The 44,332-nt window shown below is 46.2% G+C and carries 30 protein-coding genes, 4 pseudogenes and 1 riboswitch; of the genes and pseudogenes, 22 read left to right on the forward strand and 12 right to left on the reverse strand.

Translation table 11 applies throughout. From position 1 onward, the window contains the following. From L5M18_RS17070 to L5M18_RS17090, 5 genes and pseudogenes are all read right to left on the reverse strand, one after another. Nucleotides 1-141: pseudogene (locus tag L5M18_RS17070) on the reverse strand (IS4 family transposase); the annotation flags it as partial. Nucleotides 142-247: 106 nt separating this feature from the next. Next, nucleotides 248-892: pseudogene (locus L5M18_RS17075) on the reverse strand (Ig-like domain-containing protein); the annotation flags it as partial. Nucleotides 893-1,644: 752 nt separating this feature from the next. After that, the gene (gndA, locus tag L5M18_RS17080; protein ID WP_173243955.1) at nucleotides 1,645-3,171 is read right to left on the reverse strand and encodes an NADP-dependent phosphogluconate dehydrogenase; all 1,527 of its coding nucleotides are present in this window, start codon (nucleotides 3,169-3,171) and stop codon (nucleotides 1,645-1,647) included. A gap of 426 nt (nucleotides 3,172-3,597) precedes the next feature. Next, nucleotides 3,598-3,912, reverse strand: coding sequence for a quaternary ammonium compound efflux SMR transporter SugE (gene sugE / locus L5M18_RS17085; RefSeq protein WP_028761104.1), 315 nt, complete (start codon nucleotides 3,910-3,912; stop codon nucleotides 3,598-3,600). A gap of 294 nt (nucleotides 3,913-4,206) precedes the next feature. Beyond that, nucleotides 4,207-6,165, reverse strand: a complete 1,959-nt coding sequence (locus tag L5M18_RS17090; RefSeq protein ID WP_105252052.1) for a propionyl-CoA synthetase — start codon at nucleotides 6,163-6,165, stop codon at nucleotides 4,207-4,209. A gap of 291 nt (nucleotides 6,166-6,456) precedes the next feature. On the opposite strand from L5M18_RS17090, the gene L5M18_RS17095 reads away from it, so the two are divergent. The 11 genes from L5M18_RS17095 to L5M18_RS17145 all read left to right on the forward strand — a co-directional run bounded on the left by L5M18_RS17095 (nucleotide 6,457) and on the right by L5M18_RS17145 (nucleotide 17,626). Further along, nucleotides 6,457-6,864 carry a MerR family transcriptional regulator gene (locus L5M18_RS17095; protein WP_006082318.1) on the forward strand — a complete coding sequence of 136 codons (408 nt, stop codon included), beginning with the start codon at nucleotides 6,457-6,459 and terminating at the stop codon, nucleotides 6,862-6,864. A gap of 140 nt (nucleotides 6,865-7,004) precedes the next feature. Beyond that, nucleotides 7,005-8,174 (forward strand): isovaleryl-CoA dehydrogenase, encoded by a 1,170-nt coding sequence (locus L5M18_RS17100; RefSeq protein ID WP_263197906.1) that lies wholly within the window; start codon nucleotides 7,005-7,007, stop codon nucleotides 8,172-8,174. A 116-nt stretch (nucleotides 8,175-8,290) separates the two neighbouring features. Then, nucleotides 8,291-9,898 carry a carboxyl transferase domain-containing protein gene (locus L5M18_RS17105; protein ID WP_263197907.1) on the forward strand — a complete coding sequence of 536 codons (1,608 nt, stop codon included), beginning with the start codon at nucleotides 8,291-8,293 and terminating at the stop codon, nucleotides 9,896-9,898. 49 nt (nucleotides 9,899-9,947) lie between these two features. Beyond that, complete coding sequence (locus L5M18_RS17110) at nucleotides 9,948-10,826, forward strand: enoyl-CoA hydratase-related protein (protein WP_263197908.1); 879 nt, start codon at nucleotides 9,948-9,950, stop codon at nucleotides 10,824-10,826. Next, complete coding sequence (locus L5M18_RS17115) at nucleotides 10,826-12,868, forward strand: acetyl/propionyl/methylcrotonyl-CoA carboxylase subunit alpha (protein WP_263197910.1); 2,043 nt, start codon at nucleotides 10,826-10,828, stop codon at nucleotides 12,866-12,868. The genes L5M18_RS17110 and L5M18_RS17115 overlap by 1 nt, the downstream gene beginning before the upstream one ends. A gap of 1 nt (nucleotide 12,869) precedes the next feature. Further along, complete coding sequence (locus tag L5M18_RS17120; RefSeq protein ID WP_263197911.1) at nucleotides 12,870-13,793, forward strand: hydroxymethylglutaryl-CoA lyase; 924 nt, start codon at nucleotides 12,870-12,872, stop codon at nucleotides 13,791-13,793. Nucleotides 13,794-13,863: 70 nt separating this feature from the next. Beyond that, entirely contained in the window at nucleotides 13,864-14,568 is a 705-nt protein-coding gene (locus L5M18_RS17125; RefSeq protein WP_263197913.1) for a CoA transferase subunit A, read from the forward strand. A 128-nt stretch (nucleotides 14,569-14,696) separates the two neighbouring features. After that, the gene (locus tag L5M18_RS17130; protein WP_173243940.1) at nucleotides 14,697-15,353 is read left to right on the forward strand and encodes a 3-oxoacid CoA-transferase subunit B; all 657 of its coding nucleotides are present in this window, start codon (nucleotides 14,697-14,699) and stop codon (nucleotides 15,351-15,353) included. 364 nt (nucleotides 15,354-15,717) lie between these two features. Further along, entirely contained in the window at nucleotides 15,718-16,320 is a 603-nt protein-coding gene (locus tag L5M18_RS17135) for a DJ-1/PfpI family protein (protein WP_263197915.1), read from the forward strand. Nucleotides 16,321-16,358: 38 nt separating this feature from the next. Then, nucleotides 16,359-16,676, forward strand: a complete 318-nt coding sequence (locus L5M18_RS17140) for a cytoplasmic protein (RefSeq protein WP_212600851.1) — start codon at nucleotides 16,359-16,361, stop codon at nucleotides 16,674-16,676. 191 nt (nucleotides 16,677-16,867) lie between these two features. Next, nucleotides 16,868-17,626, forward strand: coding sequence for a sulfite exporter TauE/SafE family protein (locus L5M18_RS17145; RefSeq protein ID WP_105252043.1), 759 nt, complete (start codon nucleotides 16,868-16,870; stop codon nucleotides 17,624-17,626). A 278-nt stretch (nucleotides 17,627-17,904) separates the two neighbouring features. Here L5M18_RS17145 and L5M18_RS17150 read toward each other — a convergent pair whose 3' ends face one another. After that, nucleotides 17,905-18,963 (reverse strand): RNA-guided endonuclease InsQ/TnpB family protein, encoded by a 1,059-nt coding sequence (locus L5M18_RS17150; RefSeq protein WP_263197918.1) that lies wholly within the window; start codon nucleotides 18,961-18,963, stop codon nucleotides 17,905-17,907. 134 nt (nucleotides 18,964-19,097) lie between these two features. Between L5M18_RS17150 and L5M18_RS17155 the strand changes: the two genes are divergently transcribed. Next, nucleotides 19,098-20,255: a PQQ-dependent sugar dehydrogenase gene (locus tag L5M18_RS17155; protein WP_263197919.1), complete on the forward strand. Its 1,158-nt coding sequence runs from the start codon at nucleotides 19,098-19,100 to the stop codon at nucleotides 20,253-20,255. Nucleotides 20,256-20,409: 154 nt separating this feature from the next. Here L5M18_RS17155 and L5M18_RS17160 read toward each other — a convergent pair whose 3' ends face one another. Both L5M18_RS17160 and L5M18_RS17165 read right to left on the reverse strand, forming a co-directional pair. Then, a complete protein-coding gene (locus L5M18_RS17160) occupies nucleotides 20,410-23,487 on the reverse strand; it encodes a transglycosylase domain-containing protein (protein ID WP_131523137.1) in 3,078 nt (1,025 codons plus the stop codon). Nucleotides 23,488-23,854: 367 nt separating this feature from the next. After that, nucleotides 23,855-24,451 carry a thymidine kinase gene (locus tag L5M18_RS17165; RefSeq protein ID WP_028761119.1) on the reverse strand — a complete coding sequence of 199 codons (597 nt, stop codon included), beginning with the start codon at nucleotides 24,449-24,451 and terminating at the stop codon, nucleotides 23,855-23,857. 541 nt (nucleotides 24,452-24,992) lie between these two features. On the opposite strand from L5M18_RS17165, the gene L5M18_RS17170 reads away from it, so the two are divergent. Together L5M18_RS17170 and L5M18_RS17175 are read left to right on the forward strand one after the other, a co-directional pair. Further along, entirely contained in the window at nucleotides 24,993-27,137 is a 2,145-nt protein-coding gene (locus L5M18_RS17170; protein WP_263197943.1) for a multiheme c-type cytochrome, read from the forward strand. Nucleotides 27,138-27,341: 204 nt separating this feature from the next. Further along, a complete protein-coding gene (locus tag L5M18_RS17175) occupies nucleotides 27,342-29,492 on the forward strand; it encodes a M3 family metallopeptidase (RefSeq protein ID WP_263197920.1) in 2,151 nt (716 codons plus the stop codon). Between the two features lie 144 nt (nucleotides 29,493-29,636). Here the strand turns inward: L5M18_RS17175 and L5M18_RS17180 are convergent, their stop codons facing one another. The 3 genes from L5M18_RS17180 to L5M18_RS17190 form a co-directional block, all read right to left on the reverse strand. Further along, nucleotides 29,637-31,205: a Na+/H+ antiporter NhaC family protein gene (locus tag L5M18_RS17180; protein WP_028761122.1), complete on the reverse strand. Its 1,569-nt coding sequence runs from the start codon at nucleotides 31,203-31,205 to the stop codon at nucleotides 29,637-29,639. 79 nt (nucleotides 31,206-31,284) lie between these two features. After that, nucleotides 31,285-31,481, reverse strand: a riboswitch (Lysine riboswitch). Between the two features lie 95 nt (nucleotides 31,482-31,576). Further along, on the reverse strand, nucleotides 31,577-32,503 hold the full coding sequence (locus tag L5M18_RS17185) for an electron transfer flavoprotein subunit alpha/FixB family protein (protein WP_263197921.1): 927 nt from the start codon (nucleotides 32,501-32,503) through the stop codon (nucleotides 31,577-31,579). Beyond that, entirely contained in the window at nucleotides 32,504-33,253 is a 750-nt protein-coding gene (locus tag L5M18_RS17190) for an electron transfer flavoprotein subunit beta/FixA family protein (RefSeq protein WP_263197924.1), read from the reverse strand. Between the two features lie 310 nt (nucleotides 33,254-33,563). Here L5M18_RS17190 and L5M18_RS17195 point away from each other — a divergent pair, with 310 nt between their 5' ends. The 7 genes and pseudogenes from L5M18_RS17195 (at nucleotide 33,564) to L5M18_RS17230 (ending at nucleotide 42,573) form a co-directional block, all read left to right on the forward strand. Further along, entirely contained in the window at nucleotides 33,564-33,956 is a 393-nt protein-coding gene (locus L5M18_RS17195; RefSeq protein ID WP_028761125.1) for an H-NS family nucleoid-associated regulatory protein, read from the forward strand. A gap of 215 nt (nucleotides 33,957-34,171) precedes the next feature. Next, nucleotides 34,172-37,265, forward strand: a pseudogene (locus tag L5M18_RS17205) (amidohydrolase family protein). Continuing rightward, nucleotides 37,265-38,611 carry an amidohydrolase family protein gene (locus tag L5M18_RS17210; RefSeq protein ID WP_263197932.1) on the forward strand — a complete coding sequence of 449 codons (1,347 nt, stop codon included), beginning with the start codon at nucleotides 37,265-37,267 and terminating at the stop codon, nucleotides 38,609-38,611. Before L5M18_RS17205 ends, L5M18_RS17210 begins: the two are co-directional and overlap by 1 nt. Before the next feature lie 78 nt (nucleotides 38,612-38,689). Then, nucleotides 38,690-39,070 (forward strand): Rcs stress response system protein RcsF, encoded by a 381-nt coding sequence (gene rcsF / locus L5M18_RS17215; RefSeq protein WP_113940978.1) that lies wholly within the window; start codon nucleotides 38,690-38,692, stop codon nucleotides 39,068-39,070. Nucleotides 39,071-39,265: 195 nt separating this feature from the next. Next, nucleotides 39,266-40,000, forward strand: a complete 735-nt coding sequence (gene tsaA, locus L5M18_RS17220) for a tRNA (N6-threonylcarbamoyladenosine(37)-N6)-methyltransferase TrmO (protein WP_263197935.1) — start codon at nucleotides 39,266-39,268, stop codon at nucleotides 39,998-40,000. Next, entirely contained in the window at nucleotides 40,001-40,630 is a 630-nt protein-coding gene (locus L5M18_RS17225; RefSeq protein ID WP_263197937.1) for an acyltransferase, read from the forward strand. Nucleotides 40,631-40,857: 227 nt separating this feature from the next. After that, nucleotides 40,858-42,573: a proline--tRNA ligase gene (locus L5M18_RS17230; RefSeq protein ID WP_263197940.1), complete on the forward strand. Its 1,716-nt coding sequence runs from the start codon at nucleotides 40,858-40,860 to the stop codon at nucleotides 42,571-42,573. 142 nt (nucleotides 42,574-42,715) lie between these two features. Here L5M18_RS17230 and L5M18_RS17235 read toward each other — a convergent pair whose 3' ends face one another. Next, nucleotides 42,716-43,840, reverse strand: coding sequence for a patatin-like phospholipase family protein (locus L5M18_RS17235; RefSeq protein WP_011788828.1), 1,125 nt, complete (start codon nucleotides 43,838-43,840; stop codon nucleotides 42,716-42,718). 353 nt (nucleotides 43,841-44,193) lie between these two features. Here L5M18_RS17235 and L5M18_RS17240 point away from each other — a divergent pair. Continuing rightward, nucleotides 44,194-44,332 (forward strand): annotated as a pseudogene (locus L5M18_RS17240) (IS4 family transposase); the annotation flags it as partial.

Consider the following 44,332-nt stretch of genomic DNA (forward strand, 5'->3'; position numbering starts at 1 on the left):
ATTTCGACCTAACTCAGTCAAGGTCAGTGTCTTACATTCAATCAGTGCCTTAGAGGCCAGCATCAAGCTGTTTAATCGTTTTAGGTGAAGTTCTGGGCAGTATTGGTGTAAAGAATGTTGTAGGATATTGGCTTCGCGCATCTTGTTGTCCAAGTGTAGTTTTTGGCGAAACCATTTGATCATGCAACAAGATGCGCTTCCACCCTAATTTGATGATTTATTTGTAAATCATCAGGGGATTCTTCAGCACTGCAGTGCCGTGACCTGATTCACCAGAAAAAGGAGTTGGGTCAACTGAACCCGTGATCAAATTGTAAGATCCTCCCTTAACAGTATTGTTCACTAAATCGGGATGAGAAATTTCCAAGCCATCATCCACAACGGCAACGGTGATGCCTTGACCCATAACTTGCTTTGAAATTGCTTCACTAACATTCATGTCTTCGCCAGCGATACCACGATTCAATGCAAAAGAATTCTGGCCTGTGTTTTTCAAATGCCATTGATAAGCATATAAGGGATCGCCATTTTTGATATGAATTGTTAATGTACCCTCAGCTTGATACTGACCGTCAGATACTTTAAATCTGACAACATCAGTGCCTTCACTGGCATTGGAAGCATAAGTAAATTCACCGGTACTTTTATTAACTAAAGTCAAAGTACCTAGTTTTAAATCAGTTGGATCAACTAAAGAGTAAGTCAAACCGCCTTCGGCATCTGTCGCATCTAATTTGCCAGTAAATAATAGAGACTGCGACACATCAATGGTCATATCAGCAGTTGTTGGTGCTGTGTTGATCTTAGCGACTGGCTCTGGAGCCTTTTTGTCACTTCCACAACCTGCCAATAAGGCGGCCGTGATGCTTAATGCAACAATGGACATACGCATAGATAGACATTCCTTCTTGTCATTACATCTTATAATTTAATATTGGATAGCTAGAATTCACTCGCCTTTATCCGCATTAAATACTGTTATTTTAATTATTATTGAACCACCAAAAACCAACATTAGCATTTAATGGTGATACATCTTTTAACACACAAGTAATCAAAATGAAAACAAAAATAAACAGAAAAGTAGATTTAATGTGAGCTAAGCATCCATGCACAAAAATAGCAACAGCCTTAACCTCTCATTTGCAAATGAGATAAATACCTACAAAATCAAAAAATTAAGTAAAACCAATAAATATTTAAGTAAATAAAAGCTATTTGGTAGAATGTTTAAAATTTAAAATAAATTGTTACATCTTTACGAAAGATGCATATTTTACAGCATGAAACACCTATTAATGTGAGAAATAAATACGCTAAAGCAAGTATGAAAAAACATACTTAGTCTAAATGCCGAACAGCAATATTATTAAAAAACTATTCTTATGGCGGGTTGAAAAGAGAGAATACATATAAGAATCACTAACCATACTCAGAAGACTAGAATCCATCAACTTGATCTTACTGACTCATATTTAACTTTATAACCCAAGGCATAAGGTTAATCTCGAAAAGTAATAGGCTATTGCGGAAATAAACTATTATCTTTGGCGCTAATGAGTTAATTGTCATTTCGTGCAAGCATAAAAAAACCCTCAATATTGAGGGTCTTTATAAAATACTATATACGAGTTTTCACGAACATTAAACCTTAGCTAAGGTGCGCTCTTTAGCGCTCCAATCTAAGTGGTATTTCTCGCCAGCAGGCGTATCGATACGCTCAAAGGTATGGGAACCGAAAAAGTCACGCTGACCTTGGAGTAAGTTCGCTGGTAATGTTTCGCAGCGGTAACTGTCGTAATATGCCAGTGCTGAGCTAATACACGGCGCTGGAATACCTTGCATTACCGCAGTCGCTACCGCAGTACGCCATAGGCCTTGCTTTTCAGACAAGGCAGACGCAAAACTGTCCGCCATCAACAGATTGCTAAGATCAGATTTGTCTTCATAGGCTTGAGTGATTGATTGCAAGAAAGTCGCGCGAATAATACAACCCGCACGCCAAATTTTTGCAATTTCAGCAAAGTCTAACTGCCATTTTTGTTCATGAGCCGTCATCGCCATCAACTGGAAGCCTTGGGCGTAACAACAGACTTTTGCACAATATAACGCGCTTTCAAGGGCTTCAATCAACAGTGCTTTTTGTGCGTCATCGATAACAGGTGCATTTGGCCCAGCCAATTTCTGGCTGAGTTGTAGACGTAAGGATTTTTGGGTACTTACGGCGCGCGCATACACAGCTTCAGCAATCGTCGGCGCGGGACAGCCAATTTGTAAACTGCTCACGGCCGTCCACAAACCCGTGCCTTTTTGGCCCGCTTTATCTAAGATCATTTCCACCAGCGGTTTACCCGTTAATGGATCGGCTTGTTTTAAGACTTCGGCACTGATCCCCATCAAATAGCTGTTTAAACTACCTTTGTTCCAGCGTTCAAACACATCGCCCACTTCTGCAGCGCTCATGCCTAAACCGTCATGCAGCATTTGATAGGCTTCGCAAATCAACTGCATGTCAGCGTATTCAATACCGTTATGCACCATCTTCACATAATGGCCAGCACCCGCGGGGCCAATATAAGTCGTGCATGGCTCGCCTTCTGTCACGGGATTACCCGGCTCAAAGCGTTCGATAGGTAGCCCAGTTTTGGCATCAACCTTAGCGGCAATCGCTTTCCAAATAGGTGCCACGTGATGCCATGCATCGATATCGCCGCTTGGCATAAGTGAGGGTCCAAAACGCGCACCGACTTCGCCGCCCGAAACTGCAGAGCTGAAAAATACAAACTGACCTTTGTAGCGCGCTTCACGCTCAACAGTGTCAGTCCATAGGCTGTTACCAGTGTCGATAACAATATCGTCGGACTCAATTCCTGCAGAAATCAAGGCACTACAGACACCATCGACGGGGGCACCAGCAGGAACAGAAAGCACAAGAATACGGGGTTTTGTGAGACTGGCTAACATTTCGGTAAGATTAGCACAGCCAAGAATGCGAGATTCGAGTCCAGCACGTTCCTGTTTTTCTTGCTGTATAACACCATTAACTTTAACAGGATCGAGGTCAAACGCGCTGACGTGATATTGGTTATCTGCGATGTTTAGCGCAAGGTTTTTACCCATAACACCAAGGCCAATTACGCCGATATCATTAAGATTGCTGTGGTTTTGCATTATATTATTCCCACGGGTCACAGAGGTTAGAGCTAACCAATTTTGAGGGGTAATTATACCGATCTTTGTAACTTAATTACCAGAGACATACGATTGGCAATTTCGATTGTGCCGAAAGTACCAATCGTTTAGGTCTCATTTTATCTAGGGCGTGTTGACGTTTCAGGGTTGTTTTTGCAGCGAGTTGGCTGGCTTTTATGCAAGGCAAAGCCCGTGCAGTGTAGTTATTCTACATAAACGGGCGATAACGCAGCAGAAACGCCAGCCAAACGCTGCCCGAAGGGTTCGTCTGGCAAGCTCTTGCTCTTTGTCACTCGTCATTTGAGTAGAATAACTACACGTCACTCCTCGTTTCGTGATCACGAGCTTGCCAGAGCGAACAAAATTTAATCTCGAAACGTCAACACGCACTAATAGAACCGTCAATTAATGGGCAAGTTTAAGCCCTAAAACACCCAGTAATATCAATATCAAACTGGCAATTTTAAGTAAGCTAACGCCTTCTCCTAACAGGATAATTCCCGCAATCGCCGTACCCATAGCACCAATGCCGACCCACACGCCGTAAGCCGTACCGATAGGTAGCTGCTTAACCGCGAGTCCTAGTAGCAACACACTCACTGCCATCGACGCTACTGTAAAGATACTTGGCCACAAACGCGTAAAACCGTCGGTATATTTAAGCCCTATAGCCCAACCAATTTCAAATAAACCCGCAAGAACTAATAAGAACCAACTCATAGTGAACTCCCATAAAGGGGTCGTCCCCATGTTAGATTAGGCGTATTTAGGGTCGTCCCTAAGCCATTTGATTACAGTAAAACTGTAGGTGATGATTGTGCGTGATAGCTGTACGTGATGAGCCTGCAAGACTAGCAAATTTGAGGTGAAAATTTCAATCTTTGATTTTGCCGAAATAAGAAATGCCATGCGCAAAAAGCGATAGTAAGCTTGGTCAGTTTACTATCGCCTTGATATTTCAACTCTCTATAAGACCTTTACACTCTTTCTATAAAAACCTTTACGATCTATTTCTTACACTAAGGCATCGGCATAACCCATGCGAGTGAGCGCGGTACGCACTAACTCTAAGGTCTGTGGATCTTCTATGGTCGCTGGCGCAGTATATTGCTGATTATCGGCAATTTTTCGCATAGTACCGCGTAAAATTTTACCCGAGCGCGTTTTAGGTAATTTTTGAATCGCACTCACTAACCTAAAGGAAGCGACGGGACCAATTTCTTGGCGTACCAGGGTTATTAACTGTTTATGCAGCTCTTCATCACTGATCGTCACGCCTTTCTTGAGTACCACTAATCCGAGGGGAACTTGGCCCTTAAGCGCATCATCTACCCCAATTACCGCGGCTTCGGCCACATCAGGGTGTTGACATAACACTTCTTCGAAGCGTCCCGTCGATAACCTGTGCCCCGCTACATTTATGATGTCATCGATACGACTCATAATGTAGAGATAGCCGTCTTCATCGGTATAACCCGCATCGCCAGTTAAGTAGTAACCCGGATACATAGACAAGTAACTATCTTGATAGCGTTGATCATTTTGCCACAGTGTCGTTAAGGTTCCCGGCGGTAGAGGCAATTTAATCACTACATTTCCCGAAGTATTGGCCGCAACTTGCTCACCTAATTCGTCCAGTACTTCAACCGCATAACCTGGCACGGGTAGAGCAGGCGATCCCGGCTTAATGGTGACAGGCGCCGTGCCCATCAAATTTGCGGCAACTGGCCAGCCCGTTTCGGTTTGCCACCAGTGATCAATAACAGGTTTAGCGAGTTTAGTGTGTGCCCAAACTAAGGTATCGGGATCGCAACGTTCCCCCGCCAAAAAAACATTTTTAAGACAATTTAAATCAACACCTTGTAGATATTCACCGTCAGGATCTTCACGCTTAATTGCGCGAATGGCCGTCGGCGCGGTGAAGAAACTTTTGACCTTATATTTGGCAATCGTGCGCCAAAATGCGCCGGGATCTGGCGTTCCCACAGGTTTGCCTTCATACATTAAGGTTGTAGCGCCCACCAGCAGCGGTCCGTACACTATGTAAGAATGACCCACAACCCAGCCCACATCGGACGCAGCCCAAAACACATCACCCGCTTGAATATCGTAAATATGCTGCATCGACCAAGCCAGAGCCACGGCATGGCCACCATTATCGCGTACCACACCTTTAGGCTGACCCGTGGTGCCTGAGGTATAAAGCACATACAAGGGATCGGTAGCCTTGAGGGCGACACAATCGGCCTTAGGTGCAGTTGCTAATGCGGCTTGCCAATCTAAGTCACGACCCTCAAGTAAATCGGCCTGATACTGGCTACGATTCAAAATTAGGCAGTGATCAACCTGATGCACTGACTGCGCTAACGCTTTATCTAACAGAGGTTTATAAGGAATGACACCTGAGGGTTCGATACCGCAAGATGCCGACAAGACCAATTTAGGCTTAGCATCATTGATCCGAGTCGCGAGTTCATTGGCGGCAAAGCCACCAAAAACCACAGAATGAATCGCACCTATGCGGGCACAGGCCAGCATAGCGAAGGCGGTTTCCGGCACCATAGGCATATAAATCACCACACGGTCGCCCTTCCCTATACCAATAGATTGCATAAAGCCCGCGAGTCGGCTCACTTGAGCCTGTAGCTCCCCGTAGCTAATGCCGTATTCAGTGTCTGTCACTGGGCTCACATATTGGATAGCCACTTGGTCACCGCGTCCAGCCAACACATGGCGGTCAACGGCGTTATAACAAGTGTTCATCTCACCATCGGCGAACCAGTGATAAAACGGCGCCTGCGATTCATCGAGTACCGTTTGCGCCGGCTTAATCCAATCGAGCGTCTTCGCCGCTTCTCCCCAGAATTCGGCTTTATTAAGCAAGGATGCTTGGTGCAACGCTTGATGTTTTTGTTGGTTCTGTTTTTGATTTGTGGCTTGCGCTACAGATGCATTTTGCTGTTCGGTCAACATATGTCCTCCAATCAGGACTGCGACTCACATCGTCAGCCGCAATAACTACCCCTTCCTGCTTCTATTATTAGCAAGGAGGTCTAAAGCCCACTATTAGACGTTAGCCTATAACCAGAAGATATTTGTGGTTTTATGTGAGAACACTAATTTAAAGCATACGTTTTAATCTCGCTGCACAGGCTTATGGCAATTGGGATTGACACTTTTTTGCCAACAGAATAAAAGCCAAAATCTTTACCTTTACGTAAACTTCATATATCTTGCTTAAAACTGATTATTTAGGGTGCATGAATGAGCGCAACGAACACACCACAAACGACTTACTCGATCAGTGATCTCTCAAAAGAGTTTGATATCACTACTCGTAGTATTCGTTTTTACGAAGACCAAGGTTTGCTTAAACCTAAACGCCGCGGCCAAACCCGTATTTATAGCCTCAAAGACAGGGTGCGTCTCAAGCTCATTCTTCGCGGCAAACGCTTGGGCTTTTCTTTGGCAGAAACCCGTCGCTTGTTCGAATTATACGATGCCGACAAGAGCAGCACCTCACAGCTCAATACCATGCTGGCGCTAGTGGAAGAAAAAAAGTCCGCACTACAACAGCAAATGGACGACATCAAAGTCGTATTGATGGAACTCAATTCCGCCGAGCAGCAGTGCCGTTTAGCCTTAGAAGATAACAAAACGGCAAAAGCCTAAATCCCCGTTGACACAAAATCAAATCAATTTGATAGCGATAACGACTACGGATTTAAGTACAAGATTTAAAAGACTCAAGCACCTAAAAATCATAAAAACTATAACAATCTGAAATTAGAACATCTGAAAGGACACAAGCAATGAACTCTCTCTACACAAGTCTGAATTTTGGCCTAGGCGAAGACGTCGATATGCTGCGCGATGCAGTGCAGGATTTTGCCGCGAATGAAATCGCCCCAATTGCCGCGAAAGTGGATCACGACAATGCCTTTCCCAATGAACTTTGGCCTGTGCTTGGAGGAATGGGACTGCTCGGAGTAACGGTACCCGAAGAGTTCGGCGGCGCAAACATGGGCTACCTAGCCCACGTCGTTGCAATGGAAGAAATCTCCCGCGCATCCGCTTCTATCGGCCTAAGTTACGGCGCCCACTCAAACCTGTGTGTCAATCAAATCAACCGTAACGGTAATGCAGCGCAAAAAGCCAAGTACCTGCCAAAACTGGTGAGCGGTGAGCATATTGGCGCGCTGGCCATGAGTGAGCCAAACGCAGGTTCTGACGTGGTTTCGATGAAGCTACATGCCCGTAAAGAAGGCGACCGATTCATCTTAAACGGCAACAAAATGTGGATCACTAACGGTCCAGATGCACACACCTATGTCATTTACGCGAAAACCGACTTAACCAAAGGCGCACACGGTATTACCGCCTTTATCGTTGAACGTGATTCGAAAGGTTTTAGCCAAGCGCAAAAGCTCGACAAACTCGGCATGCGCGGCTCTAACACCTGCGAACTAGTGTTTGAAGATGTAGAAGTACCAGAAGAAAACATTTTAGGCGGCCTCAATAACGGCGTAAAAGTGCTGATGAGCGGCCTCGATTACGAGCGTGTCGTACTGTCTGGCGGTCCGCTGGGGATCATGAATGCCTGTATGGACATCGTTGTGCCTTACATCCACGAGCGTGAGCAATTTGGCAAATCCATCGGTGAATTCCAACTAGTGCAAGGCAAGTTAGCCGACATGTACACAGGCATGAATGCCGCCAAATCCTATGTCTATAACGTGGCAAAATCCTGCGATCGCGGTGAAACCACCCGTAAAGATGCCGCAGGCGCCATTCTTTATAGCGCAGAACTCGCCACCAAAATGGCACTGGATGCAATTCAACTGCTAGGCGGCAATGGCTATGTCAACGAATATGCCGCGGGCCGCTTACTGCGTGATGCCAAGCTGTATGAAATCGGCGCCGGCACCTCAGAAATTCGCCGCATGCTGATTGGCCGCGAACTGTTCAATGAGTCGAAATAACGCGAGTTTAAATAATCTCTCACAAGTGAATGGGTTGCACCTCACTGTAACTTACAGTTTGCGCCACCCATTCGAGCAAGATGATACCGAGTTTCCGCTTTATAAGGACAATCAAAGTGACGCAATTAAGCAGTCGTATCAACGCCCGTAGCGATGAATTTAAAGCAAAATCCAACGATATGGCCGCCCTAGTGGCCGATCTCAAAACTAAACTCAATAAAATCGAACTCGGTGGCGGCCCTGTGGCGCTAGAGCGCCATTTATCCCGCGGTAAATTGCTGCCACGTCAACGTGTTGAAAAGCTGCTTGATGCAGGCTCACCCTTTTTAGAGCTATCGCAATTTGCGGCGTTTGAAGTTTATGACGAAGAAGTGCCCGCAGCGGGCATTATCGCTGGTATCGGCCGAGTGAGTGGTGTTGAGTGCATGATCATCGCCAACGACGCTACAGTTAAAGGCGGCACTTACTACCCGATTACCGTTAAAAAACACCTTCGCGCCCAAGATATTGCCAGCCGTTGTCACTTGCCTTGTATCTATTTAGTCGACTCAGGCGGCGCTAACCTGCCCCGCCAAGATGAAGTCTTCCCCGACCGCGACCATTTCGGCCGCATCTTTTACAATCAAGCGCAAATGTCCGCTAAAGGCATACCGCAAATTGCAGTGGTGATGGGCTTATGTACTGCAGGCGGCGCCTATGTGCCGGCCATGGCGGATGAATCGATTATCGTAAAAGATCAAGGCACTATCTTCTTAGCCGGCCCACCATTAGTCAAAGCGGCCACAGGTGAAGAAGTCAGCGCCGAAGAGTTAGGCGGCGCCGAAGTGCACACCAAAATCTCTGGTGTTGCCGATCATTTAGCCCAAAACGATGAGCACGCATTGGAGCTTGCCCGCCGCGCGGTATCACGCCTGAATCATCAAAAAGAAATCAAATCACTCTTAAGTCCTGTCAAACCACCGAAGTTCGACATTAGCGAACTGTACGGCATTGTCGGCACCGACTTGAAAAAGCCCTTTGATGTAAAGGAAGTGATCGCCCGTATCGTCGATGATTCTGATTTTGATGAGTTTAAAGCCAACTATGGCGCAACCTTAGTATGCGGTTTTGCCCGTATTCACGGCTACCCAGTCGGCATTGTCGCCAACAACGGCATTCTGTTCTCAGAGTCGGCGCAAAAAGGCGCGCACTTTATTGAACTGTGCTGCCAGCGCAAAATTCCGCTGCTGTTCCTGCAAAATATCACCGGCTTTATGGTGGGTAAAAAGTACGAACACGAAGGCATAGCCAAACACGGCGCTAAGATGGTGACTGCGGTTTCTTGCGCCAATGTACCTAAATTCACTGTGATTATTGGCGGCAGCTACGGCGCGGGTAACTACGGCATGTGTGGCCGCGCGTTCGAACCGACCATGATGTGGATGTGGCCTAACGCCCGTATTTCTGTGATGGGCGGCGAGCAAGCCGCAGGCGTTCTCGCCACAGTGCGCCGCGACGGTTTAGCCCGTAAAGGTGAAGATTGGTCGGCTGAGGATGAAAAAGCCTTTAAAGCGCCGATTGTCGCCCAGTACGATAAAGAAGGTCATCCGTATCATGCCAGCGCCCGTTTATGGGATGACGGCATTATTGACCCAGCGCAAACCCGCGATGTGGTCGGCCTTGCCCTATCGGCAGCATTAAATGCTCCTATCGAAGACACCCGCTTTGGTGTGTTCCGTATGTAAAAGGCACATGTGAAAAACATATGTCACACAAGAAGATAGGAAAATAATAATGACAGACACATTAAACAGCGCTAGCGGCAAAAAGGATTTAAGCAACTTACAGCACGTGAGCCATGCGCTCAATCACGGCGTTGCCGAGCTTATTTTAGATCGCAGCGATGTGCACAATGCCTTCGATGAAGTGATGATTAGCGAGATGATTGCTGTGCTTAGCTATTTTGCTGAGCACAAGCAATGCCAAGTGCTGGTACTCAAAGCGAACGGCAAAAACTTCAGCGCTGGTGCCGATCTCAATTGGATGCGCAAACAAGCCAAAATGGACTTTGAGCAAAACCTAAATGATGCCAAAGCATTAGCAAAACTGATGCAGGATCTTGATACCTTTCCTAAGCCCACCATTGCACTAGTGCAAGGTGCAGCCTTTGGCGGCGCACTGGGGCTGATTTGCGCCTGCGATATCGCTATCGCCACGACGCGCACCAGCTTTTGCTTAAGCGAAGTGAAACTCGGATTAATTCCAGCAGTAATTAGCCCTTACGTTGCCCGTGCTATGGGTAATCGTGCATCGCGCCGCTACATGCTGACCGCCGAGCGTTTTAGTGCAGAAACCGCATTAAAGCTTAACGTCATTCATGAGATCAGCGATGACTTAGACGCCGCTGCAAAGCCGATGATTGACGCGTTGCGAGCCAATAGTCCCCAAGGCATGGCATGGGTAAAAACGCTGCTGTCGCATCTTGAAGACGGCGTGATAGACCAAAACACCATTGATTACACTAGCGAGCGTATCGCCCGCATTCGGGTATCGACCGAGGGCCAAGAGGGCTTAAACGCCTTTTTTGAGAAACGTCAGCCTAACTGGCAACAAGCGCACTCAATGCCCTCCAAGCCCATGCAAAAGCCAAGTGATACCCAAGGAGCCCTTTGATGTTGACCAAGCACATGTTTACCAAACTATTGATTGCTAACCGCGGTGAAATCGCCTGTCGCATCATCAAAACGGCCCATGCCATGGGTGTTCGCACCGTTGCCCTATATTCCGATGCCGATAAAGAAGCGCGCCATGTCGCCATGGCCGACGAATCTTTCTATTTAGGCGGCAGTGCGCCGGCAGACTCCTATTTAAAGGGCGATTTGATTATCGACATAGCCAAAAAAGCGGGCGCACAAGCGATTCACCCAGGCTATGGTTTCTTGTCTGAAAATGCCGACTTTGCCCGTAAATGTGAAGCCGCAGGCATCGCCTTTGTTGGCCCAGGCAGTGATGCTATCGATGCCATGGGCAGCAAAAGCGCCGCTAAATCTATTATGACGGCGGCAAACGTGCCCTTAGTGCCGGGTTATCACGGCGATGACCAAACCGATGCGACCTTAAAAGCGGAGGCACTGAAAATCGGCTTCCCTATGCTGATTAAAGCGGCTTATGGCGGCGGCGGTAAAGGCATGCGTATCGTCGAGAATGAAGGCGAAATCATGGAAGCCGTTAACTCGGCGCGCCGTGAAGCGGCCTCTTCTTTTGGTAACGATAAGTTATTGATGGAGCGTTATTTACGCCAGCCGCGCCACGTCGAAGTGCAAGTGTTTGCCGACACCTTTGGCAACGCGATTTATTTATCGGATCGCGATTGTTCGATTCAACGTCGCCACCAAAAAGTGGTCGAAGAAGCACCTGCGCCCGGTTTAAGCGATGCACTGCGTGCCCAAATGGGTGAAGCAGCCGTCGCGGCAGCCAAAGCTATCGATTATGTTGGCGCGGGGACTGTAGAGTTTCTGCTCGACACAGACAATAGCTTCTATTTTATGGAGATGAACACCCGTCTGCAGGTTGAGCATCCAGTGACTGAGATGGTCACAGGCCAAGATTTAGTGAAATGGCAATTGATGGTCGCCAGTGGTCAGCCACTGCCCCTTAAGCAAGATGAAGTACGTATTCACGGCCACTCCTTTGAAGTGCGTATTTATGCCGAAGATCCACAGAATGAGTTTTTACCTGCCAGCGGTAAGCTCAACTTTTTGCGCGAACCCGAGCAAAGCAAATACGTGCGTATCGATTCGGGCATTCGTGAAAACGATGTGATCAGTAACTTCTACGATCCTATGATTGCCAAGCTTATCGTCTGGGATGAATCGCGCCCGCGCGCCCTGCAACGTTTAGTGCATGCCTTAGAGTCGTATCAAATCAGCGGTCTTAAGCACAACATTGAGTTTTTAGCGAACATTGCCGAACACCCAGCGTTTGCCAATGCCGACTTTAGCACTGACTTTATTGGCCGTTATGGCGATACCCTGATTGGCACAGCTTCGAGCGAAGCTGACACAGCGCTTGCCTTTGCCGCGCTGTATCAAGTGCTTGCCCGTAAAGAAGCCGCCAAAGCGCAAGCTGTCAACAGCGCCGATCCTTACTCGCCTTGGGGTCAAGTGAGCGGCTTTAGACTCAACAGTTGCAGTCAGCACAATATTGCCCTGCTCGATGATGCCCATGAATTGCAGCAGTTAGTGATGCTCGATTTAGGCGGCATGTATCAGCTACCGCTGCACGGTCAAGATTGGTTACTAAATGGCGAGCTGAAACAAGATTTACTGCTCGCCGAAATCAACGGCCATAAGAGTAAAGTGCCCGTTAGTGCCCAAGGTGATGACTTTACGCTGTTTTTATCCTCTGGCAGTTACCACTTTAAAGCAGTGCAAACACTCGTGGTCGAAGAACAAGCCAGCAATGCTGACAAGTTAAAAGCGCCCATGAACGGCACGGTAGTGACCCATTTAGTCGATATCGGCACACAAGTTAAAGCGGGCCAAGGTTTGCTGGTGATGGAAGCCATGAAGATGGAATACACCATAGAAGCACCCTTTGATGGCATAGTCAGTGAATTCTACTTTAAGGCGGGCGAGCTGGTGACCGATGGCGCAACCTTGCTTAACGTTGAGCCGCTGGAGACAGACGAGCCAACCGCGATCAAGGAAGCCTAAGATGTCGTTAGCCAATCTAAGCCTAGCAGCGAACGCCAAAGACACGGTTAGCATTTTCGAGATGGGCGCACGAGATGGACTTCAAAACGAAGTCACCGTGCCGACGGCAGCTAAAATCGCCTTGATTGAATCGCTGGCAGGTGCGGGGCTTAAGCGCATCGAAGCAGGCAGCTTTGTGTCACCTAAATGGGTGCCACAAATGGCCGATTCTGCCGATGTGCTCAAACAAATACATCGTCAAAGCGACGTGGTGTATAGCGCGCTCACACCCAACGTCAAAGGCTTTGAACTGGCACTGGATGCAAAAGCGAGTGAGGTGGCAATATTTGGCGCCGCCTCACAAAGCTTTAGTCAGCGCAATATAAACTGCTCGATAGAAGAGTCGATTGAACGCTTTATCCCTTTGATGGAATTAGCAAAAAAACACAATATCCCAGTGCGTGGCTATGTGTCCTGTGTGCTCGGCTGCCCCTACGAAGGTGAGATAGCGGTCAGTGAAGTGGCCCGTGTGTCTGAAATCCTTTACAAAATGGGCTGTTACGAAATATCGCTTGGCGACACTATCGGTGTAGGCACGCCGCAAAAAGCCCGTAGAATGCTGCAAACCGTTGCTGAACATGTGCCTATGGACAAACTGGCGCTACACTTTCACGACACCTATGGCCAAGCACTCGCTAACATTTTGGCCTGCTTAGACTTAGGTGTGCGGGTGTTTGACTCCTCGGTTGCAGGTCTTGGCGGCTGCCCCTATGCCAAAGGCGCGTCGGGCAATCTTGCCACCGAAGACTTAGTGTATATGCTGCACGGCATGGGATTCGAAACGGGTATCGATTTACAAAAACTCGCGTTAGCAGGACAAGCTATCAGCACGCAGTTGAATCGCAACAACGGCTCGAAAGTGGCCACGGCCCTGTTAGCAAAATAGAACAACAATAATTAACGACAACAACCGTTATTGAAAACGCGCGTTTTATACAGCATAAAAGGACATCACAATGGCAGGACTCAATAAAGTCGTCAGCAGCTATGAAGAAGCGTTAGCAAGCTTATCGAACGACATGACCATTATGGTCGGCGGCTTTGGCCTATGCGGCATTCCAGAAGGCTTAATCAATCAAATGGTTAAGATGGGCGTTAACGGCTTAACGGCGATATCAAACAACGCTGGCGTTGACGATTTCGGCCTTGGCTTACTGTTAAAACATCGCCAAATCGCCACTATGATCGCCTCTTACGTGGGTGAAAATGCCACCTTTGAGCAACAAATGCTCTCTGGCGAACTGAACGTGATTTTAACGCCCCAAGGCACATTAGCGGAAAAAATCCGCGCAGGCGGCGCAGGTATTCCGGCATTTTTCACCGCTACAGGCTACGGCACGCCAGTCGCTGATGGCAAAGAAACCCGCGAAATCAAAGGTCGCCATTACGTGTTAGAAGAGTCGCTGACCGCAGATTTTGCCTTAGTGCGCGCATGGAAAGCCGATACCATGGGTAATTTGGTATTCCGTAAAACCGCTGCCAACTTTAACCCTATGATGGCGACCGCGGGCAAAATCACTGTGGTTGAAGCCGAGTTTATTGTTGAGCCAGGCGAGCTAGACCCAGATCATATCCACACGCCGGGCATCTATGTTGACCGCGTTATTCAAGGCAAGTTCGAGAAACGTATCGAGCAGCGCACGGTAAAAGCCGCGAAATAAAAAGCGCTGGCAAAACCTTGAAACACAGTTAACGCAATTGGCACTTAGCTCCCTAAAGTAAAAAATTAAGGGTAAAAACCTAAGAGTAAAGGCCAAAGCGTCAAAGCCAAATAGAAAGGATAGATATCATGGCATTATCAAGAGAACAACTGGCTCAGCGCGTCGCCAAAGAATTAAAAGACGGCTACTACGTCAACCTTGGCATCGGCATTCCAACACTGGTGGCCAACTACATTCCCGAAGGCATGGAAGTCATGTTGCAATCGGAAAACGGCCTACTCGGCATGGGCGAATTCCCTACCGAAGACGCCATCGACCCAGATTTAATCAACGCGGGCAAACAAACCGTTACCGCAGTCAAAGGCGCCTCGTTTTTCTCATCGGCGGAAAGCTTTGCCATGATCCGTGGCGGCCATGTGGACTTAACCGTACTCGGCGCCTTTGAAGTCGATGTGAACGGCTCTATCGCCTCATGGATGATCCCCGGCAAACTCATCAAAGGCATGGGCGGTGCGATGGATTTAGTCGCGGGCGCCGAAAACATTATCGTGACTATGATGCACGCCGATAAATACGGCAATTCTAAGCTGCTACCCGTATGCGAATTGCCGCTGACTGGTTACGGCTGCATTAAACGCGTCGTCACAGATTTAGCCTTTATCGAAATCAAAGATGGCGCTTTCCATCTACTAGAGCGCGCGCCAGGCGTCAGCGTAGAAGAAATCGTCAGCAAAACCGCCGGCAAGTTAATCGTGCCAGAGCATGTACCAGAAATGGTGTTTTAAGCGTTCAGTTTAGCTTTGCTTCTTAACATCACTGCTCAAGTTTTATATATTAAAGCTCAGAAGATAATTCTGAGCTTTTTGTTTATCTAGCAATTAGTTAACGCTGCGACTTGAGAGCTAATCCTAGTCAATTGCACAACTCATTCATTAGATATGAATTACCTGATTAACTCATTAGAGTTGAGCAAATGACCTCTTGAAAAAGCGATAATACGCGCCAAATTGTAGGCTATAGCTCATTGCAGTTCGTGATAAGGATGCGGAACGAATACCTTAAGTCCTATAAAACACTAACTAATTGTATATATTAAACAATGCCAAAATAACACCTAAAAACTATCCGCACAAAGCCAGAGGAAAGCTTATGTACCAGATTGCGATTGTTATATTTGATGAATTTACCGATATCGATTTCTTCTTAATGCGCGATATTCTCGGCCGTACAAAAACCGATTGGACAGTAAAAGTACTCGGGACCAAACCTAGCCACATATCAAGCTTGGGGATGACGGTTGCAACCGATGGTCATGTGGCCGAAGTCGCTGATGCCGACGTAGTATTATTCAGCAGTGGTTACAAAGGCGTACCTGCGGCACTTGCTGATACTGAGTTTATGTCCGCCCTTAAATTAGATCCCACACGACAGTTGCTTGGCAGTATCTGCGCGGGGTCATTCTTCTTTGCCAAATTAGGGCTACTCGACAATCTCTCGGCAACGACTCACCCCGATGCAAAACCTGCCCTAGTTGCCATGGGCGTCGATGTAGAAGACTGCGCCCTCGTGATTAATGGCAATATTGCCACTGCGGGTGGCTGCTTGTCCTCACTCTATTTAACCGGCTGGATTGCGGAGCGCTTATTCGACAGTGCGAAACGCCGCGAAATTCACAGGCAGCTTATTCCTGCTGGGCAAACAGATATTTTTGAAGCATTAATCCAATCCTCCATCTCCGCGGCCATTCGTTAAAAGTGATGTAGATACTCTCGATGAATGAAAAGGATCCCATGATAAAACTTAAAAATCTTCTCGAGGCTATAAAAGCCGAGCATCAAATAACCACCCAGAATGAGCTTGTGGCTTTGCTATCGCAAAATGAATTACTCATTCAGCAAATCCAAGCTGCTGATGCGCAGTATTGGGTCAATTTTGCTAAGAATACCTTCGATGGTTGGTATTGCATTCGAACACCTATGCTCAGTACCTTTCATGTTTATTACCAAGAACGTGGGCAAAACTGTTGGGGAGAAGATGTTTTTACCGAGCAAAGTGAAGCCATAGCAGCGGTTATTTTTATGTCTGGTATTTGGGACCAAGTCCCCTAGCACTAAGCAAGTAAAAGCCTGCTCACTCATCCTATATTTTCACCTTCACGAATGGCGATATGTAACGAATCATTACGCGACTTTCAATATCGAAATCATCATGTTAGGGTGAGTGCTTAGATTGACTCATAATAACAGACACATTTTTAGCGCTCTGTTTAACTCTCTCATTGTCCAAAGGAGCGGTATCTATGGACTGGCTTATTATTGCACTCGCGGGCTTTTTAGGCGGCATGCTCAATGCAGTTGCCGGTGGAGGCAGTTTTATTACCCTTTTAGCGTTAGTGTTTGTCGGGGTTCCACCGATTGCGGCGAATGCCACGGGGACAGCCGCGCTGCTGCCTGGTTATATCGCCAGCGCATGGCGTTTTAGAAAGGATATCGAATATCCGGCGAGTCTTAGCCTTAAAAATCTGATCTTAATTGCTTTAATTGGCGGCAGTATTGGCGCGGGTATTTTGCTGACCACCAGCGAGCAAGTCTTCGCAAAGCTGATCCCTTGGCTGATTCTACTGGCCACCGCGGCCTTTATTGTTGGCCCTTGGTTGCTCAAACGAAGAATCGCTGAGCAAGGCGAAAACACCTCTACGCCAATGTTAAGTCCGATAACGGCACTGATAATGCTGTCGGCTGTGTGTATCTATGGCGGTTATTTTAATGGTGGCTTAGGCATCATACTACTCGCAAGCTTTGGCCTGATGGGGCAAACCAATCTACATGGGATGAACGGACTTAAAAATCTGATTTCAGCCCTGCTCACCGCCATCGCCGTTGTGGTTTATGCCGCGGGCAATGTTATCGATGGGCAATATCTGTTACTGCTTGCCGTTATGGCGATTGTCGGTGGTTATGTGGGGGCGGCGCTGGCCTACCGTATTTCACAGCCCTTGCTACGCGGCTTTATTGTGATCGTCGGTTTAGCAATGGCCTTAGGCTTTTTCATGCGCTAGTTTTTCATGCGTTAGTTTTCATACGTTAGGCTTTTGATTTGTGAAGCTTAAACTCATAAAAGCTGGACAGACGAATTTTCGATACAAGGTCTCGCCGATAAATTGCCCTTATGTGACTGACTTGTTACTCTGATCCATCCTATAGGAGAACACTGTGATTAAGGATAGCGATGAAACTGATGACCTTGAAGCTGAGGACCTTGAGACTGATTGACTTCTCCCCCAGCTGAAGCAAGGGGATTCTCAGAGCCATTACAGCTCAAAGACTAGGACAACCGTTAGGCTGCGACCTTTTCTTCTGCAAGACGGTCTAGCCCGACCGCGAGAATGTTTTTTGCTGCATTGATATCTCTATCATGCGCAGTCCCACATAGACTGCATGCCCACTCTCTTATTCCAAGCGATGTTCTACCTTTCGGACTGCTTGCGGGGATCTCCCCGCAGCACGAGCATCGCTGGGTTGTGTAAGCTTCGTTAACTTCTTCAAAAAAAATGCCTGCATGATTGCACTTGTATTCCAGCATGTTTTTTAACATTCCCCAGCCTGCATCTAAAACGGACTTGGCCATTTTAGTTTTTGCTAAGGCTTTGGAATTGACGTTGCCAACGAAAATCGCCGCATTCTCATTCGCGAGTTTGCGACTGTATTTGTGTAAATCATCATGACGAAGATTTTTAATCTTAGCGTGAATGGCTTTGGCTTTACGTTTATTTCTGGCGCGTTGCGCCAGGCCAAGCCTAGCTTGTAGCTTTCTATAATGACGCCCAGTCACGCCGTTGCCATTACTGTCCATTGCGGCTTGTTTACAGCCTAAATCAATGCCTACTGAGCTTTTACCGGTGCTTTGTGGTACATCTACCTCGACAACCACGTTGAAGTACCAGCGACCACGAGCGTCTTCATTAAATGAACCGGATTTAAAGGAATAGTTATTTAACCCATAACTATCCCACACCTTAAAATATTGGCGATTAAAACACACCTGACCGTTTTTGAAAGTGGCGGCGCCGGATTTAAAGGGCACCCAGCCAAGCGAGCGCTTAGCGCCACCGGATTTTCGCCAGTTAAGTCGTGATTTTTTGAACTGTTTTCGGCGAATGACGTATTCTTTGGATATTTCTTGAATGGTTTGGCTGTGCAGGCCAAGTTCTTTGCCTGATCCATTAGTGTATTTCTGCATGTCAAAATCAGACATAAAGATGCCTCGCTCTTTGATAGTGCGGTGGCTGAGTGCATTAAGATAATTCCAAACGAAATTGACACTTTTAGCCTGTCGACTCAGTGCAAATGCGTGATTATCTTTCACTCTTACTTTAAGTGTCTTGATAATTTTCATGCAGTTAAGATGCCTTGTGTACTTTACAAAATCAAGCAATATTTCACGAATAAGATTAATTAAGCAGCTACGCTGCTTGTGCTATTCATCCCCGACCTAAAAGTTCGGGGCATTCCGCGCAGATCGGTAAATTAATGCCAAAGACCTTGAAACTAAGCACCTTAAATCTTGCCCTGTGTCTTATTGCATGCTCACCGGCTATTTACACCGAAACCGCTAGCGCAGCGACCATTAGCGTCAAAACGGAAACGGGTAATATTCAGGTAAAAACCATAGCCCAAGGGTTAGAGAATGTCTGGGGTATGGCATTCTTACCCGACGGCAGTATGCTCGTGACTGAACGCGCCGGCAGAATGCGCATTGTCAGCACCGCAGGCAAAGTGGGTGAACCCTTAACGGGTTTACCGCCTATGTATGCCAAAGGTCAAGGTGGTTTACTTGATGTCGTGCTTGCGCCCGATTTTGCAAGCAGCAAAAAAATCTATTTCAGTTATTCAGAACCCGCTGAAGGTGATACGCTCAATAGCACAGCGGTCAGTTTTGCCACGCTCAATGGTAACAAGCTTGAAAATCTCACCCGCGTTTTTAGTCAACAACCTAAAGTCAACAGCGGCCACCATTTTGGATCTCGTTTAGTGTGGGCGCCTGATGGCACACTGTTTATCACACTCGGTGATCGCTATAGCGAAAAAGATAGCGCACAAACATTAGACAATCATTTAGGCAAAGTGGTGCGTATTCATGCCGATGGCTCAGTGCCTAAGGATAACCCCTTCGCCAATACGGTTGGCGCCTTACCCGAGATCTGGTCTATCGGTCATCGCAATATGCAAGGCGCGGCCATTAATCCCACCAGCAAAGTATTGTGGACGGGCGAGCATGGCCCCCAGGGCGGCGATGAACTCAATATCGACCAAGCGGCTAAAAACTATGGCTGGCCAGTGATTACCTATGGTGAGAATTATGGCGGCGGCAACATCGGCGAAGGTACCCATAAAACGGGAATGGAGCAACCCGTCTACAAATGGGTTCCGTCGATTGCCACGGCGGGCTTTATGTTTTACACAGGTGATAAATTTCCACAGTGGCAAAATAATCTGTTACTCGCCAGCCTAAAGGAAAAAACACTGGTGCGTTTAGTGCTTGATGGCGACAAGATAATTAAAGAAGAACGGCTGCTGAAAACTGAATTAGGGCAAAGATTACGCTCAGTCGTGCAAGGGCCAGATGGACTGATTTATCTCGTAACCGATGAAGCTAAATCAAAAATTTACCAGTTATCGCCGCAGTAATCTTAATCGCTGCACTTTTATCACAGTGCTTTAACTAACCCATGTTAACCACAGCAATAAACTCAATCGATAGAGAATTTAAGCCTTAAAACGACAAAGAGTGTTCATCTGGAACACTCTTTGTCGTTGGCGTGGCACTTATTAATTCATGCCTTTATTCGTTCACCACACACATGCCCTGCTCGGTTTGTACATAGGGAGCTAAAATAGGCATCATGCCCTTCATCACCTGCAATGGCAGCGCCGAAGTAAAACTAAAATCATCGGATTTACTGCCGGGCACGAAGGCGGTCAAAGTACCGAAGTATTTGTCACCTAGATAAAACACGAAGGTCGCAGTGCGGTTCATCGCCGTAGTCGCCACTTTTTTACCTTGCTGCATCTGAGTCACAATACGGTTATCACCGGTGCCGGTTTTCCCGCCTATGGCTAACATGCCACCTTTTTCATCGGTAAAAATGCCCTTTAAACGACGTGCGGTGCCGTTTTGCACTACGTTCGCCAGCGCTGCTTTTAAGGCTTGTGCTACTTCATGGCGCATTACCCGCTCACCTTGGGTGTTCTGATTCTGCAATCTCACTTCATAGGGCGTATCTGCGGCGAAATGCAGCTGATTGATACGCACTGTGGGCAAACGATAGCCGTCGTTTTGAATAATGCCCATCAGCTCGGCTAAGGCTGCGGGTCGGTCACCCGAGCTACCCAGTGCTGAGCCTAAGGATGGCACCATAGAATCAAAGGGATAACCTAAACGCGCCCAACGTTGATGTATGTCAAGGAAGGCTTCAACTTCAAGCATCACTTGCACTCGTACGTCACGGGCGTTTTTATGCCGCGTCCTAAACAACCAACGGTAAACCTCTTGACGTTGTGCTTCACTCGCCTGCTTAACATCGTTCAAGTTGGCATCAGGATTATGATTAAGGTAATCCAGCACCCACAATTCCAAGGGATGCACCCGTGCGATATAGCCTTGATCTGGCAAATTATATTTATCCGGACCGTACTTGTTATATAAGCTCTTAATACGACCATCGGTATAGCTTACCTGTGGCAGTCTTTGCTTCAAGAAAGCCTTAAATGCCGCCATAGGTTCATCGGGCAGTAAATAGCGATACGCCGCCGTCAACTGCTGCTCCGACTGGGACAAACCGTCAAAAAACATGTCGAAACGCTCATTCGCAGCCACTTTTTTGTACTTGCGATAAAACTTAGTAACGAAGGTATTACCTTCTCTATCAGCAAATACCCGCAGATATTCGTCACGGCGCGGATCTTTATCATTACGCAGCAACTGGGCCATATTGCCCTCGTTTTGCATACTACTGCTGTAATTCACGATATCGCGCATGAGACGCACAAACGGCAAGTTAACCGAATCCTGCAGGGCTTGGTAAAGTGTTGGCGTTTTTAAATCTTCTGTTTTTTTAAAGTTATTAAATACATGCAACCCACCACCGGTAAAAAATTGTTCACTGGTTGAGGCCGAATATTCTCGCTGTAACGCCGCATCTAACATGCGGTCTAAACGTCTGTCGGGATTCAAAATCAAGTAATCAATCGCCCAACGGGTTAAATGATCCCTAGGTTCGATAATGATGGATTCCAATTCAATCCCATGTTTCTTGGAATACTTGTCGTGGATCTCGGCAATGATTTCTAAGTAGGTCGCCATCACCCGCAATTTAGCGGTTGAGCCCAATTCCAACTTGCTGCCCTCGTTAATATCAAAAGGCTGATCAGTACTATCCGTCTGCACTCTAACTCGGTTGGCGGTATCAGTGCGCTCATAAAGCGTAAAGCTATACAGCACGTTTTGCAGTTGGCTTGGGTCGAGTAACCGTTCGCCAAGCAGACCCACTTGCTCCGCGGTAGGCACTTGCGCCAGACTGCGTAAGTAGTGACTGACTTTCTGCTGTAAGTCACTGTGTAAGCTACTATTGACCGTCAAATCAAGCCTGTCTAAATCATACAGCCCCACATTTAACATGCCAGCGGTGCGAATGCGAACTGTGTTCACGCCCTTATCTGCGCCAGATTGGGTATTACGCTGCGGCTTGGCGACCTTAAACTGCAATTTCTGCGCGAGTGCAGCATCACGTAGACCACGATCAATCAAATAATACTGGCCGAGTAAACGGATATGGCTATCGACTAAGTTTTCAAGATCTTCATGACCTTGTAATAGATAGTAGGACGGACGACGTTGGGCGATCATCAAGGCAACCACTTGTCGGAATACTTGTCCGCGCTTGGTGGCATTACCTTTGATCTGCGGCGATGCTAACAGCTTGTTTGCAGTATCGAAATCGGTACCAAACCACGCCCACAGTCCATCACCAATACCATGAACTTCACCATGATTTGGCGCCGAAGATAATGGCACGGTATTCAGATAATCTTGAACGATGCGCTTACGAGCAGGTTCAGTGTTTTCACCTTGTTGGTACACGCGCACACTGGCCGAGCCAATTTGCAGTAACTTATCTTTAATACTCAAGGTTAAACCTTGGGAAGAATGGCGGAATTTCTCAATCTGAGTCGCGAGTGTACTGCCACCCGCGGTAGAGACATTCATACCAACCATTTCAGCAATTTGGCTCATGCCAGCCACCACAAAACGTGGCCAGTCGATCACCGGATTGAGTTTCTCTTCCGTCGTCCATAACTCGCGGTTTTCAATAAACAGTAAAGTATTAACGATTTCATTGGGGATCTTATCGTCGTCCTGATAAACCCGTTTAGGATAGGCAAATTCGTATAAATCAGTATTGCGGCAATCGAGCAGCGTCAACCCAGATTGAGCCTTTTCATGGTAAGGCGGAAAAAATCCAAGTTGAGCGTATTCCTGCAACGCTGGCGAAAACGCCACTTGTTGCGTTACCTGAAAATTCCGTTGCAATAACCTATCAATATACTGAGGTAACTTACTGTAGCCATGGCGCTCATCAAAAGGACCATAACTAGGATAAATAACCGCTTGGCTCGGTGAGCTTTCTAATTCATAGGTGAGCGTCTTAGCATATTGATTGATGAATTTTGCTTGGTAAAACGAAGTTTTAACCTCAAGTCCAATCAGCAATGCAGCGCAGCAAATCAGAATAAAAAATAAGAACCAGACCCTGCCCTTTGATCTGGCTTTACGCGGCGGCTTAACCTTAGCTTTAGGCTCAGGTTGTGGTGGACGAGGACGATAATTTTCGAACTTCATCTCTGATGTGGAATTAGGCAAAACAGCTCCAAAAAAACACTAAAATATTCATCTTTCATGCAACTCAGCAAATCCGTTGCCACTCAGTAAAGCAAGATATCAAACTCATCTAGCCATTATCCGGCTCTATTAATTAGTCTTAGTACCCATTATGTTCCACACTTTATCAAACCTAACTTCACTGTAAAGAAGGGTGCCTGTGACCCACAACCGCCACTAATCAATACTAATGTTAAGCTGATAGTACATTTTGCCAAATATTAATTTGTTGATATCAAGGTATTTTCAGCGCTTAAGGCAACAGACAGTATGACTTAAAAACAAAACGAGCTAATTTAAGTCGCACAAAAAGAATGAGTCGCTCAATAATCACACTATTAACGAAGCCTCATCCCACATATTCATGCGCATCCCAGATAAATTCACGAAAATGTTTGCGACAGACAGACTCGTAACTTTCATTACCACCAATCGCCACTTGCTCACCCTCGCGCATCACCTTGCCTTCACCATCAAGACGCACCACCATGTTAGCCTTACGTCCACAATGGCAAATAGTCTTCAACTCAACTAATTTATCAGCCCAAGCTAATAAATAATGACTGCCGCTAAAAAGTTCGCCTTGAAAGTCCGTTCTTAAGCCATAGCAGAGTACAGGAATATCAATATTATCGACCACATGCGTCAGCTGCTTAACCTGTTCTTTACTCAAAAACTGACACTCATCCACAAGCACACAACTTAATGGCGTAGCTTGATGCACATCGCTAATCATTTGAGTTAAATCATCTTGGCTACTAAATACCTGTGCTTCGGTTTCAATGCCAATACGTGAGGCCACTTTACCTTTGCCATATCTGTCATCTATGGAGGCTGTCATGACCAAAGTATTCATACCGCGTTCACGGTAGTTATAGGATGACTGTAATAGGGAAGTGGATTTACCCGCGTTCATTGCCGAATAATAAAAATACAATTGAGCCAAGACTTATACCCTTTAAAAACGTTATCGCTTACGCGTCTGCTACCAGAGCCAAATTGAGCGCTAGTCTAACATTGCGCTTCACATCAGAACACTAGCAGCCGCTAAGCTTTTATCATGAAATTCTGCAATGACACCAACTTATCAATCATTTTAATCCCCAATCGCCTCCTGAAATATTTCTAGTCCACTTCATTTAATACTCCTCCCTGCAAAAAACATAAAAAACGCCCCGATGCCGTTCAATTGTTAATGAAAGCTTAACTGAAACTTAAATGTTGTTTCATAAGGAAAAATTAGTAAAAGTTAAATTTAAAAAGTGCGATCTACCTCCAAAGTAATAGGTATAAATGGGCTTGCGCTCAAAAAACAAACACAAATTTAACAGTAATATTTCATTCGAGACAAAACGTGCTCAATTAAAAAAAGAAAAGTATTCGATAGCTTGCAAATTGAGACCAACGGTCAAAGCACTAATCTACCCTGCAAACTTTAGTGCTCCACTCCGTCCTTTATTCGCATATTGGATCAAATGAAGATTATGATGAGAATTTTCACCTCTAGAAAACTGGCATATTTAGTTGCCTTAGCACTAACTGGCGCCCTTGTTGGCTGTGGCGATGATGGTAAAGATGGTGTGGATGGAGCACCAGGAACGCCCGGTATCCCTGGAACACCTGGTACGCCAGGAACACCCGGTGAGCCAGGAACACCGCCCCCTGTCACCAGTTCTACTATGACTAACGTCAAAGTGATCAACTATAGCTTTGGCGAAGGCAGTACCACTTACGAATTTGAAATTACAGATGAAAATAACAACCCAATCAATGGATTGGTTGCCGTTCAAGCTAAGGTCGCCGCATTAACCGAAAAAGGATTTATCAATAATCGCACAGAAAGTGCAATTGATGGTAAAGAGGATAATGTGCATATTGGTGGTGCAGTCTCTCAAGCAACAGAAGGTGCTGTACTGACCACACTAGGCGATGGGCATTACACATTCAGTGCGCCAATGCTAGGTGTTAATGTTGGCACTGAAGGGATTGTTTGGTTAAAAGTCGGTGGCGATAAAACCACAGGCATTGCAAGTTCTGCTGAACTAGTGGTAAATAAGCCTGAAGGTGCTTTCTCTACCACCACTGAAGCTTGTTATTCTTGTCACATCGATTATGCAAACGGCAATGGCAAACACTCAAGTCATGTAGCTCAAGGCATGGAAGGTGAGGTAACCTTTGTTGAAGGCTGTTTAGTCTGTCACGGTTCTGTAAGCAAAGGCGTGAAAAATGCCGAAGGTTTCTCTATCGGTGGTTACGCAACCAATACACTTTCAAAAATAGGTCATATCAATCACCAAGATTTTACTAAAGACTTTTCAGTACAAAACTGTACATCTTGTCACGTTGAAGCACCTAAAAACATAAACGTAGCTGGACCAGGTTGTATTGATTGCCATGACAGTGGTGGCGTACCTGGGGCTATTCTCCCAAGTGATGGTGCGGATTTACGCATTATGCACGAAAGCAAAGCGGGTATAACAGAACGCCAAGCCATTCGTGCTAAATACAAAGTAAGTCTATCTACGCCTGTTAAAGTAGCTGATATATCTACAAAAGCTGACCACGTTGCAGAAGACTGGAGTAGCACTGGTAGTAATAGGCCTAACCCAGTTACAGTGCCTGCAGAAGAAGGCTTTTGTACTACATTAACGGTTAAAGATGTTGATGGTAACATCTTCAATATTAAAGATAAGTTCAACTACTCAAACCCTCTAGTGTTTAATGCCGCTAAACCAATCGTCTATGCAGGTGCCTATTTACATTCCTATGAAAATGGCAGCCTAGTGGGACGCCCTGGTAACCGCACTAACTACTTCTATGGCTATAACACCGATGGCACTAAAAACATTTGCCACTCTAACATCGATACGGCCGCAGTAAATGCTAACTATGTTTATTCTGCCCGCGTAACATTCAGTACCGCTGGTTGGATGGAATATGATGGAAATGCTCGTTATTACAGTGATGGCAAGCTAAGAGCGACAGGTTATGATGGCTCTATGGGCATATCTTTCACCGCTTACTCTGACGTTGTTAACCCAACGACTGGTGCAAAAGTCTCAGCCTTTGGCCGCCGCTCAGTGGTTAGCGATAACAGTTGTACTACTTGTCACAACGATGCCACTGCGTTCCACAAAAATGGTGCCTTCGATGAAGGTGGTAAAGCTTGTATTGCCTGCCATGACAACGGCATGGAACGTACTTCAGCTGCACTAGGCGCAGGTTTTGGTCCTATGGTACACAGCTGGCACTGGGGTAATGGTGCGAAAGTGGGTGAAGTCGTTGCTGACAAAGATGGCAACCGTGTAATCACAGCTAACAGCGCAAGTGTAATTGAAGCCTCTACTAGCTGCGTTGCCTGTCACGAAAAAGCGATTGATTTAGGTAAAGTGCCAAATCAATATATCCTTGAAAAACAAGGTAGCAACAAAATGACAAGCCCAGTCACCGCTAACTGTTATGCCTGCCACACTAGCGATTCAGCTAAGGCGCATATGGCAAGCAACGGTGGTGAAATCAGCATACCAAAGGTTGCTGACTGGTTTAAACAACCGACCTCTGAATCCTGTGCAGTATGTCATGACACAGGTAGAAGTTCTGGTATTGATAAATACCACAAGTTTACTCGCTAATTAATCATCTCATCATCGCGTGATTAAGAAGTAAGTAAAAAGCGGTACCTATTTTCCCTGCAAGGAAATAGCCAAAGGAGTCTCGCTAATGCGAGGCTCCTTTTTTACTTAGACATTACCCGATAACAAGCCATTTTCAGCCCTATTTAAGTTACTAACGTTACAGTCCTAAAAAAACAACAATTCAAAGGAAGTCACTCAATTATGCGTAAAAGTTTTATTGCCATCGCCATCGGCGCCACTCTCACCGCCGGATTCATGGCAGGTTGCAGCAGCACAGAAACTAAAGCACCTAACGTTATCTCGGTACCAACCCAAAACCCGCTGTTCCAAGCCAGTAACCTGCAATATCAAGCCCCTGATTTTAGCCTCATTAAGAATGAGCACTTCGCGCCAGCCCTAGAGCAAGGCATGGCAGAGCAGTACCAAGAAATTCTCGCAATAGCCAATAATCCGGCAGCAGCAACCTTCGATAATACGATAGTGGCTATGGAGAAAAGCGGCGCCCTACTCAACCGTGCATCAAGCGTGTTTTATAATTTAGCAGGGTCGAATAGCAATCCAGAACTGCGTAAAATCCAAGGCGAAATGGCGCCCAAAATGGCAGCCCACTCAGATAATATCAACTTAAACCCAACGCTATTTGCGCGTATTGAAGCCATCTATAACGACCGTACCAACATAGGGTTAACCCCAGAAGCCGTACGTTTGGTTGAGGTATATCACCAACGCTTTATCATGGCTGGCGCTAAACTTACCGATGAACAAAAAGTTAAAATCCGCGCGTTAAATGAAGAACAATCAACACTAACGAATGAGTTCTCTCAGCGTTTATTGCGCTTAACCAAAGAAATCGCCGTTCTGGTGGATTCAAAAAGTGAACTTGCTGGATTAACCGACGGTGAAATCACTTCAGCCGCGAACGATGCCAAAGCGGCAGGTCACGATGGCAAGTATCTGATTAACATCACCAACACCACTCGCCAACCTGTGTTGGCATCACTGGAAAACCGTGAGCTACGCCAGCATATTTGGGAAGCCTCAGCGAACCGTGGCTTAACTGGTGAAAACGAAACTGCGTCGCTGGTATCTCGTTTAGCGCAACTGCGCGCTGAGCGCGCCACCCTATTAGGTTATGAAAACTGGGCGAGTTATCGCCTAGCGCCGCAAATGGCCAAAACGCCAGAAGCGGTTTACAGTATGTTTGGCTCTATGGTGCCAGCCGTAGTCGCTAATACAGAGAAAGAAGCGGCCGATATTCAAGCTATGATCGACAAGACTGGCGGCAAATTTGAACTGGCGCCATGGGACTGGGAATTCTACGCCGAGAAAGTCCGCCAAGAAAAATACGCCCTCGATGCCAATAGCATCCGCCCATACTTCGAATTTAACCGTGTGCTCGAAGACGGCGTATTCTACACACTCAAAGAACTCTATGGCGTCACCTTAAAACCACGCCCAGATTTACCGGTTTACCATCCCGATGTGAAAGCCTACGAAATGTTTGATGCCGATGGCTCAAGCATGGCCATTTTCTACGCCGACTATTTTGCCCGTGAAGGTAAACGTGGTGGCGCTTGGATGAGTTCGTTCGTCGGTCAATCCTTCCTCGAAGGCACTAAACCTGTGGTCGTCAACGTGATGAACATAAAGAAAGCGCCCGAAGGTGAACCCACCTTCGTCAGCTATAACGAAGTCACTACTATGTTCCATGAAATGGGTCACGGCACCCACGGCATGTTTTCTAAAGTGACTTATCCAAGTCTGGCGGGCACCTCGGTTTCACGCGACTTTGTCGAATTCCCATCGACGTTTGAAGAAGATTGGGCCGCCCATCCAAAAGTGTTAGCGAACTACGCGAAACACTATGAAACGGGCAAACCCATTCCCGATGAACTGCTGCAAAAACTACTGAAATCTGGCAGCTTCAACCAAGGCTTTGACACTCTAGAATACATGGCCGCCGCATTAGTAGACATGGAATGGCATTCATTAAGCCCAGATACGCCGCTGCAAGATGTACCAACCTTTGAAGCCAATGCCCTGAAAAAGCACGGCTTAAACATTAGTGCCGTACCTCCGCGTTATAAGTCGACCTATTTTGCCCATGCCTTCCCCGGCGGTTACTCGGCAAGTTATTACGCTTATATGTGGAGTGAGATTTTAGCGGCGGATGCGTTTGCCTATGTACAAACCCAAGGCGGGCTCAATCGTGAAATCGGCATGAAGTACCGCAAAACGATCCGTGAAGTGGGTAATAGCATAGCGCCAATGGACGCCTACAAAAACTTCCGCGGACAAGAGCCAACCACGGAAGGCTTACTTAAACGCCGCGGTCTAGATCAAGCACGCTAAGCTAAGAGTTGGTAGCCTTAATGCGGTAGGCTAAAGATAAAGACAAACTCAGCCTTAACCAAAAAAATCAGCCAGCATAATGCTGGCTGATTTATTTTGACTTATTTGACGTGAACGTTTGCAGTGAAAGGTTTCAATTAACGTCTAGCTAATTGCGCCTTTAGATTTGATTTTAAGTACGATAATACTGATCACAAATGCCACACTACAAGCAACTAAACCCGCGACAACAGACTCGGTAAATCCAAGTGCCACATAACCCACTAAGCTAATAAACGCCGCAATGAGTGCATAAGGTAGCTGGGTTACCACATGGTCGATGTGGTGGCAACTGGCGCCCGTAGACGACAAGATAGTCGTGTCGGAAATTGGCGAGCAATGATCGCCAAATACAGCACCCGCCAGCACAGAGGCAAGCATAGGCAACATCATGCCAGTGTGACTTCCCATCGCCATATCAGCAGCAATCGGCAACATGATCCCGAACGTACCCCAGCTAGTACCGGTTGAGAACGCGGTAATACCTGCTAGCACAAACATTAAGGCGGGTAAAAACGCGAACGGAATATTTCCTGTTGCTAAACTCGCCATAAACTTACCGGTTTCGAGTTGACCAATCACACCTGCGATTGTCCAAGCAAATAACAGGATGTAAATCGCCGGCAGCATAGAGCGAGCGCCCTGCACTATACCTTTGACTATCATCAATTTCTCAACGCCTTGCACTAAATTCAATATCAGCGAAACCGCTAGACCAATTAATGCACCAAAGAAAAGTGATGAACTGACATCGGTTTTCTCAAAAGCAGAAATAATATTAAATTCAATCCCTTCCGCCGCGAGTACTTGAGCGCCACTGTTAATCATGAAATAGAGGGTTGCAAATACCAACACGGTAATCGGCAGGAACAAACCTAAAATCTTACCGGTTTCGGCTTCAGGTAAATCCGCGTTCGCCCCAGGCGGTAATCCTTTAGACTCATCGTATAAATTACCACGTTGGGCATTGAGCTCATGCTCACGCATTGGCCCAACATCTAATCCCATAAAGACAACAAAAAGTAATAATAACAAGGAGAAGATTGCGTAAAAGTTCATCGGGATCATTTGAATAAAAATACTCAAATGACCCGTATCAGCAAAACCATGGGCAGTTAATATCCCGCCAATGAGTGCGATAATATAAGCGCCCCAGCTCGAAACTGGAGATATAACGCACACAGGCGCCGCAGTAGAATCTAATAAATAAGCTAACTTAGCGCGGGAAACATAATAACGATCGGTAACAGGTCGAGCGACCGAACCAACAACTAAACTATTGAAATAATCATCAATAAAAACTACGCAACCTAAAAACATGGTCAATAGTTTAGCGTCACGTTTATTACGTATATGTAAACGAGCCCAATCGGCAAAAGCCCGCGCGCTGCCACTTACGGTAATTAACGCAGTGATCATTCCCAGTACAATTAAGAAACCGAGAATATATAAGTTCCACGAATTTAGACCTTTATCAGTCCAAAAAAGCCCTTTAACGCCATTAAATACAAACTCACCCGTTGCTAAAGGTGAAAATTGATTGAGCAATAAAGCACCAATTAAAATACCTAACCCCAAAGAAAGCAGTACACGGCGAGTCAAGATCGCCAACACGATAGCCACCGCAGGCGGCAACAAGGAAAGTGCCGAATCGGCATAATTCATAACAGTCATTGATTATTATCTTCGTTAAATACGAATGGAGGGCGACTGAACTGGTGGGAAAAGGCAATAGATACCCAAGGTCACCTGTCCTATCAGTAGCGCTCCATAGTAACTATTCCCAATATCCATATCGGAAAATACTATGGCAGTGCTGCACCTATTAGGTACAACCCCAGCAGTTGATCGTGATAAATCGAACCACTTCGGCACCAAATCCTTTCGCAATCGATCAACGGAATCACCCTACTGATCACTACTAATATTTGGCGCGCCTCTACTTCTAAGAACGCCCTTGCACGGGCGTGAGGCACATAAAAACATAAGCGGCTTAGCAGATGCTACCGCAAAGCCACTTAATGTGACCTAGATCACAGATAAAATCAACTGAGACTTGTAATCAGCTCAGGAACCGCCTCAAACAGATCTGCAACGAGTCCATAATCGGCAACTTGAAAAATCGGCGCTTCAGGATCTTTGTTGATTGCAACGATGACTTTAGCGTCTTTCATGCCGGCTAAATGTTGAATCGCGCCAGAAATACCGACGGCAATATACAAGTTTGGCGCAACGATTTTACCGGTTTGACCCACTTGTAAATCGTTAGGCACAAAACCTGCGTCAACTGCAGCGCGTGATGCGCCAACTGCTGCGCCGAGCTTATCAGCAAGTTGCTCCAACATGCCGAAGTTTTCACCACTGCCCATGCCTCGGCCACCAGATACGATAATGCCAGCATTGCCTAACTCTGGACGGGCAGAAACTGTCAGCGATTGAGAAACAAACTGAGTTCTCGCTTCAAACACTTTATCGAGTGTCGTCACAGCCGCACTGTTACCTTCTGGCGCAGCGTCAAACGCACTGGCGCGCACTGTCATCACTTTAATGGAATCATGGCTTTGCACTGTCGCTAAGGCGTTACCCGCATACACAGGGCGCACAAAGGTATCGGCATTGACAACAGTAATGACTTCTGAGATTTGCGCGACATCTAATAATGCCGCCACGCGCGGAAGCGTGTCCTTACCTAAACTTGAAGCCGAGGCCAGAATGTGACCATAGTTTGGCGCTAAGTCCGCCAGCAATTTGGCAAAATTTTCCGCTAAATGCGCTTCATACACGCTGGCATCGGCAACGAGTACTTGGCTAACGCCTTGTAGTGCCTGCGCCGCTTGGACAACCGCGCCACATTGGTGACCCGCAACCAAGACATGTACTTCATCGCCTATGGCACGGGCGGCGGTAACAATTTTTGCAGTATCGAGTTTCAATGCAGCATTATCATGTTCAGCTAATACTAAAATGGCCATTTAGATCACCTTCGCTTCATTTTTTAACTTTTCAACTAGCTCAGCTACCGACGCTACCATGATGCCCGCTTTACGTTCAGCTGGCGGAGTGACCTTCACAATCGTTTGGTGACTCTTTAACGTCACACCTAAGTCTGCCACAGTAAATACTTCTAATGGCTTACGCTTGGCTTTCATTATGTTAGGCAGTGAAGCGTAACGGGGTTCGTTCAAACGTAAATCGGCGGTCACAACAGCAGGTAAAGGCAGTTTAAGAGTTTGCATGCCGCCGTCAATTTCACGGGTGACTTGTAATGTATTCGCTTCTAATTTGATTTCTGAAGCAAAGGTCGCCTGTGGCATATCCATTAACGCGGCAAACATTTGGCCAGTTTGGTTATTATCACCATCGATGGATTGCTTACCAAAAATCACCAGCTCTGCTTGTTCTTTGTCTTGTACCGCTTTGAGCAATTTGGCGATAGACACTGGCACGAGATCTTCTTCAGTATCGATATGAATTGCACGATCTGCGCCTAATGCAAGCGCGGTACGCAGTTGTTCTTGCACGGCTTTATTACCAATACTGACAACAACCACTTCAGTAGCGCTACCCGCTTCTTTTAAACGAACCGCTTCTTCTACTGCGATTTCACAAAAAGGGTTCAACGCCATTTTTAGATTTGCAGTGTCAACACTTGTATTGTCAGCTTTGACCCTGACCTTCACATTGGCATCAACAACGCGCTTAACGGGCACCAATACTTTCATAGGGTTTCCTTCCTACACTTTCATGTACATGGACAAAACATTGGTTAATACCAATGCAGGATAGAGCAACTTTACGTCCTGTTAACGTTAACGTCAACCAAAGTCAAACGCCTGTTTGTATTTTTTAATCCGCTGCAACGGCCACTTTTTTGGACACTTATTTGAGGGAATAAGAAAAGTTCAAAAAATAAATAATATTTAATTTCCTTAAAACGCATAATTTTATTTGATTCGAGCTATATTAGTTTCTATCATTTAGGTGTTGTTCACCATTATCCTGTATTAAAAATAGAGTGGGACGAAAATAGATATGAGCGAATTTTTAGAGATATTAACTCACGGCCGTCGTTTTAAAGCTGCAGTAAAAGAACTTAGCGTTGAAGAGTTACGTGATTTAGCCGACAAATTAGATAAAATTTTAGTAGAACGCGAGTCTATGGCTGAGGAAGAAGAACAAGCCATGGCAGCTCGTAATGCTAAGATTGAAGAAATCCGTCAACAAATGGAAGCCGTTGGTTTATCAATTGATGACTTAGGTGGCGTAGCTGTTAAAGCTGCTGCAAAGAAACGCGCTCCTCGTCCAGCCAAATACCAAATTGAAGTTGACGGTGAAATGGTTCAATGGACTGGCCAAGGCCGTATGCCTACCGTATTTAAGAACGAGATCAACAAAGGTCGTTCTATGGAAGATTTCTTAATCTAATCCAACCAAGTGTGATGGCGCTAATTGCCAACACCAGTTTGCATAAAAGCTCGCATTAATTGCGAGCTTTTTTATATCCATCAATCGTTTCAAACTTAAACGACAGCCGTTAATTCCGCACCTCACTCCCGCTCAAATTACGTTACAATTCAGCCTTAGTATTTACATCTGCTTTCAGTTACTCTTTGTTCACCCTCACTCGATTGAATAAAATAATGCAGATAAACAATAAGATAATGATAAGCTGCAGCATAATCGCTAGCTTAGTATCACAAACAACATTTGCCCAACTCAATACTGGAACAACATCCAGTAAACTCACTGCATTTACCCATGCTGAATTAATTATTGCACCGGGAAAGCGTTTAAGCGATGCCACTTTATTAATTGAAAATAATCGAATTAAAGCCATTATTGAGCACAACGACATTCCCGCTGGCGCATTTAGAATCGATTTGAGTGGTTATACAATTTATCCCGGATTTATCGATCCTTTTACCGATTATGGGATTGAATTCGAATATCCCAAACTTAAGCTCACTCGCCCCGTCTATGATATAAAGCGTATCGGTGGTAATGCGGAAAATGGTGCAATTCATTCTGAAAAAGAATGGTTTAATTACGTTTACCCCAATAAAGAACGCGCAAAAGAGTGGATTAATAATGGTTTCACCAGTGTGCAAAGTAGCAAACTCGACGGTATCTTCCGTGGAACGGGTGTCAGCCTTTCATTAGCAGACAAAACGGCTAATGAAGTGATTTATCGCGCCCGCAGTCAACCTTTTATGGCATTTGATAAAGGTTCGTCTGAACAAGATTATCCCTCATCATTAATGGGTAGCATTGCACTTATTAGGCAAACCTTTGCCGATGCAAATTGGTATAACCAAAATAAAAACAAACCTGCCAATGGCGCAATAAACAATCAAGTCGAATTTAATATCGCCTTTGAGCGTTTAGATAATTTAGCCGATAAGCAAATTATCTTTGAAACCAACAATCTCAACGACCAATTACGTGCAGCCCATTTACTCAAAGAACATAAACTGCCAGCCAACCTACTTGGTAATGGTCAAGAATACTCACGCATCAATGAGTTAAAGGCGCTGAACTATCCGTTGATCTTGCCTTTAAACTATCCGCAGGCGCCCGATGTCGGCACAGATGACGCTGATCGTGAAGTATCACTGGCGGATTTAAGACAGTGGGAACGTGCACCAACCAACCAACCCTGCGGCGGTAGCTAACGCAGGTATCCCCTTTGCGTTAACGCAGTTTGGGATTAAGACCGATGCCTTCTGGCCGCGCCTACGCCAAGCCATTGCCCAAGGTTTAAGTGAAGAAAACGCTCTCGCGGCACTCACCACCCAAGCCGCAGAGATGACAGGCACCGCCGACTTTACCGGTAAACTCGCGCCCGGTTATATGGCTGACTTTGTTATCACTAAAGGCAATATCTTTAAAGATGGCCAGATCTACAGTGTTTGGTTGCAAGGTCAGGAGCAAAGTCTGCGCTCACTTCCCCAAGCACGATTACTGGGAGATTACCAATTAAGCCTCAATAACCTCACGCTAGATTTATCGCTACATGATGAAAGTAAAAGTGATAAACCCAACATCCAAGGCAATTTAAGCAGTGGCGAACAAAGTATCTCACTCACTCAACTTAAGTTAGATGATAACGGAAGATTGAGCTTTACTGCCGATTTGAGCGCCGCAGGCATTAACGGCCTTAGCCGCTTTACGCTGTGGATGGCCGATGACGGCATTCAAGGTCGTATGGTCGATGCAAAAAGTCGCACTACAAATGTTGCCGGTGTCGCTTTAACTCAAACTGCAAAGCGCAAAAATGCAGACCAAGCAAGCAATCAAGCTCCCAAGAATGAAGCCAACACGAGCCTAGTGAGTCACCTCACCTTCCCTAACGTCGCTTACGGACTGAGAGAAGCCCCTAATGTTGAGAAGCTGCACATCAAGAATGCCACCCTGTGGACATCAGATAAACAAGGTATTCTCGAACATGCTGATCTCTTGATGGCCAATGGCCGCATCGAAAAAATTGGCCAACAATTAAGTACGCCATCAGGTTATCAAGTCCTCGATGCAACAGGTAAACACCTCACCGCTGGCATAGTCGATGAACACTCGCATATCGCCATTAATGGCGGTACTAACGAAGGAACAGACGCAGTAACCTCTGAAGTACGCATTGGCGATATTATTAATCCCGACGATATTTCAATCTATCGTGCCTTAGCGGGCGGCGTCACCAGCGCGCAATTACTCCACGGTAGCGCCAACCCTATCGGTGGACAATCACAACTGATCAAAATGAAATGGGGCGAGTCGGCCGAACAACTCAAATTTACTAACGCGCCCGCCAGTATCAAATTTGCTTTAGGTGAAAACGTCAAACAGAGTAACTGGGGTGAGAAATTTGTTCAGCGCTTCCCCCAGACTCGCATGGGAGTAAAAGCGTTATTTGAAGAAACCTTCGACGCTGCTATCGCCTATGAAAAGGCGTTAAAAACCTATGATAATCTGCGCTCCAGCGATAAAAAGAAAACCGTCGCTCCGCGCCCAAGTTACCGTCTGCAAGCAGTGGCCGAAGTATTAAACCAGCAACGCGACGTACATATTCATTCCTATGTGCAGTCAGAAATCCTGATGTTTATCCGCTTAGCCGAGGCCTATCACTTTAAAGTACAAACCTTTACCCATGTGCTCGAAGGTTACAAAGTGGCGAGTGAACTGGCTGCCCATGGTGCTGGCGCATCGACCTTTGCCGATTGGTGGGCCTATAAGTTTGAGGTGTATGATGCGATTCCGCAAAACGCGTGTCTGATGCAAAACAAGGGGGTGATCACCAGCATTAACTCAGACGATTATGAAATGCAGCGCAGACTCAACCAAGAAGCGGCTAAGTCTATGATGTATTGCAATATGTCGAAGGAAGATGCTTGGAACATGGTCACTATTAATCCAGCCAAACAATTAAGAGTCGATGAATTTGTGGGTTCACTTACTCCAGGAAAAATGGCCGATATCGTACTCTGGAACGCAGAGCCACTGTCTATTTACGCCAAAGTGACGCAGGCATGGGTTGAAGGAAAACGCTATTTTGACCGCGACCAAGACCAAGTTGCCCAACAAGCTGTGGTGAACGAGCGCGCCGCACTTATCCAAAAAATTCTCAGCAGTGATGACCAAACTAAAGCGGGTGAAAAAATCACGCCACTCAACGAGCCACAGTGGCACTGCGACACCCACTATCAGGCATGGGGCCACGCTCATGAGGGAGCCAAATAATGCAACATTTATCTAAAACCGTTTTGTTTGTGGCGCTACTCGGCGCAATTTGCACCACGCAGGCCCCAGTTATGGCCAATGATATCGTACCTACGCCTAAACAAAGCCGCAGCGTACTGATTAAAAACGCCACTGTGCACACAGTCAGTCAAGGCGTGCTCAGCAACACAGACGTCTTAATTGAAAATGGCAAGATCACGGCCGTTGGGCCTCAACTGACCAGCCAAATCAACAATGCAACCACAGAAAGCAGTGACACTCAAATCGTCGATGCCAGCGGTAAACACTTGTATCCGGGCTTAATTGCCCTCGATACCAGCTTAGGTTTGGTTGAAATTGAAATGAGCCGCCCAACGGTTGATAACGCCGAGGTAGGTTATATCAATCCGCAGATCAGCACGGCCACAGCTTACAATCCGGATTCGGAGCTCATCCCGACCATACGTTACAACGGCATTACCCACGCGCAAATCGTCCCAAGCGGTGATGGGTTAGCTGGACAATCGGTACTGGTGGATCTCGATGCATGGACGATTGAAGATGCGATGACACCAAGTGCTGGACAGTTCCATGTCTATTGGCCGCAAATCAAACGCATGCCAGAAGATGAAAAAGAGAAAGCCAAGGCCATCGAGAAAAATCAGCAGGCGATCGACAAGCTCAATATCGCCTTTGAAGATGGCTATCGCTATTTCTTAAGTGATAAGGCCAACGGCAAAGACAAAAACCAGGATGAAGATCCACAGTCCGCGACCAACAACCTACGCTGGCAGGCCATGTTACCGCTATACCAAGGCAAAGCGACACTGTTTGCCCATGCCAATAGTGTTGGCCAAATTGAGCAAGTGATCGCCTTGACGAAAAAATACCAATTCAAACTGGTAATTGTCGGCGGATACGATGCATGGCGTTTGGACTCAAGCCTAAGGGAAGTTAAGGCTGGAGTCATTTACCCTCATACCTTGAGTCTGCCTAAACGTAAAGATGAGCCAGTCGATTTACCCTTTAAGATCCCATCTTTACTCGCCAATGCAGGTATACCCTTCGCCCTTGGGTTCTCATCGGACTGGAATAGCCGTAACCTCCCCTACGCCGCAGGTTACAGCGCCGCTTATGGTTTAACGCCTGAACAAGCACTGAAATCCATCACCTTAGATGCCGCAAAGTTGCTAGGTGTGGAGGATTTAGGTGCGATAGCGGTGGGATACCAAGGCAGTGTCGTGCTGTCAGAGGGGGACATTCTCGACCCTATGACCAATAAAATTGAGGCTATCTGGATTGAAGGGCGGCAGATAGATCTGAATAATCGCCATCAGCAGCTTTATCAAAAGTACCTTAAGCGGTAGAATTTACTCAGATAATAATATCGCATCGGCGCAGCCTACCAAGGCTGCGCAGTTTTCTCCTCAACCTCAGGTCAAACCATGAAAATTATCCTCTCAAGTGCATTAGTGCTCCTGCTCAGTGCCTGTGCAAGCGACTACAGTTTTAACAGTAATTTGGACAGTGAGGCGATTAATGATTATTTCAAGGCATCCGATGTCATCCTTTATGAAGGCGATACCTTGCCGAAAGGTCATTATGAATTAAAAGGATTGGTCGAAGGTGAGTCCTGTCAGGCCGATGCTAACGGTGCGCCCGCGTCGCTTGCCGATGCCAGAACCGAAGCCCGTCGCAATGCGGCAGATAAAGGGGCTAACGGCATTATCATCAAGCAATGTGTCATATTTGAAGAAGCTGCCCAAGGTTGTATCAGCCGCGCATTATGCGTTGGTCAAGCAGTAAAAACGGCTACAACAGAGTAAGCCTCACGCATATTAAAAAGCATACTGCTCGCAGCGTGATCCTATAGTGTTCTAAGATTGCCCCTATCAACCGCTTAATGGCTAACGCTTCATGACCAATGCTGCATTATTAGCGCTCAAAGATGGGCCTTAATGATGAGCTTAGAATGATGAACTTAGGCGGTTGTTATACTTACCCTTTAGGTAATTTTTTGCATGACATTTACCAACCAAATTATCGCAGTGGCAACATGCCGCACGCCCTATAAACAAAAATTTGGCATTCCAAGACAACCCGGACTTGTTGAAGCGCGCGGTTATGTCGAACTCGAACCCCATGTGAATCATATCGATGCGGTGCGTGGCATAGAGCAATATTCACATCTCTGGTTACTGTTTTGCTTCCATGAGAATCTTGCCCAAGGTTGGAAAACCACAGTGCGCCCGCCGCGTTTAGGCGGCAATGAAAAACTCGGCGTGTTCGCCACTCGCTCCACTTTTCGCCCCAATGGTATAGGCCAATCTGTGGTGAAACTGCACGGCGTAGTGCAGCGCAAGGGCAAAGTGTGCCTCGAAATTTCCGGTATGGATCTGCTCGATGGCACACCGATAATTGATATTAAACCTTACATTCCTTTCTCAGATTCCATTACCGATGCTGTCGGCGGCATTGCCCAAGACGCGCCTAAACAGATTTCAGTGGTGTATTCTGACCATGCCAAGACGCAGATTGAGCGTTACACCCTGCAGGAAACCTACACAGATTTAGCCGTACTTATCCGCGGTGTGCTCGGCCAAGATCCACGTCCCGCCTACAAAAAAGCCAAGGACGATCCTAAGTTATACCAAGTCGCCCTCTATGATTTAGATGTGTTCTGGCACATGGCGGTCGATGATAATGACCAAGAATACATCTTAGTATTAGAACTCAAACCGGGGAAATGTGGCTAAATGTCTGCGCCAACGCCTACATCAAAACCTGATTATCAAAGCCAGCATAAAAAGCGGCTCTCTTGGATGCCGTGGCTGTATTTTTCCTTAAAAGAGAAACATTTAATCTGGGCTAAACCTTGGCAAGACGATATTCAAGCAAAACTTTGTGCCCTCGAAACCATCAACATCGGCGAGCAATGCTTTATCGCCCCCGAGGCGCAGTTATTCGCCGAACCCAATCGTGATATCCGCATGGGTAATCGCTGCATGATCGCCGCCGACTGTTTCTTACATGGGCCTATCAGACTAGGGGACGAAGTGGCGATTAATCATGGCTGCTCCTTCGATGGCGGCAGGGTCGGGATTCAGATAGGCAATCAAACCCGCATCGCCAATAATGTCACCCTTTACGCCTTTAACCATGGCATGGCGCCAGATACTCCCATATATCAACAAGCCGCCAACTCCAAAGGCATTATTATTGGCCAAGATGTGTGGATTGGCGCTCAGGCAGGCATAGTCGATGGTGTGACCATTGGCGATCACGCTGTGGTGGGTATGGGCAGCATAGTGACGAAAGATGTGCCCGACTGGGCGATAGTGGCAGGCAACCCCGCCAAAGTGATTGGTGATAGACGGGATAAGTAAGCAGTAAGGATTATCTTGATACTAGCAGTGACGAAGTCACTCTATAATAGCGCAGCGCTCTTCCTTGCGTTATCCGTTATCCGTTATCCGTTATCCGTTATCCGTTATCCAGCATCAAAAAATGCTATTTATCTCCCAGCTAGTTGAATTTAACCTAAATCCCTAGGTGACATCACCAAAGCAGGTGATAAAATGGCGACCATTCAACTCAAATTTGGACATCGGTAATGCGCGTCAGCAAGTACCTGCTATCAACACAGAAAGAAACTCCTGCCAACGCAGAGGTCATTAGTCATCAATTAATGTTACGTGCGGGCATGATCCGTCGTAATGCGTCGGGCCTTTATAGCTACCTCCCCACGGGCTTACGCGTATTGCGTAAAGTCGAAGCCATTGTTCGTGAGGAAATGAACAAAGCCGGTGCAATTGAAATTCTAATGCCTATGGTGCAACCGGCAGACTTGTGGGTAGAAACAGGTCGTTGGGAAAAGTTTGGCCCCGAGCTGCTGCGCTTTAAAGATCGCCACAATCGCGACTTCGTACTGGGGCCAACCCACGAAGAAGTGATCACAGATCTCATTCGTAAAGAAGTCAGCTCATACAAGCAATTACCGCTGAATCTTTACCAAATTCAAACCAAATTCCGTGACGAAGTTCGCCCACGTTTTGGCATGATGCGCTCACGTGAATTCTTGATGAAAGACGCCTACTCTTTCCACCTTGACGTCGATACCATGAATGAAACCTATGAGGCTATGTACACAGCCTATAGCAACATTCTATCGCGCATGGGCTTAGCTTTCCGCCCAGTTTTAGCTGATACGGGTTCAATCGGTGGCAGCATGTCACACGAGTTCCATGTTCTAGCACAAAGCGGTGAAGATTTAATTGCTTACTCAACGGGCAGCGATTATGCCGCTAACATTGAGAAAGCCGAATCACCTATGCCAACTGAACCACGCGGCGCAGCCACTGAAGCATTGCGTTTAGTCGATACCCCAAATGCGAAGACCATTGCAGAATTAGTTGAGCAGTTTGGTTTGGATATCACTAAAACAGTCAAAACCTTAATCGTAATGGGTGCGACAGAAGCGACGCCTTTAGTGGCACTGATTGTTCGTGGCGACCATGAACTCAACGAAGTCAAGGCTGACAAGTTAGACTTAGTCGCATCACCATTGGAAATGGCGCCAGAAGCGCTGATCCGTGACGCCATTGGCGCAGGTCCTGGTTCACTTGGCCCTATCGGTCTTAAAATCCCTATAGTTATCGATCACAGCGTTAGCGTAATGAGCGATTTTGCCGCCGGTGCTAACGTTGATGACCAACACTATTTTGGTATCAACTGGGAACGCGATCTGCCGACAGCGCAAGTTGCCGACATCCGTAACGTAGTCGAAGGCGAGCCAACACCTGATGGTTCAGGCACTTATGCTATGGCACGCGGTATCGAAGTGGGCCATATTTTCCAACTGGGCACTAACTATTCTAAATCGATGAACGCGACTGTACTTGACGAAAATGGCAAGTCACAGGTGCTACTAATGGGTTGTTACGGTGTCGGCGTGAGCCGTATCGTGGCAGCAGCCATCGAACAAAACTTCGATGACCGTGGCATCATTTGGCCAGAAGCAATTGCACCATTTAGCGTGGGCATTCTGCCAATGAACATGCACAAGTCGCACCGCGTCACCGATATCGCCGAGCAGTTATACAAAGACTTAAACGAAGCGGGTATCGAAGTGTTATTGGATGATCGTAAAGAGCGTCCAGGCGTGATGTTCGCCGATATGGAACTGATTGGTATCCCACATACTGTGGTGATTGGCGATCGCAATATCGATGCGGGCGTATTTGAATACAAAAACCGCCGCACAGGTGAGAAACAAGATATTCCGTTCGATCAACTTGTTGATTTTCTGAAAAATGCGGTTAAAAGCTAACGCTTAATGTTACTCAGATAAGCATGAAAAAACGCACTTAAGATTAAGTGCGTTTTTTATTGTCATTGAAAAGTCTATTTTAACGATCGTGAATATCAGTACATCATCATTGGCTAAAACAGGGCAAACTCGGCTCATAGGTCTAGTTTAAATCAAAAAAGGCTTTAAGCTCATTCATTTGCTCCATTGCATCTTTATACCCTAAATCGATTAACGCACTGGTATAGGATTTTTCAAACAATAAGTAAGACACAATACTCGAATCTGACTGGCGATTAATGCCGGTAAAACCAAGTAAAACCCTTATTGCCCAAGGCATATCGTCATAAAACCGCGCGGCAAGCTTACTTAAGTCTTCACTCGGTTTGATAACTAAGGTTTTTATAGGCTGTAACGTCAGTTTTTTACGGCTTTCCTCGGGGATCTGCGCCAAGGTATTATTGATCCGCTCTAATCTTTCAAGATCGCTATTAAGGGTATCTGAAAAGATAGTATCAAGTAGATGACCTGCAATAGTGGCTGTTTTTGGGTGGTATTCCAATTCCATCGGAAAGTGCTTATGCGGGCTATCTAAGTTAATCACTAATAGTTTTTTGGCACCTAAGTGGATAGGACTTGATAATGGTGCAAGTTGGTGAACCGAACCATCACCATAATAAGCCTGATTGAGCTTAATGGATGGAAACACCATAGGAATCGCTGAACTCGCTAACAAATGCTCAGTATTGAGCATCATACGTTGACCACTACGTCTTGCTCTTGTCCAATTATCAATATCCCGAGAGGCTTGAAAGAACGTCACTGAACGGGAATTGTTATAACAGGATGTATCCACACTCAGCGCAGTCAGTGAGCCACTGCGTATATTACGGTCAATCCGTTTGAAATCGATAAGTTCGTTAAGCAGTTTTCTTAAGGGATCATTATCAAGCAAACTACCCGCATCCGTATTCACTTTATCATCCTGCATTCCTTTAAGTGCCATTTTTGCTAAATGGCTCAATACCCCAAAAATAGAGGCACGATAAACTTTTCGAGTTTCAAAATGGCGCCAGACCCATTCCAGTTTTCTCACTCCAAGGTGAAAGCAAGATGCATGGGTCGCAATCGCAGTACCATTAATGGCTCCAGCGGATGTTCCGCAAATGATTTTAAAGGGAATACCATGGTTGCGTGGATAAAGCTGAACGAGTGCCTTTAACACGCCTACTTGATAGGCGGCTCGAGCACCACCGCCGCCGAGAACTAATGCTGTAGATGTTGGCAATGTACAGGCCCAATTAATTGTTTTAATAATTTATTAAAGCAATGCATATCGCTAAAAAGCAAGTCCGAGCACTTGATCCTTAGAGAATTTATGCAATTTTAAAGTTTTGGAAACAAATAATGTTGTTATAGAAACGAAGATCGAATAAATAACAATCCACAGCTACTTGTGCCTAACCTCAGCTCGAGAGTCTGAAAATCTCATACTAAAACATTGACAGTGCAGCATATACGGCTAGGACTTTGTACTGAAGAATCCCCTGATGATTTACAAATAAATCATCAAATTAGAGTGGAAGCGCATCTTGTTGCATGATCAAATGGTTTCGCTAAAAACTACACTTGGACAACAAGATGCGCGAAGCCAATATCCTACAACATTCTTTACACCAATACTGCCCAGAACTTCACCTAAAACGATTAAACAGCTTGATGCTGGCCTCTAAGGCACTGATTGAATGTAAGACACTGACCTTGACTGAGTTAGGTCGAA

Source organism: Shewanella sp. SM20 (genome assembly GCF_025654545.1).
Taxonomy (GTDB): domain Bacteria; phylum Pseudomonadota; class Gammaproteobacteria; order Enterobacterales; family Shewanellaceae; genus Shewanella; species Shewanella oncorhynchi.

Excerpts from the sequence above, each read along its gene's own strand:
- L5M18_RS17180 (WP_028761122.1), bottom strand. The coding sequence starts at position 31,205 with ATGACTGTTATGAATTATGCCGATTCGGCACTTTCCTTGTTGCCGCCT.
- L5M18_RS17090 (WP_105252052.1), bottom strand. The coding sequence starts at position 6,165 with ATGTTGACCGAACAGCAAAATGCATCTGTAGCGCAAGCCACAAATCAA.
- L5M18_RS17115 (WP_263197910.1), top strand. The coding sequence starts at position 10,826 with ATGTTGACCAAGCACATGTTTACCAAACTATTGATTGCTAACCGCGGT.
- sugE (WP_028761104.1), bottom strand. The coding sequence starts at position 3,912 with ATGAGTTGGTTCTTATTAGTTCTTGCGGGTTTATTTGAAATTGGTTGG.
- L5M18_RS17230 (WP_263197940.1), top strand. The coding sequence starts at position 40,858 with ATGCGCGTCAGCAAGTACCTGCTATCAACACAGAAAGAAACTCCTGCC.
- L5M18_RS17110 (WP_263197908.1), top strand. The coding sequence starts at position 9,948 with ATGACAGACACATTAAACAGCGCTAGCGGCAAAAAGGATTTAAGCAAC.
- L5M18_RS17185 (WP_263197921.1), bottom strand. The coding sequence starts at position 32,503 with ATGGCCATTTTAGTATTAGCTGAACATGATAATGCTGCATTGAAACTC.
- L5M18_RS17225 (WP_263197937.1), top strand. The coding sequence starts at position 40,001 with ATGTCTGCGCCAACGCCTACATCAAAACCTGATTATCAAAGCCAGCAT.
- L5M18_RS17170 (WP_263197943.1), top strand. The coding sequence starts at position 24,993 with ATGAGAATTTTCACCTCTAGAAAACTGGCATATTTAGTTGCCTTAGCA.
- tsaA (WP_263197935.1), top strand. The coding sequence starts at position 39,266 with ATGACATTTACCAACCAAATTATCGCAGTGGCAACATGCCGCACGCCC.
- rcsF (WP_113940978.1), top strand. The coding sequence starts at position 38,690 with ATGAAAATTATCCTCTCAAGTGCATTAGTGCTCCTGCTCAGTGCCTGT.
- L5M18_RS17190 (WP_263197924.1), bottom strand. The coding sequence starts at position 33,253 with ATGAAAGTATTGGTGCCCGTTAAGCGCGTTGTTGATGCCAATGTGAAG.
- L5M18_RS17125 (WP_263197913.1), top strand. The coding sequence starts at position 13,864 with ATGGCAGGACTCAATAAAGTCGTCAGCAGCTATGAAGAAGCGTTAGCA.
- L5M18_RS17100 (WP_263197906.1), top strand. The coding sequence starts at position 7,005 with ATGAACTCTCTCTACACAAGTCTGAATTTTGGCCTAGGCGAAGACGTC.
- L5M18_RS17135 (WP_263197915.1), top strand. The coding sequence starts at position 15,718 with ATGTACCAGATTGCGATTGTTATATTTGATGAATTTACCGATATCGAT.
- gndA (WP_173243955.1), bottom strand. The coding sequence starts at position 3,171 with ATGCAAAACCACAGCAATCTTAATGATATCGGCGTAATTGGCCTTGGT.
- L5M18_RS17095 (WP_006082318.1), top strand. The coding sequence starts at position 6,457 with ATGAGCGCAACGAACACACCACAAACGACTTACTCGATCAGTGATCTC.
- L5M18_RS17145 (WP_105252043.1), top strand. The coding sequence starts at position 16,868 with ATGGACTGGCTTATTATTGCACTCGCGGGCTTTTTAGGCGGCATGCTC.
- L5M18_RS17210 (WP_263197932.1), top strand. The coding sequence starts at position 37,265 with ATGCAACATTTATCTAAAACCGTTTTGTTTGTGGCGCTACTCGGCGCA.
- L5M18_RS17130 (WP_173243940.1), top strand. The coding sequence starts at position 14,697 with ATGGCATTATCAAGAGAACAACTGGCTCAGCGCGTCGCCAAAGAATTA.
- L5M18_RS17155 (WP_263197919.1), top strand. The coding sequence starts at position 19,098 with ATGCCAAAGACCTTGAAACTAAGCACCTTAAATCTTGCCCTGTGTCTT.
- L5M18_RS17140 (WP_212600851.1), top strand. The coding sequence starts at position 16,359 with ATGATAAAACTTAAAAATCTTCTCGAGGCTATAAAAGCCGAGCATCAA.
- L5M18_RS17120 (WP_263197911.1), top strand. The coding sequence starts at position 12,870 with ATGTCGTTAGCCAATCTAAGCCTAGCAGCGAACGCCAAAGACACGGTT.
- L5M18_RS17150 (WP_263197918.1), bottom strand. The coding sequence starts at position 18,963 with ATGAAAATTATCAAGACACTTAAAGTAAGAGTGAAAGATAATCACGCA.
- L5M18_RS17195 (WP_028761125.1), top strand. The coding sequence starts at position 33,564 with ATGAGCGAATTTTTAGAGATATTAACTCACGGCCGTCGTTTTAAAGCT.
- L5M18_RS17175 (WP_263197920.1), top strand. The coding sequence starts at position 27,342 with ATGCGTAAAAGTTTTATTGCCATCGCCATCGGCGCCACTCTCACCGCC.